36 protein-coding genes (1 of these 36 running past the window's edge) are annotated in these 44,001 nt (G+C 69.0%); 20 read left to right on the top strand and 16 right to left on the bottom strand.

From position 1 onward, the window contains the following. Both AB0J95_RS20810 and AB0J95_RS20815 read left to right on the top strand, forming a co-directional pair. Positions 1 to 1,680 carry the 3' portion of an APC family permease gene (locus tag AB0J95_RS20810; protein ID WP_364759853.1) on the top strand. Its footprint begins 324 nt before the window's first position, so only the last 1,680 of its 2,004 coding nucleotides appear in the window; the start codon falls outside the window, past its left edge; the stop codon is at positions 1,678 to 1,680. Beyond that, complete coding sequence (locus tag AB0J95_RS20815; RefSeq protein WP_364759856.1) at positions 1,677 to 2,906, top strand: TRAM domain-containing protein; 1,230 nt, start codon at positions 1,677 to 1,679, stop codon at positions 2,904 to 2,906. The genes AB0J95_RS20810 and AB0J95_RS20815 overlap by 4 nt, the downstream gene beginning before the upstream one ends. A 120-nt stretch (positions 2,907 to 3,026) precedes the next feature. Here the strand turns inward: AB0J95_RS20815 and AB0J95_RS20820 are convergent, their stop codons facing one another. Then, entirely contained in the window at positions 3,027 to 4,508 is a 1,482-nt protein-coding gene (locus AB0J95_RS20820) for an aldehyde dehydrogenase family protein (RefSeq protein ID WP_364759859.1), read from the bottom strand. 102 nt (positions 4,509 to 4,610) lie between these two features. On the opposite strand from AB0J95_RS20820, the gene AB0J95_RS20825 reads away from it, so the two are divergent. After that, positions 4,611 to 5,165, top strand: coding sequence for a TIGR03086 family metal-binding protein (locus tag AB0J95_RS20825; RefSeq protein WP_364759862.1), 555 nt, complete (start codon positions 4,611 to 4,613; stop codon positions 5,163 to 5,165). Positions 5,166 to 5,355: 190 nt separating this feature from the next. Here the strand turns inward: AB0J95_RS20825 and AB0J95_RS20830 are convergent, their stop codons facing one another. Beyond that, on the bottom strand, positions 5,356 to 5,787 hold the full coding sequence (locus AB0J95_RS20830) for a hypothetical protein (protein ID WP_364759864.1): 432 nt from the start codon (positions 5,785 to 5,787) through the stop codon (positions 5,356 to 5,358). A gap of 2,288 nt (positions 5,788 to 8,075) precedes the next feature. Here AB0J95_RS20830 and AB0J95_RS20835 point away from each other — a divergent pair. The 4 genes from AB0J95_RS20835 to AB0J95_RS20850 all read left to right on the top strand — a co-directional run bounded on the left by AB0J95_RS20835 (position 8,076) and on the right by AB0J95_RS20850 (position 12,984). Then, a complete protein-coding gene (locus AB0J95_RS20835; RefSeq protein ID WP_364759867.1) occupies positions 8,076 to 8,339 on the top strand; it encodes a hypothetical protein in 264 nt (87 codons plus the stop codon). A 203-nt stretch (positions 8,340 to 8,542) separates the two neighbouring features. After that, positions 8,543 to 10,465: a 1-deoxy-D-xylulose-5-phosphate synthase gene (gene dxs / locus AB0J95_RS20840; protein WP_364759870.1), complete on the top strand. Its 1,923-nt coding sequence runs from the start codon at positions 8,543 to 8,545 to the stop codon at positions 10,463 to 10,465. A 717-nt stretch (positions 10,466 to 11,182) separates the two neighbouring features. After that, positions 11,183 to 11,860, top strand: a complete 678-nt coding sequence (locus AB0J95_RS20845; RefSeq protein WP_364759873.1) for a response regulator transcription factor — start codon at positions 11,183 to 11,185, stop codon at positions 11,858 to 11,860. Beyond that, positions 11,857 to 12,984, top strand: a complete 1,128-nt coding sequence (locus AB0J95_RS20850) for a HAMP domain-containing sensor histidine kinase (RefSeq protein WP_364759876.1) — start codon at positions 11,857 to 11,859, stop codon at positions 12,982 to 12,984. Before AB0J95_RS20845 ends, AB0J95_RS20850 begins: the two co-directional genes overlap by 4 nt. Before the next feature lie 61 nt (positions 12,985 to 13,045). On the opposite strand, the gene AB0J95_RS20855 is transcribed toward AB0J95_RS20850, so the two are convergent. From AB0J95_RS20855 to AB0J95_RS20885, 7 genes are all read right to left on the bottom strand, one after another. After that, positions 13,046 to 13,399: a peptidase inhibitor family I36 protein gene (locus AB0J95_RS20855; RefSeq protein ID WP_364759878.1), complete on the bottom strand. Its 354-nt coding sequence runs from the start codon at positions 13,397 to 13,399 to the stop codon at positions 13,046 to 13,048. A 96-nt stretch (positions 13,400 to 13,495) separates the two neighbouring features. After that, positions 13,496 to 14,323: a DUF72 domain-containing protein gene (locus tag AB0J95_RS20860; protein ID WP_364760003.1), complete on the bottom strand. Its 828-nt coding sequence runs from the start codon at positions 14,321 to 14,323 to the stop codon at positions 13,496 to 13,498. 784 nt (positions 14,324 to 15,107) lie between these two features. Continuing rightward, positions 15,108 to 16,655 (bottom strand): histidinol-phosphatase, encoded by a 1,548-nt coding sequence (locus AB0J95_RS20865; RefSeq protein ID WP_364759881.1) that lies wholly within the window; start codon positions 16,653 to 16,655, stop codon positions 15,108 to 15,110. 81 nt (positions 16,656 to 16,736) lie between these two features. Beyond that, on the bottom strand, positions 16,737 to 18,812 hold the full coding sequence (locus AB0J95_RS20870) for a 3-hydroxyacyl-CoA dehydrogenase NAD-binding domain-containing protein (RefSeq protein WP_364759884.1): 2,076 nt from the start codon (positions 18,810 to 18,812) through the stop codon (positions 16,737 to 16,739). After that, positions 18,813 to 20,030, bottom strand: a complete 1,218-nt coding sequence (locus AB0J95_RS20875; RefSeq protein ID WP_364759887.1) for a thiolase family protein — start codon at positions 20,028 to 20,030, stop codon at positions 18,813 to 18,815. Positions 20,031 to 20,506: 476 nt separating this feature from the next. Next, positions 20,507 to 21,721 carry a ribonuclease D gene (locus AB0J95_RS20880; RefSeq protein ID WP_364760006.1) on the bottom strand — a complete coding sequence of 405 codons (1,215 nt, stop codon included), beginning with the start codon at positions 21,719 to 21,721 and terminating at the stop codon, positions 20,507 to 20,509. A gap of 107 nt (positions 21,722 to 21,828) precedes the next feature. Then, on the bottom strand, positions 21,829 to 22,545 hold the full coding sequence (locus AB0J95_RS20885) for a response regulator transcription factor (protein ID WP_037262141.1): 717 nt from the start codon (positions 22,543 to 22,545) through the stop codon (positions 21,829 to 21,831). A 256-nt stretch (positions 22,546 to 22,801) separates the two neighbouring features. Between AB0J95_RS20885 and AB0J95_RS20890 the strand changes: the two genes are divergently transcribed. After that, positions 22,802 to 23,944 carry a dipeptidase gene (locus tag AB0J95_RS20890; protein ID WP_364759890.1) on the top strand — a complete coding sequence of 381 codons (1,143 nt, stop codon included), beginning with the start codon at positions 22,802 to 22,804 and terminating at the stop codon, positions 23,942 to 23,944. Between the two features lie 83 nt (positions 23,945 to 24,027). Here AB0J95_RS20890 and AB0J95_RS20895 read toward each other — a convergent pair whose 3' ends face one another. Next, positions 24,028 to 24,579, bottom strand: coding sequence for a DUF3000 domain-containing protein (locus AB0J95_RS20895; RefSeq protein WP_364759893.1), 552 nt, complete (start codon positions 24,577 to 24,579; stop codon positions 24,028 to 24,030). Between the two features lie 144 nt (positions 24,580 to 24,723). Between AB0J95_RS20895 and hemE the strand changes: the two genes are divergently transcribed. The 8 genes from hemE to AB0J95_RS20935 all read left to right on the top strand — a co-directional run bounded on the left by hemE (position 24,724) and on the right by AB0J95_RS20935 (position 33,055). Beyond that, entirely contained in the window at positions 24,724 to 25,791 is a 1,068-nt protein-coding gene (gene hemE, locus AB0J95_RS20900; protein WP_364759896.1) for a uroporphyrinogen decarboxylase, read from the top strand. Next, a complete protein-coding gene (gene hemG / locus AB0J95_RS20905; RefSeq protein WP_364759899.1) occupies positions 25,791 to 27,221 on the top strand; it encodes a protoporphyrinogen oxidase in 1,431 nt (476 codons plus the stop codon). The genes hemE and hemG overlap by 1 nt, the downstream gene beginning before the upstream one ends. A 127-nt stretch (positions 27,222 to 27,348) precedes the next feature. Continuing rightward, on the top strand, positions 27,349 to 29,733 hold the full coding sequence (locus tag AB0J95_RS20910) for a sensor histidine kinase (RefSeq protein WP_364759902.1): 2,385 nt from the start codon (positions 27,349 to 27,351) through the stop codon (positions 29,731 to 29,733). 10 nt (positions 29,734 to 29,743) lie between these two features. Further along, positions 29,744 to 30,163: a roadblock/LC7 domain-containing protein gene (locus AB0J95_RS20915; protein ID WP_364759905.1), complete on the top strand. Its 420-nt coding sequence runs from the start codon at positions 29,744 to 29,746 to the stop codon at positions 30,161 to 30,163. Beyond that, the gene (locus tag AB0J95_RS20920) at positions 30,160 to 30,531 is read left to right on the top strand and encodes a DUF742 domain-containing protein (RefSeq protein WP_364759907.1); all 372 of its coding nucleotides are present in this window, start codon (positions 30,160 to 30,162) and stop codon (positions 30,529 to 30,531) included. The genes AB0J95_RS20915 and AB0J95_RS20920 overlap by 4 nt, the downstream gene beginning before the upstream one ends. Further along, positions 30,512 to 31,099: an ATP/GTP-binding protein gene (locus AB0J95_RS20925; protein WP_364759910.1), complete on the top strand. Its 588-nt coding sequence runs from the start codon at positions 30,512 to 30,514 to the stop codon at positions 31,097 to 31,099. The genes AB0J95_RS20920 and AB0J95_RS20925 overlap by 20 nt, the downstream gene beginning before the upstream one ends. A 2-nt stretch (positions 31,100 to 31,101) precedes the next feature. Then, positions 31,102 to 31,794 (top strand): hydrogen peroxide-dependent heme synthase, encoded by a 693-nt coding sequence (gene hemQ, locus AB0J95_RS20930; protein WP_364759913.1) that lies wholly within the window; start codon positions 31,102 to 31,104, stop codon positions 31,792 to 31,794. A 4-nt stretch (positions 31,795 to 31,798) separates the two neighbouring features. Then, positions 31,799 to 33,055: a CoA transferase gene (locus tag AB0J95_RS20935; protein ID WP_364759916.1), complete on the top strand. Its 1,257-nt coding sequence runs from the start codon at positions 31,799 to 31,801 to the stop codon at positions 33,053 to 33,055. 23 nt (positions 33,056 to 33,078) lie between these two features. On the opposite strand, the gene AB0J95_RS20940 is transcribed toward AB0J95_RS20935, so the two are convergent. Then, positions 33,079 to 33,276, bottom strand: a complete 198-nt coding sequence (locus tag AB0J95_RS20940; protein WP_364759919.1) for a hypothetical protein — start codon at positions 33,274 to 33,276, stop codon at positions 33,079 to 33,081. Positions 33,277 to 33,463: 187 nt separating this feature from the next. Here AB0J95_RS20940 and AB0J95_RS20945 point away from each other — a divergent pair, with 187 nt between their 5' ends. Together AB0J95_RS20945 and AB0J95_RS20950 are read left to right on the top strand one after the other, a co-directional pair. Beyond that, on the top strand, positions 33,464 to 36,217 hold the full coding sequence (locus tag AB0J95_RS20945) for an AAA family ATPase (protein ID WP_364759922.1): 2,754 nt from the start codon (positions 33,464 to 33,466) through the stop codon (positions 36,215 to 36,217). Positions 36,218 to 36,307: 90 nt separating this feature from the next. Then, on the top strand, positions 36,308 to 36,550 hold the full coding sequence (locus AB0J95_RS20950; protein ID WP_364759925.1) for a DUF6059 family protein: 243 nt from the start codon (positions 36,308 to 36,310) through the stop codon (positions 36,548 to 36,550). Here AB0J95_RS20950 and AB0J95_RS20955 read toward each other — a convergent pair. Genes AB0J95_RS20955 through AB0J95_RS20975 form a run of 5 tightly spaced genes read right to left on the bottom strand, consistent with a single transcriptional unit; the run spans position 36,545 to position 41,099 of the window. Continuing rightward, positions 36,545 to 37,651 carry an FAD-dependent oxidoreductase gene (locus AB0J95_RS20955; RefSeq protein ID WP_364759928.1) on the bottom strand — a complete coding sequence of 369 codons (1,107 nt, stop codon included), beginning with the start codon at positions 37,649 to 37,651 and terminating at the stop codon, positions 36,545 to 36,547. The two genes, AB0J95_RS20950 and AB0J95_RS20955, sit on opposite strands and share 6 nt — an antisense overlap. A 1-nt stretch (position 37,652) precedes the next feature. Continuing rightward, positions 37,653 to 38,531 (bottom strand): alpha/beta hydrolase, encoded by an 879-nt coding sequence (locus AB0J95_RS20960; RefSeq protein WP_364759931.1) that lies wholly within the window; start codon positions 38,529 to 38,531, stop codon positions 37,653 to 37,655. Beyond that, complete coding sequence (locus AB0J95_RS20965) at positions 38,528 to 38,743, bottom strand: ferredoxin (RefSeq protein WP_364759934.1); 216 nt, start codon at positions 38,741 to 38,743, stop codon at positions 38,528 to 38,530. Before AB0J95_RS20965 ends, AB0J95_RS20960 begins: the two co-directional genes overlap by 4 nt. A 24-nt stretch (positions 38,744 to 38,767) precedes the next feature. Beyond that, positions 38,768 to 39,862 (bottom strand): TIGR03620 family F420-dependent LLM class oxidoreductase, encoded by a 1,095-nt coding sequence (locus tag AB0J95_RS20970; protein ID WP_364759937.1) that lies wholly within the window; start codon positions 39,860 to 39,862, stop codon positions 38,768 to 38,770. Between the two features lie 7 nt (positions 39,863 to 39,869). Then, entirely contained in the window at positions 39,870 to 41,099 is a 1,230-nt protein-coding gene (locus AB0J95_RS20975) for a cytochrome P450 (protein ID WP_364759939.1), read from the bottom strand. A gap of 205 nt (positions 41,100 to 41,304) precedes the next feature. On the opposite strand from AB0J95_RS20975, the gene AB0J95_RS20980 reads away from it, so the two are divergent. Further along, a complete protein-coding gene (locus AB0J95_RS20980; protein WP_364759942.1) occupies positions 41,305 to 42,552 on the top strand; it encodes a cytochrome P450 in 1,248 nt (415 codons plus the stop codon). After that, on the top strand, positions 42,549 to 44,001 hold a 1,453-nt coding region (locus AB0J95_RS20985), incomplete at its 3' end, for an FAD-dependent monooxygenase (protein WP_364759945.1). The genes AB0J95_RS20980 and AB0J95_RS20985, both read left to right, overlap by 4 nt.

Consider the following 44,001-nt stretch of genomic DNA (forward strand, 5'->3'; position numbering starts at 1 on the left):
GCGGGCCTCACCGTGGCGAGCGCCCTGCTGGTCGACTACGTGCTGACGGTCGCCGTGTCCATTTCGTCCGCGGCCGCGAACCTTGGCGCTTTGGTTCCGTTCATCGCCGACAACAAGGTCACCTTCGCGGTGGTCGCGATCGTCGTGCTCACCGCGGTGAACCTGCGCGGCATCCGCGAGTCGGGCACGGCGTTCGCCATCCCGACCTACGCGTTCATGATCGGCATCTTCCTGATGATCGTCTGGGGCCTGACCCGGTCGCTGGTCCTCGGCGACGAGGTGAAGGCCGCGAGCGCGGGGCTGGAGCTGCACGCCGAGAACGATCACCTGGTCGGCATCGGATTCATCTACCTGGTGCTGCGGGCGTTCACTCAGGGCTGCGCGGCGCTGACCGGTGTCGAGGCGATCAGCAACGGCGTGCCGGCCTTCCGCAAGCCGAAATCCCGCAACGCCGCGTCCACCCTGCTGATGCTCGGCATCATCGCCGTGTCGATGTTCATGGGCGTGATCTGGCTGGCCAAGGTGACCGGCATCGTGATGGCCGAGAAGCCGGCCGAGCAGCTGGTCAACGCGCCGCCCGGATACGAGCAGCACACCGTGATCGCGCAGCTGTCGGAGGCGGTGTTCAACAACTTCCCGCCCGGCTACTTCTTCGTCATCGTGGTGACCGCGCTGATCCTGGTCTTGGCCGCCAACACCGCGTTCAACGGCTTCCCGGTGCTCGGCTCGATCCTCGCGCAGGACCGGTACCTGCCGCGCCAGCTGCACACCCGCGGCGACCGGCTCGCATTCTCCAACGGGATCCTGTTCCTGGCCGGATTCGCCATCCTGCTGGTGGTGTCGTTCGACGCGGACCCGACCAAGCTGATCCCGCTCTACACGGTGGGTGTGTTCGTGTCGTTCACGCTCAGCCAGACCGGCATGATCCGGCACTGGAACCGGTTGCTGCGCACCGAGACCAACCCGTCGGAGCGGCGCCGGATGCGCCGTTCGCAGGCGATCAACGCCTTCGGCCTGATCATGACCGGCACGGTGCTGGTGATCGTGCTGATCACGAAGTTCGTCGCCGGCGCGTGGATCGCCATCGCGGCGATGGCCGCGATCTTCGCGTTGATGACCGGGATCAAGAAGCACTACGACCGGGTCGCCGACGAGCTGCGGGAGGCAGAGCAGACCGGCTCGCGCGGCATCATGCCGTCCCGCAACCACGCGATCGTCCTGGTGTCCAAACTGCACCTGCCGACCCGCCGCGCGTTGGCCTACGCGAAGGCGACGCGGCCGGACGTTCTCGAAGCCGTGACGGTGAACGTGGACGACGCGGACACACGCGCGCTCGTCGCCGACTGGGAGTCCAACGGGTTCAAGGTGCCGCTGAAGGTCGTCGAGTCGCCCTACCGCGAGATCACCAAGCCCGTCCTGGACTACGTGAAACGCGTGCGCACCACGAATCCGCGTGATGTGGTGACAGTGTTCATCCCGGAATACGTCGTCGGCCGTTGGTGGGAACACTTGCTGCACAACCAAAGCGCGTTGCGGCTCAAGGGCCGTCTGCTGTTCCAGCCCGGAGTGATGGTGACGAGCGTGCCGTGGCAGCTGGCGTCGTCGGCGAAGGTGCACGAGCGGGCCGTGATCGCGCCCGGGTCGGTCCGGCGTGGACTACACGGCGAGGACGGTAAGTGACCAGGGCGAAGCTGGACTGGAAGGGACGCAGGCTCGCCGTCGACGTCGGCGCGGTGGCCCATGGCGGGCATTGCGTGGCGCGGTCGGAGGGGCGGGTCGTGTTCGTGCGGCACGCGCTGCCGGGTGAGCGGGTCGTCGTCGAGGTGACCGAGGACAAGGGCGGCTCGTTCTGCCGCGGCGACGCCGTGGAGATCCTGACGCCTTCACCGGATCGTGTGACGCCGGAGTGCTCGCTGGCCGTTCCTGGCGGCTGCGGCGGTTGCGACTGGCAGCACGCGACCGCGGAGGCTCAACGCCAGTTGAAGGCCGACGTCCTGATGGAGCACCTGCACAAGGCAACAGGCACGGACATTCCCGTGCTCGTCGAGGAACTTCCCGGCGGGTTGCTGGAATGGCGTACGCGCGTGCGGATGGCCGTCGGCCCCGACGGTGTCGCGGGTTTTCGTGAACACCGCAGCCACGACGTGGTGCCGGTCGATCATTGCCCGATCACGGTTCCGGGTCTGGTCGAGTCCGTGGCGGACGCGAAATGGCGGCCGGGCGCGGAGCTGGAGCTGGTCCGGGATGGCGCGGGACGGTTCAACTCCCGGCAACTCGGCCCGGTGCAGATGCACGGCCGCCGCCGGCACATCCGCCGCGACCGGATCGAGGGTTCCGGCGAAGCGGTGGAATTCGCGGCCGGCCGGCATTGGGCGCTGGACGCCTTCACGTTCTGGCAGGTCCATCCCGCCGCCGCGGACACCCTGGCGAGCGCCGTGGGGGAGTGGGCCGAGGCGTCTCCGGGATCGTGTGTGTGGGATCTGTACAGCGGAGTCGGCCTGTTCGCGTCGGTGCTCGCCGAACAAGTCGGGCCCGATGGGCTGGTGCGTGCCGTCGAGCAGAGCCGCGTCACTTCGGACAGCCGCCGGATTCTCGCCGACCTGCCTCAGATCGAGGTGGTTCCGCACCGCGTCGAGGACGCCCTCAACGGCCCGTTGGACGGCCCGGACCCCGAGGTGGTCGTTCTGGATCCACCGCGAAAAGGCGCCGGTCACGAGGTCGTCGACCAGATCGCCGACCGGGGCCCGTCGCGGATCATCTACGTGGCCTGCGACCCCGCAGCCCTCGGCCGCGACGTCGCCCGTTTCGCGACACACTCGTACCGGCTCGAGCTTGTGCGCGCGTTCGACGCGTTCCCGATGACCCACCACGTCGAAGCGGTCGCTCTCCTGACCCGAGGCGAATAGCCGCGCGCCATCGCACGTCGACGCCGGTCAGCGCATTCCACGCGCTGGCCGGCTGTCGCTGTCGCCGTGACCGGCTTCGCGTTTTGCGTGAACTGCTTGTCCTGGCTGGTGTGGATGGCTTCAGCGCGGTTTTCCGGACGCGAACCAGTACTGCGGGCCGGGGCGCAGGTTCTGGTAGATGTGCTTGGCCTCCTGGTACTCCGCGAGACCGCTCGGGCCCAGCTCGCGCCCTGTGCCGGATCGCTTGTAGCCGCCCCATTCCGCTTGCGGCAGGTACGGGTGGTAGTCGTTGATCCAGATCGTGCCATGCCGCAACCGCGCCGCCACACGCTGAGCCTTGTCACCGTCCTTTGTGAACACTCCGCCGGCCAGGCCGTAGTGGGTGTCGTTGGCGATGCGCACGGCGTCGTCCTCGTCGGTGAACCGTTCCACGGTGAGCACCGGGCCGAATGCCTCTTCACGTACGGCGTACGTGCCCTGCTTGACGTCGTCGAGGATGGTCGGGAGGTAGTAGTGGCCGCCGGCCAGCCGTTCGTCCTGCGGGCGCCAGCCGCCGGTCCGCAGCACGGCGCCTTCGGTCATCGCCATCGCCACGTAGTGCTCCACCTTTTCCAGGTGTGCAGCGGAAATCAGCGGCCCGGTCTCCGCGTCGGGATCGAACGGTCCGCCCAGCCGGATCTGTTCGGCGCGCCGGACGAGCTCGTCGACGAACTCGTCATGCACCGAGTCCTGCACGATCAGCCGCGCGCCGGCCGAACACACCTGGCCCGAGTGCAGGAACACCGCTGTGAGCGCGTAGTCCACCGCTGTCTCGAAATCCGCGTCCGCGAACACGATGTTCGGGTTCTTGCCGCCCAGTTCCAGCGCGACCTTCTTGACCGTCGCCGCCGCGGCCGCCGCGATCCGGGTGCCGGTCGCCAGTCCGCCGGTGAACGACACGAGGTCGACATCCGGATGTGACGCCAGCGGCGCGCCCGCCTGCGCGCCCGCGCCGAGCACCAGATTCGCCACACCGTCCGGCAATCCGGCTTCCTGCAGGCTGCGCATCAGCAGGATCGCCGTGCTGGGGGTCAGTTCGCTCGGCTTGAGCACGAACGTGTTGCCCGCGGCCAGCGCCGGTGCGACCTTCCAAACGGCTTGCAGCAACGGATAGTTCCACGGGGTGATCAGCCCGCAGACCCCCACCGGCTCGTGCACGATCCTGCTGGCCACGTCGGCGCGGCCGGCGTCGACGATCCGGCCCGCGTCGTTCGCGGCGAGCTTTCCGAAGTAGCGCAGGCAAGCCGCGACGTCGGCCATGTCGTATTCGCTCTCCACCAAGCGTTTCCCGGTGTCGAGCGACTCGGCGCGCGCGTATTCCTTGACGTCACGCGTGATCAGGTCGGCCGTGCGGAGCAGGAGATCGCCTCGTTCCGCGGCGGGGGTGCCCGGCCATGGGCCGCTGTCGAACGCCGTGCGGGCGGCCTCGATCGCGGCCTCCGTGTCGGTACTGTCCGCCTCGTCGACCGTCGCGACCAACGATCCGTCGGCAGGACAACGGATCTCCCGCGTCCCGCCGGCGAGTGCCGACACCCACTCCCCGGCGATGAACAGCTCGGCCATCGGGCCCCTCCATCCTGACTCACAGCACGCGCCCACCCTACGTGACGAGGCGTTTCACATGCCGAACCAAAATTGTCGTACCCCCGTGCAACGATCCACGACATGCAACCAGCGAAGAACTTCGACCGGGCGGCGGCAGCGGCCACGGCGATCATCGGTAAGATCGACTCCGACCGGTTCGGGGCCCCGACCCCTTGTGACAAGTGGACAGTGCGCGACGTGGTCAACCACCTCACGCACGGGAACCTGATGGCCGCGGCCGCGTTGAGGGGCGACCGGCCGCCCGAACGCGGCGTCGACTACCTGGGCGATGACCCGCCTGGCGCGTTCGACCTGTCCATCGCGGGCGTGAAGGCCGCGATGTCGGCTCCTGGCGCGCTGGACAAGGTGGTGACGACACCATTGGGTGACCACCCGGGCTCCTTCCTGGTGCACATGCGCGTCAACGAGCTGATCGTGCACTCGTGGGACCTGGCGAAGGCCACCGGACAGTCCACGGACATCGACGCCGAGCTGGCCGAGGCGGCGCTGGCGCAGTGGCAGGAGCGGATCGATCGCGTGCCCCGCGGGCATATGTTCGGCCCCGAACAGCCGGTCTTACCCGGTGCGACTGCTGCCGACCGCCTGGCGGCGTTCCTCGGTCGCGCCCAGAGCTAGTGCTGTGACCGGATAGGTTCACCGACTCGACGGCCCAGCTTTGCGGTGACATCCAACAGCGCTGACCGCACGGCCGAAAGGCCCAAGTACAACCCGGTACGAGGACCTTCCGGCCGCACGTCCGTGCTGATCAACCCCGGCTGAAAACCTGGATCCGCCGATAACTCGGCAAACCTCTCCGGCCACAGCACTAGCGGTAGCCGAACTCCGCCTCGTGGAAGACGTCGCTGTTGGGGCTGCTCTCTTCCGAGACTCCGCACTCCTGAGTGAGGGCGGAGTGCGCGAGGTTGGCCAGCGTCAGCCACGCCGTGACCAATCCACCGATCAACAGGAAGGTGCCCAAGGTCCCTACACCTGCCCGGAACGTCCAGGCGACCAGCATCAGTAGCGAGAGGGTGATCGCCGCGGTGAGCAATGCGCGGATTAGGTAGGTCCGGCGTTCTCTGGCGACGTCCTCCCGTGAGGCCGCGTAGATCGCCACGACGGCGCCGCACTGCCAGCACTTCACCGTCACCACCGCGGGTTCGGATGTCGGCCGGTCGAGTTCGTAGACCTCGCCGCCCGCCTCCTTGACGTGAGTCACCCGTGCTGAGACGTGTGTCGCGATCCGGAACAACGACACCCCTCGAATCTCCCCGTACCCAGAAACGTACCGGCAGATCCTGCGCCACCCAACCGGCCCGGGCAACCCTATGCAGCCACCCGGCCTAACTCCTGAACCACACCGAGCACCCACCCGAACGGAGGTGACACAACAGTGGGGCTCCGTGGTTCGTCAGGAGACGTAGGAGTCCGTGCCCGGCGGATGGCGAAGCGTTCGGCGGCTGGCCGGACTCCATGGGTTTGTCCAGCGGCGTCAGTTGCCTTGAGGGCTGCTCTGGTGCTGGTGCCGACACAGGTGGCCGACAGGTCCTGCGGATCTTCAGCACGCGGATCGGCTGCTTGCTGTCGATGGCGAGTCACTGGGTTGCTTACTGCGCTGCAGGTGCGCCGAAGCAGCTCGGCCCAACCCTGGCGGCCCGACCAGTCCGTCAAGCTAGCCGACCTGCGCAAAGTCGGCCGATGTACGGCAAGTCGGCGGACGCGTCAGGCCAGGCGGTGTGAAAGTCGGCCGGACGTGCCAGGTCCACCGGTGTCAGGTCGGCTGGGTGAGCAGGTCCGCAGGCCGGTGTGCCAGGTCCGGAGGTGAGGCAAGTGGGGACTCCCCGTCGGCCACCTCGAGGTCGAGCCGGTCGACCGAGGGCTTGTCGTTGCCCGCGTAGTACCGGATCGCGCCCCATGAGGAACCGTCTCCGTGCGACCCAACTCGGTCCGTAACCCACCCTGAACACTTCGACCATCCGGTGTGGCAGGTCCGAGGTGAGGCAAGTGGGCCGGGTGCGGCAGGTCCGCCGGGTGTGGCAAGTCGGCCGGGTGTCACTGGTCGTCCGGTGCATGACGGGTCGGCCGAGGTGTGGCAGGTCAACAGTCTGCTGCAGGCAGGTCGCGGCTCGGCAGACCACAGATGCCCCGTTCGGCTACGACACTGTTAGTGGGCTACGTGCTAGCACTCGCCTGGGTATGCAGTTGGCTGTGTGCTGGATGTTCAGCACGGCTGAGCTGGACATCCAGGCGGATGGGTCAGCTCGCCGCCTGCTTGGTTCAAGCCGGTGCCCAGTTCGCTGGATTCGGGGGCGGCTGGCTCTGGTGCTGATCGGTGCGTGATTGGCCGTGCGCCTATGAGTTGTTGAGGGGTGGCTGGCCCAGTACTGGGAACTGCCCGAACGACTGCGGTTGATCCGCGCCTGCCTGATCGACTGCGGACGGCTGGCCGAACATTGGGTGCCCGGGGTCTGCTGGTTGGTCGTGTGTTGGCTGTTGGCTGGATGCTATTGGCTGGCCCGGCGCTGATAGGTAGCCCGGGGCAGCAGGTTGGCCCTGCGCTGGCGATCGGTCTGCGATGGGCAGACCGAACGGTGGCGTCGGGGTCGGAGTCGCCTGGTCGTGTTGTGGTGCCTGGGCAAGCACCGGTTGCCCGGCTGCCTGTGGGTGGTCTGGCGCTGGTCGCCCAACGTCCAGCGAGTGGCTTGGCGTTGGTTGTCCGGTATCTGACGCTTGGCTCGGTGTGAACGGCTGCCCAGCGTCTGACAGTTGGCCTGGAACGAACGGCTGCCCAACCGCCGGCGGTTGCGCTGGATCGGACGGCTGACCATGAGCGGCCGGTTGTCCCGGAAGCGAATACTGTGCTGGCAGAGACGGCTGCCCCAAAGCGGGCAGCTGCCCCACACCGGATGGCAGCCCTGCACTGGCTGGCTGCCCCAGACTGGATGGCGACCCCAGACTGGATGGCTGCGCCAGGTTGTGTGGCAGTTCCGGACTGGCTGGTTGCGCCGAGAGGTGTGGCAGTTCCGGACTGGCTGGCTGCCCTGGGCTGGATGGCGCGGGACTGGAGGGCTGCCCTGAGGCTGATAGCTGGCCTGGGGATGGTGGCTGGCCTGGGCTGGGCTGCTGCCCGAATGCTGGTGGCTGGCCCCCGGACGGTTGCTGCTCCGGCACGGGCTGCTGTCCTTGCGCACTGTGCTGGCTTGGAACAGGAGCGTGGCCTGGCACGTGTTGCAGGCCAGGGGCGGATGGCGGTCCGGATACCGGTGACTGGCCGGGCATCGACGGCTGGCCCGATGCCGACGGCTGCTCTGTGGCTGCGGGCTGGCCGGGTGCTGGTCGCTGGCCTGCGGCCTGTGGCTGGCTGTCGGTGGGGTGGGGTGACGGCGGTTGGAGGGGTGGGAGGCCGGCGCGGGCGCGGAGCCATCCCGGGATGTAGTTGTCGTCGCGGGGGAAACGGCGCAGTTCGTCCTGGAATCCGATCGGCGGCGGCACCCGGCGCCAGCGAGGTTCGGTGTCGGGTTCGAACTCCGCGCTGTACTTGGATGGGTGGTCCAGCAGGTAAACGCCGGACAGCCAGGTGCCGCGGCCGGGCTGGTACATGGCCGCACGCAGTTCGCCGAGCATGTCGACCACGTCCATGGGCGGCCGGATCGGGAACGGCTGGCCCTCCTCGACGGTGACCAGGACGTCGACCTCGATGTGGCGGCCCGCGGAGCGGTACTCCGCCCGGATCTGCTTCCAGTTCGGTGGCGCCGCCCCCAGCAGCGCGCGGCCTATCCGCCGGATCAGCTGCTGCTGATCTTCCCCTGAAACGCTCATGTCCCCCCGGTCCTCCCTGCTCAAGCTTGGACCTGACCTTACAACTTCTCCCGCCGCCGTAAGGGCAGGTTGACGTGCAGGCCTGCCTCGGCGGTCATGATCGCCGGGCCGTCCGTAGACTGGCCTGAAGCCGGTTGGGCGGGAAGCCGGAATGGACGAGTACGGAGTGGAGCGAGTCAGACGAGGTGGAAGCAGTGACTCTGCTGGAGAACCTGCACGGACCGACCGACTTGAAGCGCCTCACCGACGAGGAGGTGACGCAGCTCGCCGCCGAGATCCGCGCGTTCCTGGTGGAGAAGGTCGCCAGGACCGGTGGGCACCTTGGCCCCAACCTCGGTGTGGTGGAGCTGACCCTTGCGGTGCACCGGGTATTCGACTCGCCGAGTGACGCGATCGTCTTCGACACCGGGCACCAGAGCTATGTCCACAAGATCGTGACCGGGCGCAGCGCCGGGTTCGACACGCTGCGTCAGCGCGGCGGCATGTCGGGTTACCCCTCGCGGGCCGAGAGTGAACACGATCTGGTGGAGAACAGTCACGCGTCCACCGCTTTGTCCTATGCGGACGGACTGGCCAAGGCGTTCCAGCTGCGCGCACAACGGCGGCACGTCGTCGCGGTCGTGGGTGACGGTGCTCTCACCGGTGGGATGTGCTGGGAGGCGCTGAACAACATCGCCGCGGACCGCACTCGGCCGGTTGTGATCGTCGTCAACGACAACGGCAGGTCGTACGCGCCCACGATCGGCGGGCTTGCGGACCACTTGGCCTCGCTGCGACTTCAGCCTGGATACGAAAAGGCGCTGGAGGGCGGCAAACGGGTGCTGCAGAACACACCCGTTGTGGGGAAGCCGATCTACGCGGCGCTGCACGCGGCCAAGCGCGGCATCAAGGACGCGCTGAGCCCGCAGATGATGTTCGAGGACCTCGGTCTGAAGTACGTCGGCCCGGTCGACGGGCACGATGTGCACGCGATGGAGTTCGCGTTGCGCCGGGCCAAGGAGTACGGCGGACCGGTCGTGGTGCATGCGGTCACCCGCAAAGGCAATGGCTACGCGCCCGCGGAGAACCACGAAGCCGACCAGATGCACGCGACCGACGTGATGGACCCCATCACCGGTGCGCCGGTCAAGCCGAAGAAGGCGACCTGGTCCTCGGTGTTCTCCGACGAGCTGGTCCGGTTGGGCGCGGACCGCGAGGACGTCGTCGCGATCACCGCGGCCATGCTCGGTCCGACCGGCCTGGACAAGTTCGCCGCGCGCTTCCCGGCGCGGTGCTTCGACGTGGGCATCGCCGAGCAGCACGCGTTGACCTCGGCGGCCGGGCTCGCGATGGGCGGCATGCACCCGGTGGTCGCCGTTTACGCGACTTTCCTGAACCGCGCCTTCGACCAGCTGCTGATGGATGTGGCTCTGCACCGGCAGCCGGTGACGGTGGTTCTGGACCGGGCGGGAATCACCGGTCCGGACGGCGCCAGCCACCACGGGATGTGGGACATCTCGATCCTGGGCACGATCCCCGGCATCCGGGTCGCGGCTCCGCGTGACGCGAAGACGTTGGCCGAGTTGCTGCGCGAAGCGACCGATGTGGACGATGGCCCGACCGTGCTGCGGTTTCCGAAGGCGGCCGTCGGCCCGGACATTCCGGCGCTGGAGCGAAAAGGCACCGTCGACATCCTCCGCCGTCCGGCCGAGAGCGACAGCGATGACATCCTGCTCGTGGCTGTCGGCGTTTTTGGTGAACTGGCCATCGCCGCCGCGGAACGCTTGGCAGACCACGGCATTGGCGTGACTGTCGCCGACCCACGGTGGATCACCCCGGTGCCCGCCGAACTGGTCGAGCTGGCCCAACGGCACCGGCTGGTCGTGACCGTCGAGGACGGCGGCAGGCACGGCGGCTTCGGCTCGGCTCTCGCGGCGGCCATGCGTGACGCCGATGTGGACGTTCCGCTGCGCGACCTCGCTGTGCCGCAGCAGTTCCACGACCACGGCACTCGCGCGGAGGTCCTCGCCGACCTCGGTCTGACCGCCCAGGACGTGGCCCGTCGCGTCACCGAATGGGCCGCGGGCCGCCTCGCCGAACCCACCGCGTCCGAAATCCAGACGTCCACGAAGGACTGACACGCCTCAGAGTGAAGGTCGATCGGCGCCAGCTGGAAACGGTTGGCGCCGATGATCTTTTCCGGACTCGAGGATCCGGACTCGTCCGGCAGGTACGCGGGCCCGCGCTTCGACATTGTGCAGCGCGGGTGCGGTCAACGGCTCGGACTCCCGCAGCGCGTCAGTGAGCCCGGGACTCGGACTTGTGAGGCGTCAGTGGCTCTCGACTCGGACTCGTGAGGCGCGTCCATGCGGCTCACGGCTCGGGTGGACGGGCGCGTAGGTCGAGTGGACCGGCTGCGTAGGTCGAAGTGGGCGGGCTGCATAGGTGGGTTCAGCGACCCGGTTTGTGCAGTGCGTTGGTGGGGCTGGTGGCTCAGGTTTGTGTTGCGTGCCGACGTGGCTCGTGACTTGGGTTTGTGCGGCGTCTAGGTGGATTCGGCGGGCTGACGGTCGGGTGAGGTGTGCCTTTGTGGCGGGGGTGGGCAGGGTGGCACTCCGTGTTGGGGCTGGACGGGGCGTGGTGAACTTTCGCATGTGTCCGGACGTTGTGCAGTTCGTGCGTGAGGCGGACAGCGCCAGGCACCGTGGCTGATTCGGATGGGTGAAGCTGTCTGTGTTGATATGTGGTTGGGTGTATGGCGCCGGTTGCGTGGGGTTATCTGGTAGTAGTCGAGGCAGAGGCACAAGCTGTGGCGGTCGGCGCTCAGCGACGGGTGTCCACGAAGGACTGATGAAGTGCGAGTTCTGGTAGTCGAGGATGAAGAGGCGCTGGCCGAGGCCATCGCGCGGGGACTGCGCCGCGAGGGTATGGCGGTCGACGTCGCGCTGGACGGTGACGCGGGCCACGAGAAGTCCACGATCACGCGCTACGACGTGGTCGTGCTGGACCGTGACCTGCCCGGCATGTCCGGCGACGAGCTCTGCCGGGAGATCGTGGCGTCCGGCGCGCTCACGCGGGTGCTGATGCTCACCGCGAGCGGGACGGTCGAGGACCGCGTCGAAGGGCTCTCCCTCGGCGCCGACGACTACCTGGCCAAACCGTTCGCGTTCCCTGAGCTGGTCGCGCGGGTGCGGGCGCTGGCGAGGCGTGCGACACCGGCCACACCGCCGGTGCTGACGGTGGGCGACCTGGAGCTCGACCCGGCGCGGCGGACGGTGAGCCGCGCGGGCCGCCCGGTGGAGCTCACCCGCAAGGAGTTCGGCGTGCTCGAGGTGCTGCTGGCCGCCGGCGGTTCGGTGGTCAGCAGTGAGGAGCTGCTCGAACGGGTCTGGGACGAGAACGCCGACCCCTTCACCACCACGGTCCGCGTGACGGTGATGACCCTGCGCAAGAAGCTGGGCGAGCCAGGGCTGATCGACACCGTGGTCGGATCCGGTTACCGGGTGCCGGTGGCCGGCGCCGAAGAGGGGTGACCACCCGGCGCGGGCCCGGGCTGCGGGTCCGCATCACGCTGCTGGCCACCGGTCTGGCCGCCGCCGTCAGCGCGCTGCTGCTCTGGCTCGGCTGGATCCTGGTCGGCAACGTCGTGGGCGCCGTCCCCACCCTGCCCGGCGACTCCACCATCGTGGTGAACGGCAGGCAGGTCGACCCTGCCGCGCTGGGCACGGTGCTGCGCGACGACGCCCGCGAGCGGATCCTGTCCTCGGGTGCGATCGCATTCGGTTGTGTAGTGGCAGCGGCGGCCCTCCTTTCCTGGACGTTGACGGGCCGGATCCTGCGCCCGTTGCGCGAGGTCACCAGCACCGCGCGACGGTTGTCCGCCGAGTCACTCAGCGAACGGATCGCCTACGAGGGCCCGCGCGACGAGCTGGCCGAGCTCGCCGACACGTTCGACGCGATGCTCGCCCGGCTGCAGGCCGCGTTCGACTCGCAGCGTCGCTTCGTGGCCAACGCGAGCCACGAGCTGCGCACCCCGCTCTCGGTGATCCGCACCGAGCTGGACGTGACCCTGGCCGACCCCGATGCGGACGTCGCCGAACTGCGCCGGATGGCCGGGGTCGTGCGCGCGGCCACACTCCGGTCCGGCCAGCTCGTCGAGGCCTTGTTACTGCTCGCGCGAACGGACGGCATGGGCCTCGCCGTCCGTGAACCCGTCGACTTGGCCAGCACGGTCGCGGCCGCCTGGAACGGCGTCCGTGGCGAGGCCGTGCCGCGCGGGATCACGCCGACCTTCCACGCGGCCCCCGCACCCGCCGTCGGGGATCCGTCGCTGCTGGAACGCGTCGCGGGCAACCTCCTTGAGAACGCGGTGCGGCACAACGTGGACGGCGGCTGGATCGACGTGCGCACGTCGGCCACCCCCGAGTGGGCCACGCTGCGCGTGAGCTCCTCGGGACCGGTGATCGACGCCGCCCGCGTGGGCGAGCTGTTCGAGCCGTTCCGCCGCGGCGGGGTCGACCGCACGGCGCAGAAAGGCACGGGGCTGGGCCTGTCCATCGTGCGCGCGGTCGTGATCGCCCACCACGGTCAGGTGACCGCGGCGCCAGTGCCTGACGGCGGGCTGTCGGTGACCGTGCATCTTCCTGTGCGGCCTTGAGGTTCTCCTTTCTGGAGCACGCGGCAGGTCTCGACGTGGGGAGACCTGCCACGCGCGGTGGTCACCAGATCTGGATCGCTCTGACGACGAAGGGCGCGGTGGGGACATAGGTGCCGCCCTTGGGATACGTGGTGAACTCGGCTTCGGTCGAGCAGGTTTCGGACTGGTAGACGGTCACGTCGCGGGTGAGTCTGTTGGCCAGGGAGTGGGCCACCAGGCCGTCCAGCGGCACGCATTCGTTGGGATTGGCGGTTTCCAGCGTGTGGCGTTTGGCTGTCCCGGCATAGTTCTCCTTGGTCCAGGCGCAGAACTCGCCCTGGTCGCACCGGGGTCCGGCCTCGGCGAACGCCGGCCGGGCGAAGGCCACCGTGAGCAGGATGACCGGGAAAAGGGCGCGCTGAACAAGCTTCTTCATGGGATTCCCCTCTCGTGAACGGACACGGCCGCCCCTTCGGCCGTGCTTCCAGCGTCCAGGGTGGCGCCCGGTCTTGTCTTCGATTTGGGTCTGCCGTCACCTGGATGTGTGACCTGGTACCTCGGTGGAGTGACTCAGACGGGCCGAAAGTGCCATTGCGTCACCGGGTGCTTTCACCTTCATGTCGTTGTCGAAGTAGACATACACGTCACCTTGGTTGTGCCAGGCCCGGACCTTCTCCGCCCAACGGTCCAAAGCGGACGGCGTGTACCCGCTTGCGTACAGCTCGGTGTCGCCGTGCAGTCTGATGTAGACGAAGTCCGCGGTGACCTCTTCGAAGTAGGGGAACTTGCCCGCGGTGTCCGCCACGACGAGCGCGATGTTGTGTTTCCGGGCCAGTGCAATGAACTCCGGCGCGGCGAAGCTGGGGTTGCGCACCTCGATGGCGTGGCGCAGCGGGCCTCGGCGCCCCGGCGTCGTCCACGCGCGACCGTCCAGACGCGAATCATGTTTGCGGGCAAGGCTTGCGGCGGCGGTCGTGGTGCGCGGGAGCTGCTCGAAGAACGACTCCAGCACGGACATGTCGAGCGCGAAGTTGCCGGGCAGCTGCCACAGGATCGGCCCGAGCTTGTGCCGCAACGCGAGCACGCCCGAGGCGAAGAAGTTGGCCAGCGGCGCCTCGACGTCCCGAAGCCGCTTCATGTGCGTGATGAACCGGCCGCCCTTCACCGCGAACAAGAAGTCCGCCGGTGTCTGCTCGACCCACGACTGGTAGCTCGACGGGCGTTGCAGCGAGTAGAAGGACCCGTTGATCTCCACCGAGTTCACCCGGCGCGAGATGTACTCCAGCTCCCGCTTGTGCGCGAGCCCGCGCGGATAGAACACGCCCCGCCAGGGCGGATACAGCCATCCTGATGTCCCGATCCGGATCACAGGTCCAGTGTTCCCCGATCTCGGGCTGGTCACACCGGACCAGGATCGAACGATTCCGGTCCGAGCCCGGATCACTCGCAACGCTGATCCGCGTCGCGACGAAACGGCCCAGCCATTCGATATACCAGGGAACAAAACGTGGGCGGCTCTCGTCGAGGGCAGGACAGGACCAATGAACTGCGCGCTGACCAGCTGGAAGCGAATCTGGACGTGGCAGGGATTTCGAGCAAGAGATCATCCGTGCCGGGTGGGCGGCGGTGCTGGCAGAACGAGCACCGCGGCATCGCGGACCCGGATCAGGCCTGCGCGCTGGGCGAGTTGATCAGGTATCTGAAACACCCCGAAGTCCGGCCCGATGGCCGTCGACGACATGGGACCGTCCTGGGTGACGGTGTGCTCGGAAACGTCGCGAGCACCCGGCCGCGGAAATCGCGACCCGGTTCGACGCTCGGATGAACTACACGGCGTTGCAGCTCGGCAGGTGCCTCGGCGCCGAAGTCGTGATTGTTCTGTCAGAAAAGGAATCCGCATGACCATTCCGGACGCTGTGGGTCCGGCAATTGAGGAACGCACCCGCGACCGCCCAAGTCGACGTAATCCGAGGAAGTGGTGCAGCATCTGAAGCTGTGTACTCCTGCGCCGCCGAGACCCTGTTGTCACGGAGCCGGGAGTCGCGCCGAGCCTGGTTTCGTCGGCACTTTCGTCGCTGGACGGAGTGGCCACAATGGACGACGAGCCGGCCGGGGCGCAACCCCGGCCGGTCCCCGAGGAGTCCTCACCACACGTCGACGAAGATGGGGTTGGTGTAGCACCAGAGGTCTTGGAAGGGATCTGACTGGCCGACCACGTCCGCGACGGGTTCTATGCCGCCGGGGGTGTGGCGGTTGCCGTCGGTGCCGCGCAGGCGGGTGTAGAAGGGGGCGCGGACGTTGCGGAAGGTGTGGGTGAACAGCACCGTGTTCCCGGGCCACCAGCGGGGTTCGAAGGACTCGGCGACGGTGACGCCCTCGGCGCGCATGGTGTCGGGGGCCGCTGGACCTGTGACCGGGCCTTGAATGAGGTCCAAGCGGCTCAGCCGCGGAATCCTGCCGCTTCCGTTGGGGCGGCAGGCGAGCTCCGCGACCATCACCACCGTGACGTTCGAGCCCTTGCGGACCCGCAGGCGGCCACCCATCACCGCTGTGGAACCGTTGGCGTAGGCCGAGAACTCCAAATTCCGCACCAACCCCCCGTGAGTTATCCACAGGCGCCCGGAACGTAGTGCGTCGGTCACCCCGGCGAAGCTACGGTGAGAAGTGCCGGCGACTGTGCGACTGAACTCGCCGGGGTAGAAGTCCGCGTACGGAGCCAGGATTTGGTGTGTGTCAACGTGAAGGGGATCCGGGTACTTGCCGGTCTGGTCGTAGAGGCCGTCCGGCACGGCTGGGCGAACCAGGTGGTCGCCTCGGTTGTAATGCGAGTCGGAGTTGCTGGTGATCCAGAAACCCTTGCCCTCGGCCAGAAGCGAGTCCCACACGCCGCCAAGAGCCGCGGTCATCCAGTCGAAGCCGCCGTATGTCCGGTACGCCTCAACGGGATAGCCCTGCCACGAGTCGGCTCCCGGGTTGTTCGCATAGCCGCCGCGGGCGCCGCCGTTGCCGTTCGGCTTGGGGAAGCCGTCGGCCTGCGCTCCCGGCGCGCCTTCCATGCCGATGACGATCCCGGTGTCGCGCAACGCACGCAGCTCGTGCGGGGCCACGCGGCCGTTGCGGGAGGGGTGGTTCACCACGACGATCGGGTCGCGGGTGTTGGCCTTCAACCAGTTGACCGCCGCCACCGCCCGCGCCTCGTTCTCCGGCGAGCTGGAGCCGTCGTTCTGCAGCCGCGAGTCGTGCGAACGCTCGAACTCGCGCAGCAGGGCGGCCTCGTCGGCACCGGGCGCGAAGAACACCGTGGCATGCTCGGCGCCCGGTACGTTCCACTCGATGCCTTGCCACAGCAGGACTCCCGGGTGACGACGGCGGGCCGCGCGCACGTCCGCATTGGTCGGCTCGACCGAGGACTTCTCGTGCGCGGGGTACCCGTGGTCGGTGATCACCAGCCAGGACACGTCGTTGCGCAACGCACCGGACACCACGTTGTCCACTGTGTACATCGCGTCGTAGGAGTACTGGGTGTGGGTGTGGTGGTCGCCGGCCAGCCAGCGGTATCGGTCCCGGCCCAGCAGGCGGCCCAGCTCCGAGGTGATGTCGGCGGATGCCGGGGCAGCCGCGAGCAGTTCGCCCCCGACGGCCGCGGCACCGAACAGCCCTGCGCGCTTGAGGAATCTTCTTCGGTCGGTCATGCGGCGGACGCTATGAGTCCAACATGGCCAGTAGGTGGCCCCCACCCAAACGAACCGAGCGGGGGCCAACAGCAGCGAGTACTACACCGGGACGCTGGCCACGCCCGGCGCCAGGAACCGCTTGCCGGTCGCGCGTTCGGACACGCCCGCGCGGTCCAGGTACGGCGTGATCCCGCCGAGCCAGAACGGCCAGCCCGCGCCCAGGATCAGGCACAGGTCGATGTCCTGCGCCTCGGCCACGACGCCCTCGTCCAGCATCCGCCGGATCTCGTCGGCCAGCGCGTCCAGCGTGCGGTCCAGCAGCTGCTGGGACGTGGACGGCGAGTCACCGGCCTGCCAGAGCGCGGCGACCTCGGGGTCGAGGGTCTGGTTGCCCTGCGCGTCCCACTGCCACACCGCGGTCTTGCCCGCCTCGACGAACCGCTTCATGTTCTCCGAGACGCCGAACCGGTCCGGGAACGCGTTGTGCATGATCTCGGCGACGTGCAGGCCGACCGCCGGGCCGACCAGCTGCAGCAGCACCATCGGCGTCATCGGCAGGCCGAGCGGGTCAAGGGCGTGGTCGGCCACGTCGAACGGCGTGCCCTCGTCCAGTGCCGCGGTGATCTCGCCGAGGAACCGCGTGAGCAGGCGGTTCACCACGAACGCTGGCGCGTCCTTGACCAGCACCGAGGACTTCTTCAGCTCCTTGCCGACCTTGAACGCGGTCGCCAGGGTGGCGTCGTCGGTCTTGTCGGCGCGGATGATCTCCAGCAACGGCATGACCGCGACCGGGTTGAAGAAGTGGAAGCCCACCACCCGCTCCGGGTGCCGCAGCTTGGCCGCCATGTCGGTGATGGACAGCGAGGAGGTGTTCGTGGCCAGCACGCACTCCGGCGTCACGAACTCCTCGACCTCGGCGAACACCTGCTGCTTGACTTCAAGGTTCTCGAACACGGCCTCGATGACGAAGTCCGCGTCCGCGAACGCGGCCTTGTCCAGCGAGCCGGAGACCAGGGCCTTGAGCCGGTTCGCCTCGTCCGGCGAGATCCGCTTCTTGCCCTGCAGCTTGTCGACCTCGCCGTGCACGTAGCCGACGCCCTTGTCCACCCGGGCCTGGTCGATGTCCGTCAGCACCACCGGGACGTGCAGGCGCCGGGCGAACAGCAGCGCCATCTGCGAGGCCATCAGGCCCGCGCCGACGATGCCGACCTTGGTCACCGGTCGGGCCAGCGACTTGTCCGGGGCACCGGCTGGGCGCCGGGCGCGCTTCTGCACGAGGTTGAACGAGTACAGCCCGGCCCGCAGCTCGTCGCCCATGACGACGTCGGCGAGCGCCTCGTTCTCGGCCTCGTAGCCGCGCTCGAGGTCGTTCTCGCGGGCCAGCTCCAGCAGCTCGACCGCCTTGGTGGCGCCGGGGGAGGCGCCGTGGGTCTTGGCCGCGACGAACGCCTTGGCGCGGGCGATGGCCGCGTCCCAGGCCTCGCCGCGGTCGATCTCCGGGCGCTCGACCTTGACCGTGCCGTTCACGACGCCGGCCAGCCAGAGCAACGACTGCTCCAGGTAATCCGCGGAGTCCAGCAGCACGTCGGCGATGCCCAGGCCGAACGCCTCGGCCGGCTTGAGCATCTTGTTCTGGTTCAGCGCGTTCTCGATGATCACGGTGACCGCGCGGTCCGCGCCGATCAGGTTCGGCAGCAGCTGCGTGCCGCCCCAGCCCGGGAACAGGCCCAGGAAGCACTCCGGGAACGAGATCGCCGCGACGTTGGCCGCCAGCGTCCGGTAGTGGCAGGAGAGCGCCAGCTCCAGGCCGCCGCCCATGGCCGCGCCGTTGACGAACGCGAAGGTGGGCACCGCGGAGTCGGTGAACCGCTTGAACACCGCGTGGCCCTGACGGCCGATGTCCAGCGCGGTGTCCCGGTCGGTGACCTGCTCGACACCGGTCAGGTCGGCGCCGACCGCGAAGATGAACGGCTTACCGGTGACCGCGATGGCCGCCGGATCGGCCGCCACCGCCGCGTCGAAGGCCGCGTTCAGGCTTTCCAGCCCGGCCCGGCCGAAGGTGTTCGGCTTGGTGTGGTCGAAGCCGTTGTCCAGGGTGATCAGGGCGACCGGCTTGGCCAGCCCGGGAACCGTGATGACGCGCGTGTACGCGTGCGTCACAACCTCGTCGCTCATTCACTCGCCCCCGTTCCAGTGCGGGTTCTCCCAGATCACGGTGCCGCCCATGCCGATGCCGATGCACATGGTGGTGATGCCGTAGCGCACCTCGGGGTGCTCCTTGAACTCGTTCGACAGCTGGGTCATCAGCCGCACCCCCGAGGAAGCCAGCGGATGGCCGGTGGCGATCGCACCGCCCCACGGGTTGACCCGCGGGTCGTCGTCGGCGATGCCGAAGTGGTCCAGGAAGGCCAGGACCTGCACGGCGAAGGCCTCGTTGATCTCGAACAGGCCGATGTCGTCGATCGTCAGGCCGGCGCGCTTGAGCGCCTTCTCGGTCGCCGGGACCGGACCGACGCCCATGACCTCGGGCTCGACACCGGCGAAGGCGTAGCCGACCAGGCGCATGCCGATCGGCAGGCCCAGCTCGCGCGCGGTGTCCTCGTCGGCCAGCAGGGCGCCGGTGGCGCCGTCGTTCAGGCCGGCCGCGTTGCCCGCGGTGACCCGGCCGTGCGGCCGGAACGGGGTCTTGAGCTGCGCCAGTCCCTCGACTGTCGTACCCGGGCGGGGCGGCTCGTCCTCGGTCGCCAGGCCCCAGCCCAGTTCGGCGGACCGGGTGGCCACCTGGACGAACTCGGGGCCGATCTTGCCCGCCTTGACCGCGTCGGCGTACTTCTCCTGGGAGGCGGCGGCGAAGGCGTCCGCGCGCTGCTTGGTCAGGTGCGGGAACCGGTCATGCAGGTTCTCCGCGGTCTGACCCATCACCAGCGCGGACGGGTCGACCAGCTTGTCGGCCAGGAAGCGCGGGTTGGGGTCGACGCCCTCACCCATCGGGTGACGGCCCATGTGCTCGACGCCGCCCGCGATGGCCACGTCGTAGGCGCCGAACGCGATGCCGCTGGCCGTGGTGGTCACGGCGGTCATCGCGCCCGCGCACATGCGGTCGATCGCGTAGCCGGGCACCGACTTGGGCAGGCCGGCCAGCAGCGCGGCGGTCCGGCCGATGGTCAGGCCCTGGTCGCCGATCTGGGTGGTGGCCGCGATGGCCACCTCGTCGACCCGCTCGGGCGGCAGTTCGGGGTACCTGCGCAGCAGTTCCCGGATGACCTTGACGATCAGGTCGTCGGCACGCGTCTCGGCGTAGATGCCTTTCTTGCCGGCCTTGCCGAACGGCGTGCGGACGCCGTCGACGAAGACCACGTTGCGAAGGGCACGCGCGGCGGCTGGAGCGGCCACGGCAGTCCTCCCTCGGAGTCAATGGGTTACCCGCCGGTAGGGCGGCCGTGGCTCAACTGTAGTCGAAGTTACCCGCCGGTAACTACTCCGGTCCCCCTGTCGTGTGCGTCACCGTGTCGTGCCGCGGACGGTGCGGGGGATGGCGCCACCGGATCTGCGAGGAGGCGGGCGGACAGCGGAAGAGTCCGGAAGCGGACTGCGGGAGAGTGAGGAAGCGGCCAGAGGAGATCCAGGAGGCGGACGGAGGGAGAGTCGGGAGGCGGGCAGAACAGAGCCCAGGAGGCGGACGGCGGGACAGCCGGGAAGCAGACGGCGGGGCACTCACGGGGGCTGGGCGGGGGAGGGTCAGGAGGCGGGCTGCGGGAGAGTCACGGGGTTGGGCGGGGGCCAGGAGGCGGGCGGCGGGAGATTCACGGGGCTGGGCAGGGGAGAGCCAGGAGGCGGGCAGGGAGAGCCGGGGGCGGACGGCGGTCGGGTCACGACGAGGGTGATGGCGCCGGCGGCGGGGTGTGCAGCGCCTTGCTGAGTGGTTCGGCCACCAGGCCGACCTGCCACTCGCGGGCGTGTCCCGCGCGCAGAGCGGCCGCGGTGCCGTCGACGCCGATGTCGGCGGGCGGCTGCCAGCAGATCCGGCGGACCAGGTCGGGCTGGACCATGTTCTCCACCGGCAGGCGCAGCGACTCGGCGAGCGTGCCGAGGCTGGCCCGGGCGGCGGACAGCCGGGCGGCCGCGGCGGGGTCCTTGTCGGCCCAGCGGTTGGGCGGGGGAGGACCGTCCTGCTGCGGAGAGGGGTCGGGCAGCTCGTTGCGGGGCAACTGGGCGGCGGTGCGCAACGCACGCGCCCACGTGCCCGCCAGGCGCCTTTGCGCACGCCCGCGGAAGACCGGCAGCTTGATGAGGCCGGCCTCGTCGATCGGCGCCGCCACCGCGGCATCCACGATCGCGCTGTCCGGCAGGACCCGGCCGGGAGCGACGTCCCGTTCCCGGGCGATGGAGTCGCGGACCTCCCACAGGGCGCGCACGAACGCGAGCGCGCGGGCGCCTCTGGCCCGGTGGATGCCCGACGTGCGGCGCCACGGTTCCTTGCGGGGTTCCGCGGCCGGGGCGTCACGCAGATGGTCGAACTCCTCCAGCGCCCACTGCAGCTTTCCCTGGGAGTCCAGCTCGGTCTCCAGGGCGTCGCGCAGCGGCACGAGCAGTTCGACGTCGAGGGCGGCGTAGTTGAGCCACTCGCGGGGCAGCGGACGGCGGGACCAGTCGGCGGCGCCGTGGCCCTTCTCCAGCCGGTAGCCCAGCACGCGCTCGACGAGGGTGCCCAGCGCGACCCGTTCGAACCCGGCCAGCCGCCCGGCCAGCTCGGTGTCGAACAGCTTGCTGGGCCGCAGTCCCAGCTCGGCCAGGCAGGGCAGGTCCTGTGAGGCGGCGTGCAGCACCCACTCGGTGTCCGCGAGCGCCTCGATCAGCGGATCCATCTCGTCGTTGAGCGCGACCGGATCCACCAGGACGGTGCCGGAGCCCTCACGGCGCAGCTGCACCAGGTACGCCCGTTGTGAGTACCGGTATCCCGACGCGCGCTCGGTGTCGACCGCGACCGGGCCATGACCGCCCGCCAGAGCTGCGGCCGCGCGCCGCAGCTCTGCCGGTTCGGTCACTACGGGTGGCGTACCACCCGTCGGTTCGACCAGTGGGATCGCTTCGGATTCCGGCTGGTCGGTCGAGGGAGATCCGGGTGTGCTCACGGCGGGAGACCCTACGTCACGGTCACCCGCCGATCGCACGTTTTCGGGCGATGAGCGTTTCAGCGGATCACGCCGGCACGCATGGCCAGCGCGACCATCTGAGCCCGGTCACCGGTGCCGAGCTTCCTGCCGATGCGCGACAGGTGGCTCTTGACGGTGAGTGCGGACAGGTTGAGGGCCTCGCCGATCTCTTTGTTCGACTGGCCGTCAGCGACCAGTTGAAGCACCTCAACCTCACGGGCGGACAGCTCGCGGGGCGTGTTGTCGGTCCCCGGGACCCGGGTGCCCGTCGCGAGCACGGGAGCGACACTCGGGTCGGCGTAGACGCCGCCCTCGAGCACTCGCCGCACTCCGTCGGTCACCACCACCGGCGAAGCGGACTTCAGCAGGTAGGCCTGGGCCCCTGCCTGGAAGGCCGAACGCACGGCGTACGGGTCGTCGGACGACGCCAGCACCACGATCCTGGGCCACCCGTGGCTACGGAGTTCCGTAACCAGTTCGATGCCCGAGCCGTCGGGCAGCCCAAGGTCGAGGATCGCCAGGTCGCATGGCCCAGTGGCCAGCGCCCGCGCCCTCGCCTCGGCCACCGAAGCGGCCTCGTGCACCGTGCCCGCGCCCATCTGGGTCAACCGGGCAGCTATCGCCTCCCTCAACAACGGATGGTCATCGACCACCAACACCGAGAACAACTCTTCCCGCGGGTGCGGGACCATGTTCGCCGGCAACGCGCCGGCTGGCGTGGTTCGAACGGCCTGACCTAAGCCGACGGCAGCCACGTCACTACCTCCCTGGAGTCGGTCGTGCCCCCCGACCGGCACCGGGACTTTCCGCCAATCAGCCGCGCCGCTGATGGACCGAAAGTGGTGTCGACACCGGGAGCCTAGCCGCCCAAGCGGGTCAACGGGACGATCAATCGGGTATGTATCCGATCGGGTTGTGACTTTCTGGGCTTCGTGTCACACGATCGGATGACTCCGCAAAAGGTGACGTAACGACAGCCGCCGTCAAGACGATTGAATGGGGTTCATGGGTATGGATGCCGCAGGCTACGACCGTGCTGTCGCTCTGCTCCAAGCCGTCCAATTGGCTGACGGCCACAACGACCTTCCCTGGGCCCTCCGGCTGATCGCCGGCCCCGATCCGGACGCCGCCGTGGCGACCACCGACCTGAAAACTGCGCAACCGAGGTTGCATACAGACATCCCACGGCTTCGTCAGGGTGGAGTAGGGCTTCAGTTCTGGTCGGTGTACGTGCCGTGTCAGTTCGAGGGCCATGCGGCGGTCACCGCGGTGCTCGAGCAGATCGAACTCGTCCACCGGCTAGCGGCACGGTACCCCGGGGATCTGCTACTCGCGAGTACCGCCGATGAGGCCGAAGCGGCCTTCCGAGCAGGGAAGATCGCTTCGATGCTCGGTGCCGAGGGCGGGCACTGCATCGGCGAGTCACTCGGCGTGCTGAGGGCGCTACGGCACCTTGGGGTCCGCTACATGACCCTCACCCACAACCTCAACACCTCATGGGCGGACTCCGCCACGGACACGGCGGTGCACGGTGGTCTGACCGACTTCGGGCGGGAAGTCGTCCGAACAATGAACCGTATTGGCATGTTGGTGGACCTTTCGCACGTTGCCCCGTCGACGATGCGGGACGCCCTCGACGTGTCGGCCGCGCCGGTGGTCTTTACCCACTCCTCGTGCCGGGCTGTCAATGACCATCCGCGCAACGTCCCGGACGATGTGCTCGAGCGGCTGGCCGGCAACGAGGGAGTGTGCATGATCACATTCGTCCCGCGATTTGTATCGCCCGCATTGGCCGAGTGGGACCAAGGTGTCCAGGCCGCTATGGAGGAGGCCGGACTGGACCACCGGGACCTCGACGTGCGCGGCAAGTTCATCGACTCATGGGATGGTCCCAAGCAACCCGACGCCACCCTCGACGAAGTCGTGACGCACATCGAGCACGCGCGCGAGGTCGCCGGCATCGACCACATCGGACTCGGCGGCGACTACGACGGGGTGGGCACCTTGCCGATCGGGCTCGAGGACGTGTCCAAGTACCCGGTGCTGCTCGGCGCGCTGCTCGACCGCGGGTGGAGCGAGGACGACTGCGCCAAGCTCGCCGGGCGGAACGCGCTGCGGGTTCTGCGGGCCGCGGAGGACGTCGCCACGGAGTAACCCGCCGATCTGTGTGGTGCTCGCCGCCCTCCTCGACCGCCGGTGGAGTGAGGGCGGCTACGCCAAGCCGTTCCTAGCGGGAGTTAGGCGCGGAAGAGGGTTACGCCTACGGGTGGGAGGCCTACGACGCTGGCGAGGAGGTCGCAGAAGGCTTCGCCGTGCGGGCCCAGGCTCGCTGACCTTGGGGTCCAGGAGGCTCGGAGCTCGAGGTCGTCCGTCCTGGCCGGTCCGGCGATGTCACCGAAGCGGGCGCTTGATGTCTCCGTCACCGTTCCGCCCAGCGCGCTGAAGTCCGCTCCCGAGGCGTCCAGGGCATCTGTCAGCCAGGACCAGCCCACCGCTGGGAGAAGGGGGTCTGCCGCCAGCTCCGCGTCCAGCTCCGCGCGGACGTAGGCGACCACTCTCAGGTCTCCGTCCCAGGCTTCCTGGCCTTCTGGGTCGTGGAGGAGCACCAGGCGGCCGGTGGCCAGGACTTCCGCGGGGCCGTTCACCTCCGCGGTGATCGCGAATGCCCAGGGCGCCAGCCGTTGGGGTGGCCGCACCTCTTCCAGCACCACTTCGGGCCGCGGCCGCAGCGACCGCAGCGCCGCGACGGCCTGGCGAAAGACCTCCGGAGCTTCGGGCGTTCTGGTCACGACTGGTAACTGTAAGACCACCCGAGTCGGTGAGCCGGGACGGCGCGCCGAGCGGGTTGGGATCCGGCGCATACGCACCGTGGGCAGAACGATCATGGTGTCAGCCGAACGGGCCAGGCCACGTCGTGGAATCATGGGGTCACCATGACCACGACATCGCCGGTCCGCCGGGACCTCGCCGAAGCTCCCCTGCTGGCCGCCGCTCGTGGCGAACGCCCCACCCGGACCCCGGTCTGGTTCATGCGTCAGGCCGGTCGCTCGCTGCCGGAGTACCGCGCCCTGCGTGAGGGTGTGCCGATGCTCCAGGCCTGCTTCACCCCGGACATGGTCGCCGAGGTCACGCTGCAGCCGATCCGCCGCCACGGGGTGGACGCGGCCATCCTGTTCAGCGACATCGTGGTCCCGCTCAAGGCCGCCGGGATCGACCTGGACATCGTGCCGGGCACCGGACCCGTTGTGGCGCGGCCGGTCAAGGACGAGGCCACGCTCGACGCCCTGCCCGAACTGGACGCCGCGCGGCTCGACCCGGTGGGCGAGGCCGTCGGGATCCTGATCCGGGAGCTCGGCGAGACCCCGCTGATCGGGTTCGCCGGAGCGCCGTTCACCTTGGCCTCCTACCTGATCGAGGGCGGCCCGAGCCGGCACCACGAACGCACCAAGGCGCTGATGCACGGCCGGCCCGAGCTGTGGCACGCGCTGCTCGGCAAGATCGCCGACTACACGCTCACCTTCCTGCAGGTCCAGATCGGCGCCGGGGTGGACGCCGTCCAGCTGTTCGACTCGTGGGCCGGCGCACTGTCCGAAAAGGACTATCGCGAGTTCGTCTTCCCGCACTCCCAGCGCGTGCTCGCCGGGCTGGCGTACGCGGGCATCCCGCGGATCCACTTCGGGGTCGGCACCGCGGAGCTGCTGCCCGCGATGCGTGAGGCAGGGGCGGACGTGGTGGGCGTCGACTGGCGGCTGCCGCTGGACGAGGCGGTGCGCAGGCTCGAAGCGGCCGCGCCGGACGCCCCGAAGCCGGTGGTGCAGGGCAACCTCGACCCCGCCATCCTGTTCGCCGGCTGGGATGTCGTCGAACGTGAGGTGCGGCGGATCCACGAGGAGGGCAAGGCCGCCGCGGGCCATGTCTTCAACCTTGGCCACGGTGTCATGCCGGACACCGACCCGGCCGTGCTGACCAGGACCGTCGAGCTGATCCACAGCCTGCGCTGATGCGTAAGGGCAAAGTCGTCGTCATCGGCGGCGGGATCGCCGGTCTCGCCGCCGCGTACCGGCTGCGCGAACACGACGTGACGATCATCGAGTCCGCCAGGGAACTCGGCGGCAAACTCCGCACCCGCGAACTCGGCGGCCGGTCGATCGACGTTGGTGCGGAAGCGTTCGTCACCCGCAACCCCACCGCCCTGCGCCTGATCGACGAGCTCGGCCTCACCGATCGTCTGGTGCACCCGGTGCTGGCCGCGGCCACGATCCACGCGGCGGGGCGCACGGTCTCCTTGCCCCGCCGGACCTTCCTGGGCATCCCGGCCGGCGCGGACGAGGTCACCAACGTCCTGTCGGCCGATGGTGTGCAGCGGGTCGCGCACGAACGCGAGCTGCCGCCGCTGGATCTGGCCCAGGACCCGGAGGCGCCGGACGTCTCGGTGGGCAAGGTCCTCGCCGAGCGGTTCGGCCGCGAACTCGTCGACCGGCTCGTGGAACCGTTGCTGGGCGGCGTTTACGCGGGCCGTGCGGACCTCCTGGGCCTGCGGGCGACCATGCCCGCGCTGGCAGGCGCCGACACGTCCCTGACGGACATGGTCGGCCGCGTTCTGGGGCCACCGGTGGACGGGCCGAGGCCCCCGGTGTTCGGCGCCATCGACGGCGGCATGAGCGTGCTGATCGACCAATTGGCCCGGAAATCCGGCGCCAAGATCCGCCTCGGCCTTCCGGTGCGCGGACTCAGCCGGGCCGGCAACGGCTGGCGGCTGGAGATCGGCAGCGCCGCCGACCCGGAGTTCGTGACGGCGGACGCGGTCGTGCTCGCGGTGCCCGCTCCGGCAGCGCGGCGACTTCTCGCCGCCGAGGTGCCGGAGGCCGCCGCGGCCTACGAACATATCGACGTGGCTTCGATGGCGGTGGTGAGCATGGTGCTCCCGCCGGACGCCGTGCTGCCCGAGTCCACCGGCATCCTGCTGGCGGTCGGGGAGCGGCACGCGGACGGCACGCCGTTCACCGCCAAGGCGTTCACGTTCACCAGCAACAAGTGGGGCCGCGCCGACGGCGAACCCGTGCAGCTGCGGGCTTCCGTGGGCCGGTACGGCGAGGCCGAGACGCTGCAACGGGACGACGACGAGCTGACCGCCGCGGTACGCCGTGACCTGGCAGAACTCACCGGAGTCACCGTTACTCCGATTGAGCGAATCGTGACCCGTTGGGGTGGTGGGCTGCCGCAGTACGGCACCGCGCACACTGCCGCCGTAGTGGCAATTACCAAGGCCGTTGCGAAAATGCCTGGTCTCGCGGTTGCGGGGGCGAGTTTGCGCGGTGTCGGAGTGCCCGCTGTCATCGACTCCGCGACCGCGGCGGCGAGTGCGATCGGCGCTTACCTGTCATCGCGATCGGACGAGATCGGTCCCCCGAGTGGCCTAGTGGGTGAGTAACCGCCTGTGCTACAGTGCGGCCCCGATGTAGTCGTTTCTTCAGTGACTCACAAAAGGGGATCGGGGCTGACGATCTTCTGCGGGCGTCGCGTTTTGTTTCGGGAGTATCCGACACCGGTGGAGCATCGTGAGAATTCTGGGTGACCGGCGCCAGAGCCACGGCTCGATCCGGACGAGACTCACCGTTGTCGTCGTGTTTTCCGCCATCGCGCTGGTGGCGATGTGGGCGCTGGTGAGCATCCCCCGGCTGTACGACGCGATCTATCTGCGGGCCGTCACCGACGCCATGCAGAAGGTGATGCCGCGGGCCACCGAGGCGTTGTCGTCCGTCCAGCAGGAGCGCGCACAAAGCCTGTTACAACTGGGTTCCGGCTCCGGTGAGCTGACCGACCGGCGGGTGCGCACCGACCAGGCCGTCAAGGGCGTCCGTGAGCTGGTGGAGCCGGTGCTGGCCCGCTCGCCGCAGGCCGTGCAGGACAAGTACGCCGAGTTCAACCGCACCATCGACCGGCTGCCCGGGATCCGCAGGCAGGTCGACGCCAAGTCGATCGGCCGGCCCGAATTGTACGGTTTCTACAACAATCTCACCGACGCCAGCATCGCTGTTTTCGACTCGATGGCGCACGCCGTGCCCGATCAGCAGACCGCGTTCAGCGGGGTCGAGGTGAACTCGCTGTTTCACGCCGCCGAGCTGATGTCAAGGTCGTCGACGCTGGTCTCCGGAGCGATTAACGCCGGTTCGCTGAATTCCGCCGACCACGCCGAATTCGCCCGGGTCTCCGGGGCGTATCGCCAGCAGTTGGAAATGTCCACACAAAACGCTTCGACTGATGTGAAGACCCGTTACCGCGAGTTACTGGCGAGCGACGACTGGAAACGGCTCGGCGCGGCCGAGGAGAAGCTGATCAACACCGGTCCGTGGACCGTGGTGAGCGGTAACAAGCGCACCGACGGGCAGCTGGCCGCGCCTCCGGTGAGTGAGCAGGAATGGCGGGATGTCACCGGAAAGGTCTATACCAGTCTGGAACAGCTGGGCGTGCGGCAGTTCGCCGAGTCCAGCCGACTGGCCTCGGACAAGTCCGCCAGCGGGCTGACCGAGGCGATCCTGGGCAGCGTGCTGGCGCTGCTGGTGGCCATCCTGACGATCGTGATCGCGCTGCGGATCATGCGCACCACCGCCCGCCGGCTCACCCGGTTGCGCTACGAGACCCTGGACCTGGCCGTGGAGAAGCTGCCGCCGATCGTGCGCCGGCTGCGCGCCGGTGAGCAGGTCGACGTGTCCACCGAGCTGCCCGAGCTGGACTTCGGCCGGGACGAGATCGGCCAGGTGGCCCGCGCGTTCAACGCCGCGCACACCACCGCCGTCGAGGCCGCCGTGCAGGAGTCGCAGGCCCGGGCCGGCATCCGCAACGTGTTCCTCGGCATCGCGCACCGCAGCCAGGCGCTGGTGCACCGCCAGCTGAAGATCCTGGACAAGCTGGAGCGCGAGGAGGAGGACCCCAAGCAGCTCGAGGCGCTGTTCGGCCTCGACCACCTGGCCACCAGGGCCCGGCGCAACGCCGAGAACCTGATCATCCTCGGTGGCCAGCAGCCCGGCCGCGCCTGGCGCAAGCCCATCCTGCTGGCCGACATCCTGCGCGGCGCGATCGCCGAGACCACGCAGTACAAACGGGTCCGGCTGCAGGGCGTGCCGCGCGCGATGGTGATGGGCTCCGCGGTCGCCGACGTGATGCACCTGCTGGCCGAGCTGCTGGACAACGCCACCTCGTTCTCCCCGCCGCAGTCGCAGGTCCGGCTGTACGGCGAGCCCGCCGCCAAGGGCGTGGTGATCGAGGTCGAGGACAACGGCCTGGGCATGTCGGCCGCCGACCGCGACCGGCACAACGCGGTGCTGGCCGACCCGCCCGACTTCGACACCATGGCGCTCAAGGGCGACCCGCGGCTGGGCCTGTTCGTGGTGGCCCGGCTGGCTGCCCGGCACGGCATCCGGGTGGAACTGCGCTCGTCGTCCTACGGCGGCACACGGGCGATCGTGCTCATCCCGGCCACCTTGCTGGTCGACGACGACACCGACAGCGCGGAGACCACGGCCGTGCTCGACCCGGTCCGCGGCCCGGCGCCGGAGTACATCGACGACGTGCTGCCGTTCCGGGTGACGCTGGCGCCGCAGGCCGAGACCACCACCAGCCTGAAGGTCGAGGAACGGCCCCCGGCGGCGCCGGAGTGGCCGCGCGAGGAGGCGCCGGAGCCGCCCGCGTCCCAGCCGCGGCCGGAGATCGCCCCGCCGCGGGCAGGGGAGCACTCGATGGACCTCCAGCCCCGCCCAGCCCTGCCGCGCCGCCGCCGGCAGGCCAGTCTCGCCCCGCAGTTGCGGGATGCCGCCGCGTTCACCCCGGAGCAGGCCGACGCCGATCCGGGACATGGCCGATCGCCGGAGGAGATCCGCTCGATCATGTCGGCTTTCCACAAGGAATCCAGACGTGCCCGGGACTCCAGCGGCGACGACGAGTAGGGGAGATTCGATGAAGAAGGCCACCACCAGAGCCGACCTGGACTGGTTGCTCGACGACCTGGTGGGACGGGTCGTGGGTGCCCGGCACGCGGTCGTGCTGTCCGCCGACGGCCTGCTGGTCGGCAGATCCGGCGCGCTGTCCAAAGAGGACGCCGAGCACCTTTCCGCGGTGGCGTCGGCGTTCCAGAGCCTGGCCCGGGGCACCGGGCGGCAGTTCGGCGGCGGCCGGGTGCGCCAGACGATCGTGGAGATGGAGCACGCGTTCCTGTTCGTCACCGCCGCGGGCCAGGGCACCTGCCTGGCCGTGCTGGGCGAGGAGGACTCGGACGTCGGCCTGATCGCCTACGAGATGAACATGCTCGTCAAGCAGGTCGGGTCGGTGCTCAACGCCCCGCCGAGGGTCGATACGGCCGGCGTCCCGGCGCCATGACGGCCCGGCGCGACAACTGGGTGGATGAGGAGGCCGGCCCGCTGGTCCGTCCCTACGCGCTGACGCAGGGGCGGACGGTGCCGGCGAACCGCGACCTTGACATGATCACGCTCGTGGTCACGGTCAGGGACGAGATCGACGCGGCCGGCATGGACGCCGACTACGTGCGGATCCTCGAGCTGTGCCACCAGCCCATGTCGGTCGCTGAGCTTTCCGCGCATATGGACGTGCCGATCGTCGTGGTGAAAGTACTGTTGTCTGACTTGATCGAGCGCGGCGAGATCGTCGCGCGTACCCCGGCTCGCGATGTGAAGGTTCCGGACTTGTCCCTACTGCAGGCGGTGCTCGATGGTGTCCGACGGCTCTGAGGCAGGCATCCCGAACGCGGTCAAGATCCTCGTCGCCGGCGGGTTCGGCGTCGGCAAGACCACCATGGTGGGCGCGGTCAGCGAGATCGCGCCGATGTCCACCGAGGAGCTGCTCACCGAGGCCGGGGTGGGCGTGGACGACCTGGCCGGCATCGAGGACAAGAAGACCACCACGGTGGCGCTGGACTTCGGCCGGATCACGCTGAGCGAGAAGGTGATCCTGTACCTGTTCGGCACGCCGGGGCAGGGCCGGTTCTGGTTCATGTGGGACGAGCTGGCCTACGGCTGCCTCGGCGCGGTCGTGCTGGCCGACACCCGGCGGCTGGACACCTGCTTCCCGTCCATCGACTTCTTCGAGCGGCGCGGCATCCCGTTCGTGATCGCGGTCAACCGGTTCCCGGACGCGGCGGGCTACGAGATCAGCGAGCTGCGCGACGCGCTGGACGTCAGCCCGGACACCCCGGTCGTGCTCTGCGACGCGCGCGACCGGGAGTCGGCGAAAGAGGTTCTGGTCACACTGGTGGAGTACGTGCTACGCAAGCAGCCCGCCACGTCTGCCACCATGTAGGTATGGCTCGCCTGAACTTCACCGAACTCAACGACACGATCCGCTACACGATGTGGTCGGTGTTCCGGATCGAGCCCGGACGGCTGCCGGAGGACCGCGGCCCGGCGGCCACCGAGGCCGAGGACTACCTGGACGCGCTCGAGGGCAAGGGTGTCGTGGTGCGTGGCGTGTACGACCTGGCCGGCCTGCGCGCCGACGCGGACTACATGATCTGGTGGCACGCCGCTGAGATCGAGCAGGTGCAGGCCGCCTACACCGGGCTGCGCCGGACCGCGCTGGGGCGCGCGTCCACGCCGGTGTGGAGCCAGGTCGCGCTGCACCGGCCGGCCGAGTTCAACAAGAGCCACATCCCGGCGTTCCTTGCCGGTGAGGAGGCTCGCAAGTACGTCTGCGTGTACCCGTTCGTCCGGTCCTACGAGTGGTACCTGCTGCCCGACGAGGAGCGCCGCCGGATGCTGGCGCAGCACGGGCACCAGGCGCGCGACTACCCGGACGTGCGCGCGAACACCGTGGCCTCGTTCGCGCTCGGCGACTACGAGTGGATCCTCGCGTTCGAGGCGGACGAGCTGCACCGGATCGTCGACCTGATGCGGCACCTGCGGGCCAGCGACGCGCGCAGGCACGTGCGTGAAGAGGTTCCGTTCTACACCGGGACGCGGCTGCCCGCGGCCGAGCTGGTCACCAACCTACCGTGACCCGATGACCGATCCCGTGCTGCCGGGCCGCTTCCGCATCGGCTCGGCGGCCGCGACGATCGTCCAGTCCACCACTGAGGCCGCCGCGGAGCTGTTCGCGGCCCGTGGTGGCACGCCTGGACCGGTGTCGGCCGACCCCTTGCACGCGGCGGTGGCTTTCCGCAGCGAGCGGTACCTGCGGCCGATGCCTTCGCAGGTCGAGGATCCGCTGACGGGCAACTACCGGGCCGCGGACGGCTGGGTTCGGTTGCACTGCAACTATCCGCACCACTTGGCCGCTGTCGGCGCCGCGCTGGGGACTTCGCTGGACCGTGCGGACGTTGTCGCGGCGGTGCGCGAGCGTCCGGCTCTCGATGTTGAGGAGGCCGTTGTCGCCGCTGGTGGGGCGGCTGCCGCGATGCGGACCCGCGACGAGTGGCTGGCGCATCCGCAAGGTGTTGCGCTGCAAGGTCTTCCACTGTGGGAGGTCACGCGGTTCGCGGACGCCCCGCCGACCGGGCTGTCCACTTCGGACCGGCCATTGAGCGGGATCCGGGTACTGGACCTGACACACGTCATCGCCGGACCGGTGTGCGGGCGGACGCTTGCGGCTCATGGGGCGGATGTGCTGCATGTGGGTGCCGCGCATTTGCCTGTGGTGGCGCCGTTGTTGCGGGACACCGAGTTCGGCAAGCGCTCGACCTACGTGGACCTTCGTTCGCCCGAAGGGGTTTCCGCTCTGCGGGACCTCGTGCGTGAGGCCGACGTGTTCATCCAGTCCTACCGGCCCGGCTCGCTGGCCGGTCGTGGGTTCGGCTTGGCGGAGCTGGCCGCGTTGCGGCCGGGGATCATCGTGGTCGACATCTCCGCGTGGGGCTGGGCAGGGCCGTGGCGGGCGCGCAGGGGCTTCGACAGCCTGGCGCAGATGGCCACTGGGATCGCGTACGGCGACCCGCCCGTGCCGTTGCCCTTGCAGTTCCTGGATCACGGAACGGGCTGGCTGGCGGCCTTTGGCGCGATGACCGCGCTGCGGCGGCGGATCGGTGAGGGCGGCTCGTGGCACGTCCGTGTGTCGCTGGCCAAGACCGGAATGTGGCTGGACGAGCAGGGCCGTACCGATATCGCCGGAGCTGAACCCGAGGTGAACGGACTGCTGACCGAGACGGACAGTGCTTTCGGGCCGCTGACGCATATTCGAATTCCAGGTGAACTGCCCGGTGCGCCGCCGTATTGGGACCACGGTCCAAGAATTGCTGGAACCGACCCGCCGGAATGGTGGTGACGCATTCCGGCGGGTGCGGAAGATCAAGTGATCCAGTCGTATCCCATGCTGTCGTCGTGAATGACGTCGTACCCCATGCTGGCGGTGTTGACGCAGTCGTAGCCCATGCTGTCCTGGCACAACGAGTCGTAGCCCATGCTGTCGGTGCCCACCGTGAGCGTGACCGTGGCGACCGCCGCTGCGCCGGCGAACAGTAGTGCGATGCGGCTTCGTGTCCGCATGAATTCCTCCGTATGGAGTCGGACAAAAATGCGCACCCACTGTGTCAGTGGATCGGTGAGCGGCGATCGAGCGCACAGTTAATAGTTGGCCAACGATGGATGGCGACAAAGATATGTGTCAGGTGACACTTCTTAGTGCAATTAACCGCTATTGTTAAACAGACGTTCACCCAGTATTATTCTGGCTGTGGCGCGGTCAGGCTCCATCTCGTTGATCGGCCGGGATGGGGAGCTGGCCCGGTTGGTCGGCTGGCTGCGTTCGCTGGCCCAGGGCCGGGGGCACGCCGTGCTGGTCGAGGGCGAGCCGGGGATCGGCAAGTCGATGCTGGTCCGGACCGCTTGTGCGGACACGGTTTTCCCGGTGTTCTGGGGTTCGGGCGACGAACTGGGGCAGGACCTGCCGTTGGTGCCGCTGGTCGACGGCCTGCGCGTGCACAGTGCCATTAACCACGGTGGCACCGATATCCGGCGTGACACCATCGCGCGGCTGCTGCGCGGCGAGACCGCGGCCGGGGTGGACGTGCCGAACGCGGTCGCCGAGCACTTGCTTGCGCTGATTGAGGAACTGTGTGCCGCCGGGCCGGTCGTCCTCGTGGTGGACGACCTTCAGTGGGCCGACCGCAACACCGTGGCGTTGTGTGCTCGGCTGGCCCGGCTCGTGCGGCAGCTGCCGTTGCTGTTCATCGGGATGATGCGGCCGGTGCCGCGGCGCGCGGATCTGTTGGCGCGGCGCGCGGATCTGTTGGCGCTGCGGCGGTCCATGCCCGAGCGGATCCGGCTGCCCAAGCTCGGTGAGGGCGATGTCCAGGCTTTGGTGACCGCGTTGAGCGGAGGAGCACCCAGCGACCGGCTGCTCGCGCTGTCCGCGGGCGCCGCGGGAAACCCGTTGTACGTCACCGAACTGATCGAGTCGCTGGCTCGCGGTGGCCGGCTGTTCACCACTGAGGCCGGTTTGGTGGAGACGACGACCGGGCGGGTGCCGCGGTCGTTGTCGGCCGCGATCGCCGAACGCCTGGGGTTCCTGCCCGAGGGCGTGCCGGACGTGCTGCGGACCGCGGCGCTGCTCGGGGTCGAATTCTCGGTGGGCGACCTGACGATCGTGTCCGGGCGGGCGACAGCGGATCTCGTCCCGGCGATCGAGGACGCCCGTGAAGCCGGGATCTTGACGGAGTCCGCTGATGGTCTCGCGTTCCGGCATCCGTTGATCAGGATGGCGTTGTACGAACAGCTTCCGCCTGCGGTGCGGGCGGCTTGGCACGCCGACGCGGGACGGGCTTTGGCGGCGGCGGGCGCGCCCGCGGACCGGGTTGCCCGTCAGCTGCTGAAGTCCGGCGCGTCGAACGAGGACTGGTTGGTGCGCTGGCTGACCGCGGCCGCGCCGACCCTGGTCGGACAGGCGCCGAAAGCCGCGGCGGAGTTGCTGCGGCGGGTGGAGCCGCGAGCGGAACTGGCGCTGTGGCTGGCCGAAGCGCTTTACCGGATGGGCGAACCAGCCGAGGCCGAGCAGGTCGCCACTCGTGCGCTCGCCGCCGGTCCGGAGCCGGGTCCGCTGGTCGAGTTGCACCGGATTCTCGTGCAGTGCCAGACGTTGACCGGTCAGTCCGAGCAAGCGTTGCCCGCATTGACCGCAGCCTTGGACACCCCGGGGCTGACTGCTGTGCACAAGGCGCGGCTGCAGGTGCTGGCGGCGAGGGTGCACCGGATCCTGGGGCAGGTCGATGAGGCCGAGACGCTCGCGTCGAGTGTGCTCGAGATGACCGACGACCGTGCTGCTGTCGGCTGGGCGTTGCATGTGTTGACGCTGCTGTCGATGATGCGCGGTCAGATGGCGGAGGCGCTGCCGTTGTTCGAACGGGCATTGGCGGTCACCGAGGAGACCGATCTGCGGTTGTTGTTGCGGATCAACCAGTCGGTGACGCTGGGCGACCTGGACCGGTACGACGAGGCCAAGGCCGCGTTGACCCAGGTCCGGGACCACGCGGAACGGTCCGGCAGCGTCGTCCGGCTGACCCAGGCGCACAGCGCGATGGGACAGCTGTTGTGGGACACCGGTGGCTGGGACGACGCACTGGCCGAAGTGGACGTTGTGCCGGTGGAGGCCAAGGACCCGGCGGTGGTGTGCTGCGATCACGGGGTGGCAGCGGTGATCGCGTTCCACCGTGGGGATCCGGTGACCGGGCGGACGCACCTGGCGGCGGCCACGCCGGCGGCGGCGAAGATCGGGCAGCGGGTGGTCTGGTCGCTGAGCCTGGCGCGCAGCCTGTCGGCCGAACACGACGGCGACCCGCGGCTGGCGTTGGCGGAACTCGTTGGTGGCATTGAGGACAAGGCCGACATCGAGGACCTGCTGCCGGACGCCGTCCGGCTCGCGGTCCAGGTCGGCGACCTGGACACGGCCACCTCGGTCACCGCGCGTGTTGAGTCGCATGTGGACTCCGCCCCTCGGCGCCGGGCCGCGGCCTTGTACTGCCGGGGTTTGCTGGACCAGAACCCAGCTGAGCTGCTGGAGGCCGCGGGGCAGTACTCCGACGCCGGACGGCCGCTTCCGCGTGCCAAAGCGCTTGAGGCGGCGGCGATCGCCTTCGTGACGATGGGGGACCGGAGTTCGGCGCGGGCCGCGTTCACCCACGCGGGCAACGTGTACGAGGAACTCGGCGCGAGCTGGGACAGTGCCCGGCTGGCCGCGGTGCAGCGGGCCGCCGGGATCCGGCGCGGGCCACGGGTCGCGCACCGGAAAGCCAGTCACGGCTGGGAAAGCCTGACACCCACCGAGTCGACCATCGCCGGGTTCGTGGTCGAGGGCATGACCAACCGGCAGATCGCCGCCCGGTTGTTCCTGTCGCCGCGCACCGTCGGCACGCACGTCTCGCACATCCTGACCAAGCTGGGGGTCGGCTCCCGCACCGACATCGCCCGCGAGGCCGCCCGGCGCTCCAGCTGACCTTCAGTCGTTCTTTCCCAGCGCTTTAGCGGAATGGGTGATCGTTGTCTCCTGGCGGAGTTGGCGTTGCGGCGAGGAGACGATCACGGGATGGCTGGCTACTTCCGGCGGCGGGTCTGGCCGTTGTTCGTCGAGTCGATGGTCCGGCTGGGGTCGGTCTTCGCCAGCTACACCCCGGCGCCCGAGTCCAAAGAGGACCTTCTGCCGAAGAAGCCCGAGCCGGTGCTGTCCGACCCGCCCGCCGGGCATCCCGAGCGGGTGTGCCCCGAACAGCAGCCGACGCCGGCCGAGACCGCCCTGTTCCGGCAGCTCGGCTGGCGTCGTTCGTCATGACAGGCGGGAAACCGCCTCGGTCACGGGGATCTTGCCCAGCGTCATCCGGGAACCGACGACCGCGCGAGCGTGACCCGCGCCGACAACACCGCTGAACGTTCCCGATTCGCCGTACACCACCAGGAACTTCCCGGTCTCCGGATCGGAGCGGACCAACGTCGCCTCGCCCGCGGTCGAGCCGAGCGCCTGCAGCTTGAGCCCGTACTGGTCACTCCAGAAGTACGTCGACGGCTGGTGAACCGACTGGCCGCCAAGGATGTTCGCGGCCACCACCGACGCCATCTCGCCCGCGCTGGTCCAGTGCTCCACCCGGCCCGATCCGCGGACGTGGGCGACGTCACCGACCGCCCAGATCCCAGGCGCCACAGCGCAGTCCGGGCCGCACACCACCCCGTCGCCGGTCTCGATGCCCGAACCATCGAGCCAGGCAACGTTCGGCACACCACCGATCGCGGCCACGACGACGTCTCCCGCAGCCTCCCGGCCGTCCTGCAGGTGCACGACACCATCGCGGACGTCGGTCACCGACGTATCGAAAAGGGTTGTGACGCCATGGTTCTCGTGCCACTGGCCAATGAGGTCACACGCAACTGATCCGTTGAGGGCCTGCCAAAGCGGGCCGGGGCAGGGCTCGATCAGCGTGACCGGGTGGCCCAGGGAACGGAACGTCGCAGCGATCTCGCAGCCGAGCACCCCGGCCCCGACAACGACCAGACGTGCCGGCTCGGTCATGGCTGACCGGATCGCCGACGCGTCCTCAAGGGTGCGCAACGTCAACGCTCCCGGCATCGGCCGGGCAGAGAGTCCCGTGGCGATGACCAGGTGGTCGTATCCCAGCACGGTTCCGTCGGCGAGAGCGACCTTCCGGCCGTCCTTGTCCAGCCCCACGGCGGCGTTGCCGAGTAGCAAGTCCGCGTCGACTGGACCCAGCGAGACGTCTTGAACCTCCCCTGACAGGACGCCTTTGGACAACGGCGGACGGTCGTAGGGTGAATGCTTCTCGGCGCCCACAACGGAGACGGGCCCGCTGAACCCCGCTGTGCGAAGTGCTTGCACAGTACGGAATCCGGCGAGCCCGGCGCCTACGATGACGATCCGCATGTCACACCGCGGCCGCGGCGGCGGCCCAGTGCTTGCGCAGGTGCGGGACGAACTCGTCGGCCCGCTCGTCCGGGAAGTACAGCTTCCCGCCCTCGATCTCGATCACCTCGGTGGCGCCCGGGATGGTGTCGCGCAGCCAGTGCGCCCAGGACAGCTCGAAGTGGAAGTCGCCGGTGCCCCAGACGATCAGGGTCGGCACGGTCAACGCCTTCAGCCCGGGCTCGGCGTCCAGCAGGTGCTGGGAGTCCAACGAACTCAGTAGCCGCTCGAAGTGACGCGCGTTCTCCAGCGAGCCGCAGATCGGCTCCAGGTAGGTGCGCAGCGTCTCGTCGGCCAGCTTGTCCGGGAACTCGTAGTTCAGGCCGATCGCGCGCTCGCCGGAGCGGGCCTCCTCGATCTCCTTCATCATGTTCAACGCGACCGGCGCCAGCTCGCCCTTCCTGGCCAGCTCCACGGTGCCCTTGAAGGCCTCGTTGGGGATGTTGTCGTGCGCCTCGCAGTTGGTGAGGGTGAACGAGCGCAGCCGCTGCGGGTGCCGGGAGGCGAAGATCTGCGAGACGGCCGCGCCGGTGTCGTTGGCGACGAGATCCACATTGGACAGGTCCATGGCGTCCAGGAAGTCCTCGACGGCGTCGGCCAGCGCGGACAGCGACAGGTCCTGGTCGTCGGTGACCTTGCTCTGCCCGTGCAGGGGCAGATCCATGGCCACGCAACGACGTTCGTCCTTCAGCTGGCCGATCACGTTGCGCCACAGGTACCCGTTGGTGCCCAGGCCGTGCACGAACACCGACACCGGGCCCTCGCCGATGTCCATGTAGCCGATGGTGCCCGACTTGGTCTGGATCGTCCGGCGGTGGGAGTTGAACTCCTGCAGGTTCATCGGCTGCTCGCTTCCTCGGTCTGCAGCAGCGCGATGGCGTGCTCAGGGCAGGCGGAGACCCCACGGGCGGCGCCGTCGCGCTGCTCCTCGGTGATCTCGAACTCGCCCATCTCGTTGAACCCGGTGTCCTCGTTGATGCTGAAGACCTCCGGTGCCAGGGCGTAGCACATGCCGTGCCCCATACAGCGTTGTGAGTCGACCTGGACCCTCATGTGGTTTTCCTCCTGGAGAATGGTTCAGAGCAGGGCCTGGGCGAGCTCACGCCACTCGGCCATCGGCGTGCGGCCCGGGTCGGCGGTCAGCACCTGCAGGCAGACGTGGTCGGCGCCGGCCTCGTGCTGCTTGCGCACCCGGCTGGCGATCGCGTCGACATCGCCGTACGCGACCAGCGCGTCCACCACTGCCTCGGTGCCGCCGTCGCGCAGGTCATCCTCGGCAAAGCCAAGGCTGATCAGGCTTTTCACGTAGTGGTCCACCCGGAGGTACGCGGCAACGTGTGCGTGCGCGGTCTGGCGAGCACGGTCCACATCGGAATCCAGCACGACCGCCTGTTCGACCGCGAGCAGCGCCTCGGACCCGAGGATCTCCCGCGCGCGAACGGTGTGGTCGACCGGCACGAGGTAACTCAGGGAGCCCCAAGCCTTGTCCGCCGCGAGCCGCAGCATCTTCGGTCCCAGCGCGGCGATCACGCGCCGCGGGGTGACCGGCAGGCTCGGGCCGAGCGGGGCCTCGGTCATGCCGTCGAGGTAGTCGCGCATGGTGGCCACCGGCGGGCCGAACTGCTGGTTGCGCACCCGTTGCACGCCCATCGGCGAGCTGAGGCCCATACCCAGCAGGAACCGCCCGGGGAACGCGCCGGCCAGAGTTCGCTGGCCCTGCGCCATGGTCACCGCGTCGCGGCCGTAGATGCACGCGATCCCGGTGGCGACGACCATTTTCGACGTCGCCCCGAGCAGCATCGTGGCCTGGGTGAACGCCTCCCGGCCGAACGCCTCGCCGAACCACAGCGTGCCGTAGCCGAGCTCCTCGATCTCCCGCGCGGCCGCGGTCAGCTCACCGACCGGCAGCTCCTCCAGCGCGAACGTCCACAGCCCGACCCGGCCCAGCGCAATGGTTTCCGGCTCGGCGGGGTCCTCCTCGGTGCTGATCGCGCCCTGGGGGCAGGCCGCCGCGCCGCGCAGGGCGGCGTGCCGCATGCTCAGCGGGACCTCGAAGCCGCCCATCTCGTTGCGCCCGGTGGCGGCGTCCACTGTGTACACCTGGCCGCCGGTCGCCTGACACATCCCACGCCCCACGCACTTGTGCGCGTCGACGTGCACCCTGATCGCCATGGCACTCCTAGTAGCTGATCGGCAGGCTGGTGACGCCGCGCACGGTGGTGAAGTGCCGCACCGGCTTGAGGCCCTCGGTGATGCCGTAGCGCGGGACGCGGGCGTGCCACTCCTCGACGGCCAGCCGGATCACCCGGCGCGCCAGGTGCATGCCCAGGCAGCGGTGCGGGCCGATGGCGAACACGAGCTGGCGGGTGACCTGGCGGTCGAAGTCGACCTCATCGGGGTTCTCGAACACCGACGGGTCCAGGCCGGACATGCCCCACGGCATGAGCACCATGTCGCCCTTGCGCATCCGCACGCCGTGCCGTTCGACGTCCTGCACGACCATCCGCGCGGTGGCTGAGACCGGGTCGTGCCGGATCAGCTCCTCCACCACGGCCGGGATCTTCGCCGGGTTGGCCACGACGTAGTCCTGCGTGTCCGGGTTCTGCGCGAGGTGCAGGAACACCACCGCCATCGCGGCGGTGGTGGTGTCGAACGCGGCCAGCATGTTCATGAACGCGACGTTGATCATCTCGTCCTGGGTGGGCTCGCGGCCGTCGAACCGGATCCGCAACAGGCCGCTCAGGACATCCCGGCGGCCCTCGATGCCCTCGTCGCGGCGGCGGTCGATGGCGTCGGAGAAGAACTGCCACAGCGGCTGGGCCGCCTCGATCACCTCGGCCTGGTTGTTGGCCTTGGGCATGGCGTGCCGCAGCCACTCCTTGTAGTCCATGATCTGCGGCAGGTACTCACGGCCGATGCCGAACGTGATCAGGAACGCCTCGGCGGGCAGCTTGACCGCGATGTCCTCGATGAACTCGCAGCCGCCCTTCTCGATGTAGGGCTCGATGGTGTCGATGGTGGCCTGCCGGATCTCCGGCGTGAAGTGGTTGACCACACTGGGGTTGAACAGCTCGGACATGGCCTGCCGCCACTTGCGGTGGTGCTCGCCGTCCAGCTGGATCGGGATCGCCTTCTCGGCGAACACGTCGTGCGGCGGGATGGAGAGCATCTCGTTGGAGAAGATCTCCGGGTTGCGCGCGGCCCACTCCATGTCCTCGTACCGGGTGATCATCCAGTACCCGCCGAGCTCCTCCGACCACACGATCGGCGCGTGGTCGCGGATCTCCTTGAAGTAGGGAACCGGGTCGTCCTGTAGCCAGGGCTGGTAGACACTCCATTGCCGGATCCGCTCCTCCAGCGTCCCCGGCGCGCTGACAGGGCACTGGCCCGAGGTGGGGACGTCCGCCATGTCTGGCTCCTTCCGGCTGCGATCGCCTGCTTGGTCCCGGCAAGGCTCTGGCAACCGGCTTAGCGGCGGCTTGTCGCGCCCTAAAGCCAGCAGAGCTTTAGGGCGGGCTTAGCCCGCGCGGACATCCTCGCCGCACGGCAGGTCCAGGGGCGCCTGCACGCCCGCGGACGCTCCTTTCGCGCGCCGAACGCAAAGGGAGAAAGGCATGGCAGACCCGCAGACCGTGCAGCAGTGCCCGTTCACGGGCCCCGCCACGGTGGAGGAACGAACCCGCCAGTGGAGCATCTACCAGCCCTGGCTGCAGGACGACCCGGTCACGTACTTCAAGCAGATGCGTGACCAGGCCCCGATCGTGCGGTCGGAGGAGCTGGGCGGGTACTGGATCCTGACCCGGTACGAGGACGTGGAGTGGGCCGCGCGCAACCCGGAGATCTTCTCCAACGCGCAGATCGCCATCCCGCACCGGCAGTTCTTCCCGGACAAGCAGATCCCGGTGCAGCTGGACGGCGAGGAGCACCGCAAGTGGCGGCAGGCGCTGTCGGACCTGTTCAACCCGGGGGTGGTCAACCACTTCACGCCGCAGATCCGCCAGGCCGTCGTGGACACCATCGAGACGGTGGTGGACAAGGGTGAGTGCGAGTTCATCTCCGAGGTGGCCACGCGCCTGCCCGCCGAGACGTTCGTGATCACGTTCGGCATCGGCCGCGAGTACGTGCAGGGCATGCTGGACCACAAGGAGTGGCTGCGCCGGGAGGGCATTCCCAACGCCCGCAACGAGGAGGAGTTCTACGCGGCCAACCGTCCACTGTGGATGTTCTTCTCCGACGCCATCGACCGGCGCCGGGCCGAGGGCACCGAGGGCCGCCGGGACGTGCTCAGCCAGCTGATCAACACCACGTTCGACGGCCGGAAGCTGACCCAGGACGAGATGATCAACACGGCGTTCGTGACCATGCTCGCCGCGCTGGACACCACGACCGCCGCGCTGGGCCTGATGTTCCAGTACCTGGCCCGCAACCCGGCCGCGCAGGACTTCGTGGTGCGCTCGCCGGAGAAGGCGCCCTCGATCACCGAGGAACTGCTGCGGCACGAACCCGTTGTGACCACCGGCCGGGTCGTCACGCGGGACGTGGAACGGCACGGTGTCACCATGCGCGCCGGTGACCGCGTGCTGATGCCCTGGGGCATGACCGGTCTGGACGCGTCGGTCTTCGAGAACCCCGAGACGGTCGACTTCGAGCGCAGCACCACCCGGCACCTGGCCTTCGCCGTCGGCCCGCACCGCTGCCTGGGCATGTTCGTGGCCCGGCGGGTGATGAACCTGGCGCTGGAGGAGTGGCACCAGCGGATCCCGCGCTACCACGTCAAACCCGGGTTCACGCCCCGGCGGCACTACAGCCCCGCGCGCGGGGTGGCCAACCTGGAGCTGGTGTTCGGCGAGGAGCAGGCATGAGCGCGCCGGTCGTCATCGCCGGGGCGGGCCCGGTCGGCCTGATGCTGGCCGGTGAGCTGCGCCGGGCCGACATCGACGTGGTCGTGATCGAGCGGCTCGAGCAGCGCGTGCCGTGGCCGCGGTCGCTGTTCATCCAGAACCGGTCGATGGAGGTGCTCGCCCAGCGCGGGCTGGACTGGTTCGCCGACTCTCCTCGCTGGGTCAACTACAACTTCGGCTTCCTTCACTTAGGACGGCTGCGCGACGACACCGAGTTCGTGCCGCGCTACGGCCCGCAGCACAAGTTCGAGGAGCTGCTGGAGGGCCGTGCCCTTCAGATGGGCACGGATCTGCGCCGGGGCCACGAAGTCATCGGGCTGGACCAGGATGCCGACGGCGTGACCGTGCGGATCCGGGGCACGGACGGCGAGTACTCGCTGCGGGCGGCGTATCTCGTCGGCTGCGATGGTGGTCGCAGCAACGTGCGCAAGCTGGCCGGGATCGACTTCCCGGGGACGCCGTCCACGTTGAGCGGGATCACCGCGTGGATCTCGTTGACCGAGGACCAGTTCCCCAGTGGCGTCAAGGCGGAGATCCACGAGAACGGCATCTTCGCGGTGGCACAGCTGGAACCGGGCCTGTTCCGGGCCACCACCATCGAGTTCGGCACGGGTCTGCCCGGCCGGGACCTCGAGGTGACGGCGGAGGAACTGCGTGAGACGGCTCAGCGGATTGCCGGGATCGACCTCAAGGTCGGTGACGTGCACTGGATTTCCCGGTTCGGCAACGCCACCCGAGTCGCGGCGGAGTACCGCAAGGGCCGGGTGCTGCTGGCCGGGGACGCGGCGCACATCCACTTCGCGTCCGCCGCGCAGGGCCTGAACACCGGCATCCAGGACGCGGTCAACCTCGGCTGGAAGATCGCCGCCGACATCCAGGGCTGGGCGCCGCCGGGCCTGCTGGACACCTACCACACCGAGCGGCATCCGGTGGGGGAGCGGGTGTGCATGTACTCGCAGGCCCAAGTCGCGCTCTACCACCCGGTGGAGAAGGTGGGCCCGCTGCGGGAGCTGCTGAGCGAGCTGTTCCAGCTGGAGGACGTCAGCCGGTTCCTGCTCGAGCTGTCCACCGGGCTGGGCATCAAGTATCCGGCGGAGTGTGAACATCCCCTTGCCGGGCAACGGATGCCGGACGCGCAACTGGCCGGTTCGACCGGTCCGGCAACGGTGTTCGAGACCCTGCAACCAGGTATGGGCGTGCTGCTCGACCTCACCGGCGGCGCTGTGGTGCTGCCGGAGGGGTGGTCGGACCGCGTGCTCAAGGTCAGCGCCGACCCGGTCGCGGAGCTGGACGCGGACGTCGTGCTGGTCCGGCCGGACGGCTACGTCATGCACGTCGGTCGTGAGGGCGATGCCGAAACCTGCGGCGGCCTTCGGCGCCCAGAAGGCGAGCGTGCCCATGAAGAAGATG

Source organism: Actinocrispum sp. NPDC049592 (assembly GCF_040675465.1).
Classification (GTDB): Bacteria; Actinomycetota; Actinomycetes; order Mycobacteriales; family Pseudonocardiaceae; genus Kibdelosporangium.

Bases quoted from the DNA above. Each gene is read 5' to 3' on its own strand.
- AB0J95_RS20855 (WP_364759878.1), bottom strand. From the start codon at position 13,399: ATGAAGAAGCTTGTTCAGCGCGCCCTTTTCCCGGTCATCCTGCTCACG.
- AB0J95_RS20970 (WP_364759937.1), bottom strand. From the start codon at position 39,862: ATGGCGATCAGGGTGCACGTCGACGCGCACAAGTGCGTGGGGCGTGGG.
- AB0J95_RS20865 (WP_364759881.1), bottom strand. From the start codon at position 16,655: ATGACCGACCGAAGAAGATTCCTCAAGCGCGCAGGGCTGTTCGGTGCC.
- AB0J95_RS20960 (WP_364759931.1), bottom strand. From the start codon at position 38,531: ATGAACCTGCAGGAGTTCAACTCCCACCGCCGGACGATCCAGACCAAG.
- AB0J95_RS20890 (WP_364759890.1), top strand. From the start codon at position 22,802: ATGGATGCCGCAGGCTACGACCGTGCTGTCGCTCTGCTCCAAGCCGTC.
- AB0J95_RS20980 (WP_364759942.1), top strand. From the start codon at position 41,305: ATGGCAGACCCGCAGACCGTGCAGCAGTGCCCGTTCACGGGCCCCGCC.
- hemG (WP_364759899.1), top strand. From the start codon at position 25,791: ATGCGTAAGGGCAAAGTCGTCGTCATCGGCGGCGGGATCGCCGGTCTC.
- AB0J95_RS20975 (WP_364759939.1), bottom strand. From the start codon at position 41,099: ATGGCGGACGTCCCCACCTCGGGCCAGTGCCCTGTCAGCGCGCCGGGG.
- hemQ (WP_364759913.1), top strand. From the start codon at position 31,102: ATGGCTCGCCTGAACTTCACCGAACTCAACGACACGATCCGCTACACG.
- AB0J95_RS20955 (WP_364759928.1), bottom strand. From the start codon at position 37,651: ATGCGGATCGTCATCGTAGGCGCCGGGCTCGCCGGATTCCGTACTGTG.
- AB0J95_RS20820 (WP_364759859.1), bottom strand. From the start codon at position 4,508: ATGGCCGAGCTGTTCATCGCCGGGGAGTGGGTGTCGGCACTCGCCGGC.
- AB0J95_RS20920 (WP_364759907.1), top strand. From the start codon at position 30,160: ATGACGGCCCGGCGCGACAACTGGGTGGATGAGGAGGCCGGCCCGCTG.
- AB0J95_RS20950 (WP_364759925.1), top strand. From the start codon at position 36,308: ATGGCTGGCTACTTCCGGCGGCGGGTCTGGCCGTTGTTCGTCGAGTCG.
- AB0J95_RS20870 (WP_364759884.1), bottom strand. From the start codon at position 18,812: ATGAGCGACGAGGTTGTGACGCACGCGTACACGCGCGTCATCACGGTT.
- AB0J95_RS20940 (WP_364759919.1), bottom strand. From the start codon at position 33,276: ATGCGGACACGAAGCCGCATCGCACTACTGTTCGCCGGCGCAGCGGCG.
- AB0J95_RS20935 (WP_364759916.1), top strand. From the start codon at position 31,799: ATGACCGATCCCGTGCTGCCGGGCCGCTTCCGCATCGGCTCGGCGGCC.
- AB0J95_RS20965 (WP_364759934.1), bottom strand. From the start codon at position 38,743: ATGAGGGTCCAGGTCGACTCACAACGCTGTATGGGGCACGGCATGTGC.
- AB0J95_RS20825 (WP_364759862.1), top strand. From the start codon at position 4,611: ATGCAACCAGCGAAGAACTTCGACCGGGCGGCGGCAGCGGCCACGGCG.
- AB0J95_RS20925 (WP_364759910.1), top strand. From the start codon at position 30,512: ATGGTGTCCGACGGCTCTGAGGCAGGCATCCCGAACGCGGTCAAGATC.
- hemE (WP_364759896.1), top strand. From the start codon at position 24,724: ATGACCACGACATCGCCGGTCCGCCGGGACCTCGCCGAAGCTCCCCTG.
- AB0J95_RS20915 (WP_364759905.1), top strand. From the start codon at position 29,744: ATGAAGAAGGCCACCACCAGAGCCGACCTGGACTGGTTGCTCGACGAC.